We start from the raw sequence: 57,671 nt of genomic DNA on the forward strand, positions 1-57,671 counted from the left end.
ATGATCGGTTCAGGAAGGTCACTGTTCTCGGCAATCGCTTCGACCGTTTCCAGCCACTGTCTGATCAGACTTGGTTCTTTTGCCGAAAAAGGAATATGCAGGAAACCATATAAATCCATTAAAGAAAAACGAGCTTCGATTTCTGTATCCCGTATCAGTTCGTAAAGCTCCCTTTCTTCCGATAGCGAAGCCTTTTTCGTGCCTTTAGGAGGCTCAAACCTCTCCCACATTTCGAAAAATGTCCCCAGGTTCCGGTAATATTTTTGAAAACGTTCAAATACAGCAGAGGTTGGGGCGATTGTGAAGGTTTGAACTGGCTCATCTACCTGTTCCAGCAACTTATTCATGATTTTGATTTCTGCTGTAAATGCTACCTTCCCCGTGTCATAAATCCCTTTTCTACCCGCTCGGCCTGCGATTTGCTTGATTTCTTGAGAAGTCAATCTTCTTCTTCGTGTCCCGTCGAATTTTTCATTTTCAAGAAAGACGATGCGGCGTATTGGCAAGTTCAATCCCATTCCAATCGCATCGGTGGCAACGACAACTGATGTTTCACCGCGATTGAATAATTCTATTTGCCGTTTTCTATTTTCAGGAGGCATACTGCCGTATATCATGCTGACATTATGTCCACTCTCTTTAAGCCGGGATGCTGTTTCCAGTACCTGCCTTCTAGAAAAACAAATGAGGGCATCCCCTTTTTTTGTATACTTCAGTCCAAACTCCCTTTGTTCCACCTCAAGCGGTATTTCCCGTCTATATTCGTGAAGTTCTAAATCTGCTTCATTCAGAAGGTTCAGAAGCATCTTTTTGATATTATTGCTCCCGATTATGTGTACTTCATTCGCATTAGCTTGCGTAATTGCCCTAAACCAAGAAAAGCCTCGATCTTTATCGGCAATCATTTGGGCTTCATCTATGACGATTACTTCATGGTAGTCTTTTTCATGAAACATTTCAACGGTACTGGAGACATGTTTCGCACCCTCAATAGCCTTTTCTTCTTCACCGGTTTTTAATGAGCAAGGTACACCATCCGCATTTAATTTATCAAACACTTCCAGTGCAAGCAGTCTAAGTGGAGCCAGGTACATTCCGCTTTCCGCTTGTTTCATTTTTTCCAGGGCCTTATGCGTCTTCCCTGTATTGGTCTCACCTATATGCAAAACATATCTAACTTTTTTTCCTAATGATGGAGTATAGGCCTTACCGATGATGTCATCGATCATCCTTTGCTCTTCTGCCCGCTTCCTGGCTTCTTCTGCCAATACTTCAGCTTTTCTTCTTTCTCTGTTCTCCACGTCTTTTTCAAATATTTCTTCTTGCAATATTTCATTAAAAGGAATTCCTTCAAGCTTCAGTAAATCAGAAAGGTATTCTTCCTGAAGCTCATCAAAACAGGACTGAGACAAATCGGCCAATTCATCGCTTAGTATACCTTGAAGGGCTTCAATCGTCAGCCTTTCCCCATATGACTCCAAAAAATCATGATGCAGGGCGGCAGATAGATGGTTCAAGTATTTGTCAGGGGCTAATTTCTTTATGAAATCCGAAACTAACCTTTCATACCTGTAGTAGTAATTTTCATATTCATAACGGTTCCGGCCCCAACCGATTAACGAATGGATATCGCCTGTCAGCTCTTCGAAAAAGTCAGTGACCATTAGGTATTCGGCAGCTTGAAAACCGCCCTCTTCAACTAATTGTTCTTCAAGCAAGTACGGATCGACATATTGGAATTTACGCTTATTCTTCAGATCTTTTGCCATAATACCGGCAATATAATACCTGACATGTAAATATAAAAGAAGTGAGTTATTTTCGAAAAATGAATTGGCTTCTTCTTGCAGCCTTGCGCGTATTTTCCAACGCTGTTTGGCAAGCCGCTGTTCTTCTTGTCGCCTAAAGAATTTCTCCCTTGCATTTTTATATCTCTTCTCCCAATCTTCTTGATTGTCAGCAAAGGTTTTTTTAATCCACGTTAAGCCATCAAATGGGCGATACTTCTTTAATTCGTTCCGGAACATGCTATTGATCAGCTTATGGTCTGAACCTTCCGTTACAAATCCCCTTTCGCTTAAAAAAGCCTTTTTTTCCTTTCTGGGCACATCATTTGATGCTTTATTTATCCAAACATTAATCCAAATTTGCTCAATAAAAGTCGTCCTGTCTGATATATATGCTGAATAAGAAGGCATTGTCTCTTGATTCTCTAAATAAAAATCAATATCCTGGATGATTTTTTCTTTTGTATTCTCTATAGCAATAGGATATATACTTTCTAATTTTCCCATAGTGATCCCCTTTTGAATTATCCAATATGTACTTTATTACTTCTTTTTATCCTCCCCAAATTCTTTTTTAAAATGAGTTTGGTACATTCGTTTTATCATTTAAATTCATGAGCTCCGTTATCATGAGAGGATGCAAAAATGCCAGGTTGCTTTGCTTTCCAAGGTGAATATCAAAAATATGCCAAATATGCACATTAAAGTTACTCTCACCATTTCATTTACAGTATAATGCTATAAATACTGATTAGAATTTATGGATTATGAAGAGATACCCAGCCTTGGCCAGAATCGTTTTATAATCAGGAGAATTTAATGATAATAAAAAAAGCCGAAAATTAAGTAAAGGTCCATTTTTCAACTTTCCCGATTACATGATTCATCCATAATACAATTCCAACCCCTTAATTGAGTTTAGAGGAAATCCGGGCAACTGTCACGATATTCAGATTACGCTTTTGTGTCTATGCTTTGAATATAAGAAATAACATCAGAAAACCTAAAAAGAATATAGATAAAAAAAGGAGCCTGGGAATGATTCAGCAAGATATCAACTATTATAAAAATTTTGATTCCATCGCTAAAGAAGTATTAGCACTATTAGCTCAAACCATTGAGGTCAATACATTTTTCCTTTCTATAGTGAATCCCATCCAGAGTTTCATGATCAAGTCCTTCAATAGAAATGCAAAGTTAATTTGTGAAGGTGACATCCTTCCATATAATATGGCTTATTGTAAATTAGTTGTTGAGAATGGCTTGGAACCACTCGTAATCCCGAATTTGGGGAAACATGAATTGACTAGTGACCACCCTGCAACCAGTTTAATCGGGAATGGGTGTTTTATGGGAGCTCCCCTAATAAATGAGGATGAAATCATTGGGACATTATGTGCATTCGACATTAATCCTCATGTTTTTAAAGAATATGACCTAACCCTCATTAAGTCTATGGCAGCTTTGATTAGTCATGCCATCAATCTTGAAAAAGGGATTATCAGGGATCCTTTATCAGGTCTTTATAATCGGAACTTCATTTATAATTATTTTGATTATCATCAAGATAAAACGAACGATGAAATGGCCCTTCTTTACATCGATCTTGACCATTTTAAATTTTTTAATGATTCCTTTGGACATGATACTGGTGACGGCGTCATCAAAAAGGCTGCCGAATGTTTTTTGCAAACCGTCCCCGAAGGCAGTCAGGTGGCTCGAATCGGTGGTGATGAATTCATTGTATTATTAAATCCTTCGCATTGTGAGGATTTAATGAAAAGCACTCAGCAAAACGCTGAATTATTATTGAACAGTTTATCCACAATGCCCATTACCATTAATGGAAATGATCATTTTGTATCAGCTAGCATAGGGATTAGCTTTTATCCTCATCATGGTATGGAAATGGACTCACTTTTGAAAAAAGCGGACCGTTCCATGTATATGGCCAAAGAGTCTGGACGGAAAAATATTCAATACTTCCACCCTGAGTGATCATGTAAAAAATAAAATGCTCTTTTCGTAAAGATTGTTATTTTTAAAACAAGGGTGATTGAAGCGGAAGTGCGAGACTCCTGCGGGAGCAGCGGGACAGGTGAGACCCCACAGGCGTTTACGCCGAGGAGGCTCACCGCCCGCACCAAGGAAAGCGAGCAACTGGAGGGGAAATCAACCACACCGCACTACTTAGTAAATAGCAACAAAGTATGCGAAACACCAAATAAAAAAACCAGTTCTCCTTAGGAGACTGGCTTTCTTTCACCTTAAAAAAATCCAACGTTTCGCTTTCAGCCTTTGCAAAAGCTTGAGCAGGTCGGCATTTGCCTTATGTATCCGTTTCTCGGATGGTGAAGCGGAGGGGACCGGGATGTTAACTCTCTCGGGCTTTTTGTTCATATTCTGAAAGACCCTTCCTATTCTTTGATTTTGAATAGTATATGCGGGTTAACCATTAAATATCATAAGGAAAGGAAAAACCCCTTCCTTTTCACAAAACACTTTTTAACCGGCTGAAGCGTGCAGCTTTTTCTTTTTGTTTCAGAATGATGCGTTCGTTCTGTTTCATCACTTTTTTAGTGTGGGGACTTAAACCTACATCGGGTATTTTAACCTGTGGTTTGATTACGGCAACTGAAACGTCGTTGCCGGCTTTATCATAAATGCTCATTTATCCTTCACCACCTGGTTTTTGTTTTATGACCATATCGAACATCATGATTAATAATGCTATCAATAAACAATCGACTTCTGAAACGAAGCTTTCTGATTTAACGTCAAGGATATAGGGTTCCATCAAAATACTAACAGGCTGCAGAGCCATTTTTTCTTCATCATTATAATACGTATCTTCTCTTTCCAATGTAGCACGAATGGTACTGCCATTCAAGTTCGGAACCCCATTTATCACCGACTGCTTGTCCTGTTCGGTTTTGAAAGGAAGGATTTTCACGTTCATCCCTTCCTTTGCTGCATATGCTTGAAGGAGAATGCTCAAATAAGCCAAGTATTCCTTATTCGTTTGATAATACTCAGGTATTCCTTCTTTCTTTAGGAGATGAAACATATTCTTGACCTTTTCCCTATTATCCGTTAATAGTTTATCACTTTCCGCAACGGCTTTTGTTGCATAGGATAGCTCGTTATCGCCAATCTTCGATATATACATGCTCAAGAACACAAACATATCAATCAGGATAAATACGATAGCCATGATCAAGAAATTTTCCCACTCATTAAAAATGCTCATCGGATAGAAATTCCAATAAATCAGTGCTCCCAGTATAAAAATGATATACCAGGTTTTTCGAATCGCTTCAATCCTTTTACTAACCTTCTCTTTATATTTCCAAGAAAGAATGACATAGGCTAATAATGCAATAAATACTACCCATACAAAGACTCTGAAAAACATTAACAATCGATTTATCCCCCTACCATTCAGCTGCTACATTCCTTATCCCGTCCTCTATATTATTCATTATATATACCTCTATTCCCTGCCTGAGACGGGTGAAACTTAAACATTTGCCAAAAGAAAAAACACTCCACCCAATGTGATTTTGCAGATATCTTTATCATTTATATTGTGGGACATCATAGTAAATAACCGTATAAATTCTATGATATGATATGTATTAATAAAAGCTATGATTACTATTGGAGGAAGCTATCATGATGAAAATTATTAAGATCCTCATTTCTACTTTTATACTCTTGTTACTTTTCCTTAACCTCTATCCTCCGCTTGGAAGACGGACAAACAAAGAAAAGGTAAGAAGTTTCACTACTAAAGAGAATTTTGCCAAAGGGAAATTCCAAAATCAGATTCCTGCCAGTCAAGCGATGAGTCTTAAGCATACTGGTTCCATTTTACGTGATTTCATAAAACCTAATCCAAAGAGGAGGCCCGACAGTCCCATTGTAATTGGAAAAAAAGAACCCGCTTCTAAGAATTCCAATAAAATCACCTGGTTTGGTCATTCTGCATTCATGTTGGAGTTAGATGGGAAAACCATTTTAGTGGATCCCATGTTTGGCAAAGCACCCACTCCCTTTCCATGGTTCGGGAACAAGCGCTTTAGCGGGGAGCTGCCTTTTGATATCGATATGCTTCCCCCTATCGATGCCGTCCTGCTTTCACATGATCACTACGATCATTTGGATTATTTCTCGATAAAGAAATTAAAAGATAAGGTCAGCCAGTTCATTGTCCCACTCGGTGTCGGTGGACATCTAGAAAGATGGGGCGTTAAACAAGAACTGATTCAGGAACATAATTGGTGGGATGAAACTTCATTCAAGGACTTGCAATTTATTTGTACACCTGCAAGGCATTTTTCTGGTAGAAGTTTAGGCGATGGCAATACGACACTTTGGTGTTCTTGGATAATTAAAGGAAAACAAGAAAAGTTATATTTCAGCGGCGATAGTGGTTATGGCAGCCATTTTAAAGAAATCGGCGAAAAATACGGTCCATTTGATTTAACTTTAATGGAATGCGGCCAATATGATGAACGTTGGTCAACCATCCATATGATTCCGGAAGAAACTGTTCAAGCACACATCGATGTACAAGGCAAATGCATGATCCCCATTCATTGGGCAGGTTTCACATTGTCTTTTCATGACTGGACAGATCCGATAGAACGGGTAACAAAAGCGGCCAATGATCTGGGTGTCCAGGTCTGCACACCTCAAATAGGCGAACCGGTAGTGCTTGGTTCAACGGATTTCCCTCAAACAAGATGGTGGAAATGAAAAAAGGGGTTCGGAAAACGTATCATTCATCAAATGATGTTCCCGAACCAAATGACCCAAAGCAATACCTTCCCCCCTCAGGTCTGGTTTCTATCTAAATGTTATATCTAAGTTGATTGGAGCGGGTGTACGAGACTTCTGCGGGTAAAGCGTGTCTAGGGGATAACCCGCAGGCGAAAGCCGAGGAGGCTCCCTGACCGCCCGCGGAAAGCGAGTGCCCTACGTTCCAATCAACGTCCATACAAGCCAAAAAACTGTAGACAAACTCGATTTTCATCGAGTTTGTCTACAGTCGAAAGGCCCATCCATATTGGGTGGACCTTTTTCATTTACAATTTCCCTTCATTATACTCAAGATTCACTTTTATTGAATGCTCTTTCTTCACTTCAAAATAATTGGTGCCTATTACGCCTAAAATGATTAGTATCGAACCCAATATATCATAGATCGTAAGCTTTTCATTTAGAATGAGAGCTCCTGCCGCAATCGTGACAACAGTGGAAAGATTGGCAAACACACTCATTTGCGACGCTTTTATTTTTGATAAAATCGTATTGGATAATAATGAAGTGACCAATGAAGCCAATATTCCCAAATACAAAATGGAACTGATGAATTCCATGCTCGACCATGGTGTAAAGAATTCCGCCATCGTACCTTGTTTTAAATGGGTAACGAGTGCAGCTGCATTAAAAATGACAAAGCCTGTTCCCATCATGAAAAAGGACATTTCACCTGGTGTATGGTTCCTAGCAAGTGAACGGGTCATCGTTGCATAACAAGCAGTTGCAATACAGGATAGCAGGATCAATACCATCCCAAGCATGTCAGAAAAATTGATGCTGCTCCCTTTCATCACAAAAATAAAAATGACCCCAACTACCGACAAGACAATCGAAAGTTTTTGATATAAAGATGTTTTCTCCTTAAGGAAGTATCCAGCTATCATCAATGTTAGAATTGGAGTGACGGCTGACAGAATTCCAGCATCGGTGGATTGCGAATACTTAAGTCCGAAAGTTTGAAAGGCAAAGAAAAGAGTTGGGAATAATAGGGAAAGCGGTACAAGATTTTTAACCGACTCCCAAGAATAGTTCACCTTTATGACTTTTACGGCGACCAGGAATAAAATGATGGCGAAAGAAATCGTGAACCGGAACGCCAAAGTATCAAGCGGATTTGATTCAGCAATCGCCATTTTCGTGAATAAAAAAGATAGGCCGACAATACTTGAATGAAATAGCGCTAACATGTATGCAAATGATCGGGATTTCATGGCTGCAACTCCTCAACTAGATTACTATATTCCTATTTAGGTATAGTACCCTTTGCATCTGTATTGCAACCCAAGTTAGAGATAAAAAAACTGGTCTTTTTCTGGATATTTAACGAATTTAAGCCTATTACAATAATGTATGGTTGAATTAAATCTGAATGCATCTTATCGTAAGAAATATTAATCGACAATGACAGAGTTTTTTGGATAGGTCTCTTCTAATTCAATACTATTGCAGGCAATTGGTTCTTCAAAAGCGGTCTGGGCTTTCTGTTTTCTTTTCAAATACATACTGATGGCATAAGCAACTGTGAAGTTTATCAATAAAGCAATTAAGCCTATATTAATATTCAAGAAATTCATCTGAGCCAGATGCATTCCTATGGCGAACAAATCCCCCGCAATGAGGCCCGCTGCAATACCTGCAGGTCTTATGGAGCGGAAAAAGAAAATCGATAATAATCCAGGCAGGAATTGCCCAAAACCATAATAGGCTGTGTTGATCAAGTTCAGCATCAAGCTCGGAACCAGCAATGTTAACCCCATCGAACACAACAGATAGAAGGACACCAAATCAGCACAAACAACATGATAACAATATCTCTTTTATGAAGAATCATATTCATGCCTTAACGATGATGCCCAGTTAATTTACTAACAACACTGTAAAGTATGATCATTTACCGTTTCATCTATGATAAAATTTCAACGAGGAAGCGAGGTATACATATATGTTGGTTACTATTGTAATTTTCGTTATGGCTGGTCTGGCGGAAATTGGCGGCGGTTACCTTATTTGGCTTTGGTTAAGAGAAGGTAAATCCATTTTTCTAGGTTTAGCCGGAGGTTTCGGGCTGGTGTTATACGGCATCATTGCAACATTTCAAACGTTCCCTACCTTTGGCCGTGTATATGCTGCATATGGCGGGGTTTTCATTGTTCTTTCTGTTTTATGGGGGTGGGGCATCGATAAGACAACCCCTGATTTATATGATTGGATTGGAGCTGTAATCTGTTTGATCGGTGTTTCAGTCATTATATGGGGCCCTAGACAGTAAAAGAATTAAAGGGCATAAGACCCTTTAATCAGACTGTAGATAAACTCAAAGAAAAGCTGGAACGTTTTTTTATAAAAAAACGTTCCAGCTTTTCAGAAATCGGCTCCCATTCCGCCAACTGTCTGCCAAGTCTCATCAAAGCAAGCGTCTTGGTGTCTCGGCTACCAAGTTTTTCTTGCAGGAGTGTCGCATAGTTCTTCAATTAAAAATTTGAAAACGCATACATAATTTATGATAATCTTTTTCATAAACTGGTTCCCAAATAGAATACAACTCATGTTTATTAGTTAGTTGCACTATAAAGGGGCGGTTTAATTTCGATTTGCATTTTTTTGTCATTTGATAGAGTAAAGTAAGAAATAAGGGTAACAAGTAAAACAACTGCGCTTAAGCAATAATATGTGTTTTGGAAACCCATGAATGAATACATACTACCCGCTACGGAAGAAAAAATAGTAATGGCACTCTGTTTCGCAAAATTAAATGCCAGTAAATAAATGGTTGCACTTAGCCTAGTATCAAATACTCCTGTAATGTATTTAAAAATGGAAACTAAGAGTAAGGGCATTTCAAAAGCTGCAATCAACCTGAATATTGATAAGAGAACAGGGCCCGTAGCTATTGCACTTCCAAAAATACGAACGAAAGTTAATACACCGAAAAGAATCAGCCCATTTTTAGCACCCATTTTATTTACGATCACAGGGGCAAAAATCATTAATATGGCTTCAAGTCCAACTTGAATGGAGACTAGCTTACTAAATATATCCGTTCCATATTCTTTAGAAGAAAAGAATTGTACATAATAGTTAGGAAACTGTTGATCGAACACATCATATATGGCGGCCGTGCCGATTATTAAGAATGAAAGGTACCAGAAGTTCTTTATTTTAAATATCGAAAAAACAGCTTTTTTACTAATTTCATTTCCTTTATCCTTCGAGCCTCCTGACTTGATATGGTCTTGACCTTCTATTTTAGCCATAAATAATAAGATAGCTAAAAAAACTGCAGCACCTGATGCAAACCAAAAAATTGAATTAGGGTTTTTTACAAACATTACTCCCCCAATCAATGAGGCCGTAGCCCCTGCTATAGATCCGAATAACCTTACCCTGCCATATTCAAAACCATTATTACGACTCACTCTTTCTATATAGGATTCAACAACCCCCACCCCGCCGTTGAATACTGCACTAAGGTATACACTTCCTATAATTGCTCCTATAACTATATTCGCTTTTAGTAATGGGGCATAAAGGAAGCTGAAGAAAGGCCCCATAAACATTAAAAGGATTACGACAACCCAAAATAAGTTTTTTTTGAATCCCAATTTATCTGAAATGATTCCTAAAAAAGGTTGATAACATAGTGCAATTAATGACATCGATGAAAAAACAATGCCTGTTTCACTTGGGTTAAGACCGGCAACATCTTCTAACCATAATGGGAGGAAACCAAGAACGATTGCCCAAATTATAAAGTAAAAATAAAATAGTCCTCCAAAATTCCAAAAACCTTTAGAAACATTCATATAAGGTCCCCTTTACGTATTATATAAGTCAAATTTAACTATGCTAAAATGCAAGTGAATCTTTCCACGGCATTGCAGAAAGATTCCAAGCTGAATATTAATATTTCATCACTAGCTTTTACTTTAACTTTTATTCACCGCATCCGGTAATGGGATCCCAAAGTTTGGAGAGCCATCCTGGTTCCATTTAAATACTTGTGCCCGTGTATGACGATTGGGATCATACAAGGGGTCCCCTTCAATTTCGGTATAATTACGGGCATGGTAAATTAAAATATCCTCGCTCCCATCCTCTGAAACTGTAAAGCTATTATGACCTGGTCCATATTGTCCATTTTCCGGTGCACTTTGAAAAACAGGATTTGGAGATTTAGTCCAAGAAGCAGGGTCTAACAAATCACTATCTTCCTCAGCCGTTAGTAAACCCATGCAATAATTATGATCTGTTGCACTGCATGAATAAGTAATGAAAACCTTTCCATTTCTTTTAAGCATTGCTGGACCCTCATTTACATGGAAACCAATAGTCTCCCAAGGTAATTCAGGCTTTGAAAGCATTACCTGCGGCCCCTTAATTGTCCAAGGATTTTCCATTTCCGCAATATATATATTGGAATTACCTTTAATGTTAAAATCCCTTTGAGCCCATACATAATATAAAATACCTTTATGTTCAAAAGCGGTAGCATCTAATGAAAAAGATTCCCATTCTGTCTTAACTTGTCCCTTATGAATCCATTCTCCCTTTAATGGATCGGGACTTTCATTCTCAAGTACAAACATTCGGTGGTCGAACGTTCCGTTTACCGGTTGGTCGGTTCTCGCTGCAGCGAAGTAGATGTACCATTTTCCCTTTATAAAATGAAGTTCTGGAGCCCAAATCAGTGAGCTTTGCGGTCCAGTCTCATTTTTTCTCCAGACAGTAATAGCCTCCGCTTTACCTATTCCTTGAATAGTTTTAGATCGCCTGATTTCAAGTCGGTCATATTCTGGTACGGATGCAACAAAATAATAATAGTTATCCGAATGCTTATATACCCAAGGATCTGCTCTTTGTTCAACAATTGGGTTCTTATAAGTTTGCATTGTATTCATATTTTAGTCTCCTTTTTGTTTACGTCTACTCTTTGAATCTTGTTGCAATTATCTATTTCGATAACGATATCTGAAATTTTTTCTGACGGCTGAGATCCCCCCTATTGGATATATTTAATATTTTTTGCTCCGCCCGATAAATCTTAATGATAAATAAATCGATAATTAATACGGACTAATTTTACAAAAGTGTAAATATTCTTAATATTTATCCGTACAAATAAATAATAATTTGTCTTTTTAAAGATGTCAACGCTTTCTTTTGTTATTATTTTGAAAATTTAGATGAATATATTGCATAATTTATACGTACATCTTTTAAAATTCATTTGAACCTTGTTAGATTGAAAGGTGAATGGTGACACTGAGAAAAACCATTTCTATATCGAAACCTTTATGTTAACTATCTTGTCTATAATTCAAGCAATTATAAAACCACTTGTGGCCAGAAATCACTTTCCTCTTATTGACAAGTTTGCTGACACTCGATACATGCAATTTCCCCCCTCCGAATACCATGGTCAAATTATTCAACTAATGATTGCCCAATTCTTGATGCGCTTAAAGAAGCCCTCTTATCAAAAGAGGGCTCAGTTTGTATGTTCCAATCAACGTTCAAATTGTACAAGCCATAAAAAAACTGTAGCCAAATCGATTTTCATCGAGTTTGACTACAGTCTGAGCCCTATTAAAGAGGGCTTTTACCTAATATAGTTTTAAGCTTCCAAGGCTTCTTTACGCTTTCTTTTCCTTGATTCTGTTATTAGATCATAACCAAGATAAAGGATGATGGCTCCGCCTAACAATTTAATATATAACGGAATGTCCGCTACAAAGAAATAAATCATAGAGAATAATGTCCCTATAATGCATAACCAAAAAATTACATGTTTTAAAATTTTCAAAGTATTGACTCCTCACAAAAGATGAGATTAATTTCTAGTTCGCTCCACTTCAAGGGAGAATTAATTATCCGTACCTTCATTCTAACATTTATTCTTTATAGTAAGAGTGACTCATATTGCGAAATTATGAACATTTAAGCAACTTTTCTCAAAAGTAGGTCACGCCAAACAATTTCAGGAAAACCTTTACGTTATTTCCTGTCAATTTTCCATGTCATTTATGGCAAAAAAGACTAAAAAAACAAATAGGCATGAAACGACAGCATGGGTATCCCAGCACTGCCTTTCATGCATATAGTTCACAAGACGTTCATTTTATTGGCTTCTACGCCCATTTCTTCAGTTGGTTCCGAATGATCATGTTTATAATAAGCCATTTTCACTGGAACGAATGATAAGGCAACTGCAGCAATGAGACCCGGAATGGCGAAGGCGATGAAATTCAATTGGATGGGCAGCGAGATGGATAATAAAAATCCGCCGAGTATGGGCCCGAGCATACCGCCAATCCTTCCGATACCAGATGCCACCCCTAGTGCAGTCGATCTAATATTCGGCGGATAGTACTGGGAAACATAGGCTTGTACAAGGTTTTGGGCACCAATGGTACAGGCTCCTGCAATCGCTACCAATGTGTAAATCACAAATGAGCTTCCTCCCATTCCCAATAGCGTCAAACTTACAGCACCAAGCGCATACATCGGCACAAGCATTTTCTTGGAACCATAACGATCACAAAGTTTAGCGATGATTAGCGTGCCTACGATAGCGCCGCCTTGAAGGACGATCAAGAAACCTAAGCTTGAATTCAACGCATACCCTGCCTCGATCATTAGCTTTGGAAGCCATGTATTTAATCCATATACCATCAATAAGCACATGAAAAAGGCGATCCAGAACATCAATGTGCTAAGAGTGCGGGAATCCTTAAACAATCCAACAATCGGCATATTGGCTTCTGTTTTTTTCACTTCCACAAGGTCGTCCTTGATGTCGAATTCACTTTCCGGACTTACCTTGGATAATACTCTGATCAGTTCTTCCTTTTTGTTGACTCTGATCAGATGGGTCGAAGCCTCTGGTAATCGTTTCATCATAAAGGGTAAAAACAACAATGGTATTCCGGCAAACCAGAATATTGATTCCCAACCTAGTGTCGGCATAACCAGGATGCCCAGTATCGGCGCAAGCATCCCTCCGAATGAGTAACCGCACAAAACGATTGAAACGACCATGCTCCGCATCGTTTTCGGTGCATAATCCGTCAATAAGGCAATGACGTTCGGCATGATGCCCCCAAGCCCTAACCCCGCCAGGAATCGGAAAGTCGAAAACATCGTAGGCGTATCCGCAAATCCACATAAAAGCGTAAATAAACTAAATAAAATAAGTGTAATCGCGATTACGTTTTTCCTGCCAATCCGATCTGCTAATGTACCAAAGAAGATGGCCCCGAACAACATTCCAAATAGACCGTAGCTGCCCATGGCCCCAGCTTCCACGGAAGTAAGGTTCCATTCCTCTGTCAATAACGGGACGACTGTTCCGTAAACGACAAGGTCATAGCCGTCAAAAAGGATAATGATAAAACACCATGCCAGCAATCCTAAATGAAAGCGATTAAATTTACTGTTGCTAATTACCTCGGTCGTATTAATTTTAGCCATAAAATCTTTCTCCTCTCTAGGTGACTGCAATAATTCCATCCAAATGATAGCGCTTACGTAATCATTCAAAAAATATTCGACTCACATATTTTTATACAAATAGTGAACCGAGTTATCTAATTGTTATTATAAATGCTAATTATCTGATATTTCAATAAAAACTTTCACATATTATTCATAATTCTTGAAGCCTTCACATAACCCCGTTACTAACATGGTATTCGCAATTTCTGGATATCATCTTTTTTTATACGGATCTTCAACGTTCCAAACCACAAAACAACAAAAAACCAGTCCCTTATCGGACTGGTTTCTAATTATTAAAGTAGTAAGCCGCTATTGCCGTATTCAAGTAAGAAAGTTTTAAACCACCACTCCTCAAAGTGGGTGTTTGCAGAAGCAATCCTGTTGTCCAAGTCAGTGACGAGGCATAACATTCCTGTTTCAATATAAAACTCCCTATTACAGCTTAAAGGTTAAAACTTAATTATCATTACGAACAACGCAGCTTGTATAGTTATAATACCGAAATATCTTCAAACTTGCAAGTTTAATCATTCCCATGCAACAAAAAAATTTCATGCCGGACATTAAGCTGGTGCAGCCAAATTAGTTTCATGCCCAAAACGTCAAATGGTTCTCTGATTACACTATCCATCCCCCACTTTTATTGATATCATTTCAGGGAATACCATACTTGGGTAAGTAAATATTTTAAGATAGAATGTGCAAGATAAAATGGAGACGGAATTGAAAGCGTTTGTCTTCCAAAGATCATCGGATGTTCAACACTATAATATATTCTAAATACCATTTGCAAATACATGGAAGGAGTCTATAATATTAACTAATAGATTTGATTGGAGTGACTGATTATGCTATCAAACATTGGTTTTCCCGGTTTAATTTTAATCCTTCTTTTAGCTTTAATTGTTTTTGGACCGAACAAGCTGCCTCAAATCGGACGGGCAGTCGGCACCTCACTTAGGGAATTTAAAGATGCAACCAAGGGAATAACAGAAGAAATACAAGAGGAATTCAAAGATGACGTACAAGCTGCAAAAAAAGAAACGATAAAATGAAAAAGACGCCTGCACGCAGCAGGCGTCTTTGATGCGTTTGTGGCGCAGAACCGTCAGGCCACATCCCGACGTTTAGCTAAAAGCTTGTTCTTCGACTTACACAAATTAGCTCATCGCTTTATTAATATAACATTAAACTTATATTTTATCAAGTGATTTAATGAGCAGCCTGTTAACGGCATCCATTGGGAAGTAATTTAAATCCCTATTTATAGTTTATTCATATTCTATAGACTGCTTTGGGGGTTTTGGATATATTCTCTCGAGTTGTTTATTAAAATACAAATGAGTCATAGAGCTGTTCTGCAAAACCGTTCAACTTCATTACAAGTTCATTGTCAATTGAGTCAATTGATCCGAGGAAACGGCCACTTGATTGAACGCTTCATTAATTTCATCGAATATTTCATTCAGCTCTGTCATTTCCTTAGTGATCTTGATATTCTGCTCTTTCACAGAAAGCATGGCCTTTGCTATATCAGTAAAAAATATGCCCGTTTCTTTTCCTTGTTTCGTACCTTTAGTAATTTCCCCGCTAACCATGGAAATTGACGTGTTCATGACATTGGTAAAATGGGCGATTCCATTAACCAATTTCACTACTTCAGAAACCGAGTCCTTGGTATTTTCTGATAGCTTCCTTACCTCACCAGCGACAACCGCAAATCCTTTACCATTTTCACCGGCTCTTGCCGCTTCAATCGCTGCGTTCAACGCCAACAAATTCGTTTGCTCGGCAATGGAAGTGATGATCGTGACAATTCGTTCAATTTCCTTTGAAGTATTGGAAAGCTGCTCCATATCTTTTGAAATGATCGTCATTTGCTCCTGCGTTTTTACCAATCTTTTCTCTAATCCCTGTAACAGTTCGACTCCCTCATTTGACTTTCCCTCTGCATGTATGGCAATCTCGGACCCCTTTTGGGTGAAATCATGAATTTCCCCTACCTTATTTGCCATTAATTGAGTTGCTGAACTGGTCTCTTGACTGATTGCTGCCAATTCCTCTGCATTATGATTGACCTGTAGTTTCATCGTCTCTTTTTCTGCTAAGTCTTTTTGGCGAATCTTCTCATTTTCAAGTTCATATGCCTCTAAAACTATTTGCTGCTCTAAATTAAAAATTTTAGTGACAGCCAGAATGTTATCTTGATATTGCTCAATACTTTTTATGTTGGAAATCACATGAATGATCAATGATTGCAATAAATCCTGAAATGCACTCATATACCATTTTGGCTGAAGTCCAATTCGCACATGTACTTGTGCGATAATATAACGCTGTTTAATATACGCATCATCAATGGTTCCGCTAAACATTTCGAACATATGACGATGCAGTGTCTTTTTCAACCTATCAACAGAACCATTGTCCTTAATGATTTTCATTAAAGAGGGTTCATTTTCTAGATTTTTATAAAAGTTCCCTACAATTTTTGTCAAATGTTCCTTCACTTGTTCCTGTAAAGAACGAATTATACACAAATCCTCGATGCTCAAATAAATCATTTCCACTTGATTCAATACGCTCGGATATTCCCGGATATTGATACTGACGTGTTCTTTATATTGCGTATAGTCTATAGAATCTATCTTTTGTTTATTTCTCCATATTCTTTTCATGATTGAATTGCCCCCCATTTTTTAACCCATATATACTATTTCGACATAAAGTCTGTTTATCTTAATTCACTTTGAGAAATTTTCTTCTTTCACATAATACTTATGAACGATTTATGTCCAAACAAAAAAGACACTCCAGAGAGTGTCTCAAACCGTATACTTTTTTTGAGAGAGTGTAGAACCGGAATATATTTTTAAGAAAAAACTGTAGGCTGGACTCATTTCGAACACTTGGATAAGCTCGCGACACTCCTGCTGAATAAATAGCTAGCGAAAAACAAAAACATGAAGGATAACCAAGTTTTCATTTAAAATCTTGGTTCGGGGAGATAGCCTTCCTAACTCCTTTAGTCGTCAAACTGAAACGCTCAAAAAGTGTCTTTTTCAATGATCTTTTTCCTGCTGGTTAAGGTTGGAATGCTTACGGGAATAAGCGAAGTAAATGACTACTCCGATAGCCATCCAGATTAAAAACCTTATCCATGTATGACTCCCTAGCTGAATCATCAAGAATACACAAAAAACGATTGCCAGGCCAGGAACGAGCGGTACTGCCGGACAATAAAAAGCTCGTTTCATATCCGGTCTTGTTTTACGTAAGACGATAACCGCTACGGAAATCATCGTAAATGCAGTCAATGTTCCAATGTTGACCAACTCTGCCAATTCACCAAGAGGTATGAATGCTCCCAATAGGGCCGCTATCATACCAAATATCCATGAAGCTGCATAAGGTGTTTTATATTTTTTATGAAGTTTTGATAAGGATTTTGGCATCAGCCCATCACGTGACATTGCAAACATAATTCGCGTTTGGCCATACAACATTACCAAAATCACCGTTGTCATTCCGAGGAAGGCACCTAGATCGATGATACCTGCAACCCAATTTTGTCCTGCGCTTTGCAAGACCAAAGAAATCGGGTGATCAAGAGCCTGGCTGAATTGTGCATACGGTACCACACCAGTCATGATCAAACTTACCGCCATATAAAGCACTACACAAATGACTAATGAACCGAGGATTCCCCGTGGTAAATTCCTACCTGGATTTCTTGTTTCTTCAGCCGCAGATGCAACTGCATCAAAGCCGATGAAAGCAAAGAACATTAAGGCGGCAGTTGAAAATACTCCATCGATACCAAATGGCATGAAAGGCTGCCAGTTTTCCGGTTTCACATAATAAATAGAAGAAACGATGAACAACAACACTACCAACACTTTAATAACGACCATGATATTATTGATTCTAGTCGTTTGTTTCGTACCTATGGAAATCAAAAAGGTTATCGCCATGACGATCAAAAAGGCCGGCAAGTTCATATAAGTCGTTACACCTTCGACCGAACCCGGTGCCGCCGTCAATTTCTCTGGAAAGTTAATTCCGAATCCACTTAAAAATGATTGGAAATAGCCCGACCACCCGGCCGATACGGCACTAACAGCCAATAAGTATTCAAGAATCAAATCCCATCCGATTATCCAAGCGGCGAATTCACCTAAAGTTGCATAAGCATACGTATAAGTCGAACCGGATACCGGCACGGAAGCTGCAAATTCTGCATAAGAAAGTGCAGCGAATAAACAGGCAAGCCCAGCAATGACGAAAGATAATGAAAGTGCAGGACCAGCATTCACTGCACCAGTACCTGTTAATACAAATATGCCTGTCCCAATAATCGCTCCGATTCCTAGCATCGTTAAATCCCAAGCCCCTAGTTCCCGTTTCAATCCTTTACCGCCGGAACCTGCGTTTTTCAACAAGTCCTCAATGGACTTCTTCCTAAAAATACTCATGTTCTTTCCTCCGTAAATTTTATAGACTATTCTGAAAACTACAGACAAATAAATTCACTTACCATTTATATCGAAGAAATTTCGACAAATTTCTACAATTTCTGAATTGTCTGACTTTCAAATTATACGTATTACCCCTTCCTTCGTCAATGATTTATTATTGTAAAATTCTGTTTTTTTGAATTTTACTTGGAAGGAAATCCTTAATATTCAACAGGAATATCAATATTTAACAAATAAGGATGAACAATTCATTATTTTAATATCAATAAAGTAAGCTATTAGAGTATTTCGATTAATTTTTTCTTGTAAAAGTTCTAATATTTTTAATCCAATATTGGATCATTCGTTATTTTTGTATATGTATTATTATGAAATAATACTCCAATATTATTCTGATCATTCATGCGCCAATAGTTTGACGGAATCAAAGTACATCACTATACTTATTAAGTCTTAAAAAAAGTACGGGAATTATGCTTAATAATTGAAGAAGGTGACAATCATGGATTTTGCAATTACCTATCTGTCTTTTTATTTAATCCAAGTCGAAGGAAAAGGCGATCAGGCTGATAAGCGTTTTAAACATTTCCAAACTCTTGATACTGAAGAATACGAAGAAAGTCCTTTAAAGGATTTTTTGGATGGGGAATTGATGAAGATTTCCAAACGAAAAGTCGACCGTCATCCAAAAACTGAACAAATACCGACCAAAATTGGATCTTTTATTGTCGAAGAAGGACATGCACTTGATTCCAACCCTAATTACAATGTATTTAACCGTGTTCGATATGCAAAAACAAAACAGGAATTCCAAGAGGAAAATGAACAATTCACGCGATCTTATATTGATACAAGTGCCGTCCGTGGCGGTGTCTTCATAATCGCATCGGCAAAATTAACGAAATATCTTGATGAACCATTCGTTTTCTTACTAAAATGTGATTTTGAGCCAAAAGTTGCTTCCATTTCGGATGAACGGACCTTGATTAGGCACGTTGAAATGGCAATCACCACTAAAAATATGAAATCCATCCAATACCCATACATGCCCGAAGAAGGAATGGTCGAAGAAGCCGAGCTGAAAATCCATCAAGCCTCACATGCCCGCTACTTTGAGGACTTTTTGAAGTTCGTAGAATATGGCGAATCGATGCCGGAAATCATGAAAAACCAGGTCATACACATGGTTCATGAACATGTATCCGCTCAATTCGAAGAAAACAGTGACGAACTGCAAAAATTCGAACAGGACCTGGAAATCTGGGAAACCAGTGAAAAGCGGGAAATCCAGGAACGCCTTGAAACCCATCAGGTCGTCGAAGCCACAGCCCAGATTGTCGAGCATACACCTGAAGCCGAAATGCGAATGAAGCTTGGCAGTACATCCGTCAAAGGACTGTTAGCCGATTTTGGCGAAAGCATCCATTTAGGAAAGATTAATGGGAAATATGTATTGATGATAGAATCCAATACAATAGAATTCGATAAAGGTGTCTCGCCGATTGAGTTTCATAAGCCGGATGATTTGCAAATACTAATCGAAAAAATCATAAATAAAAGTTGATTCTTTTTAATGTTTATGACCATAAATTGTGACCAATAAATCATGTAATTATTGCTTTATAACAATGGTTTCAGTCAAATCTGTGACCAATTTTGTGACCAATTTTCAAACTAAAATTCAAACTCTAAACCTCTATTATTTACTCTAAATTTGACCATACTACTAACTTATAGTTAGTAGTTTTTTCTTGTAATAAAGTATTGACCTAGCTTCTTCTATATATGTTAATCCTCCAAGCTAAACCCCAAATCAGTTATCTTCTCTAAATAATTCACTTCGAATGTCTTCACAAAAACGCCATAGAAGTATCCGAATTTATCCCTCCCTTACCTTTCTCTCTATAAATTATAAAAACCCACTCGTTTAGAATGGAGTTATAACTTTTCATCTTTTCGCCTCCTTTTAAATGTTACGAGATCGCAAGGTTTTATAAAAACATTGTACTGTAATTCATGTAGTCATCTGCTTCATCGAAAACTGAGATATTTTCGCATTTGTGATTCCAATTGTTTATGTTAGGCACAATGACAGTTCCATCGTTTAATGTAATTTTCATTTCAATAGGTAGAGATTCCTTCAAGTTTATATATCGCTTCAATTAGTGCTTGTTTTTGGTTGTCCGAATTTTGGTTAAAGTTAAGTTCAATGCCCAAGTTTGTGAATACTCCGAAAGTTTCTCTTACCATTTCTTTACCTTCTACTGCTACTGTCTGATTTGTCATCCCTTATCCGCTCCCTTTGTTTTGTTATATCGAATATTACGTCTGTTTACTCGAATTATACCTTCGCTTTTCTAAAGATAATATAATATTTACCAATTGTGGTTGTAAATACCACCTCAGAAGAAATTTCATCTTTTTTTAAAGCTATGGCACACTAAACTAAAGATATTCATTATAAACCTAAAGGAGTTGGTTACATGTTCACCTATGCACCCTTAATGGCTACACTACACAAACGTAAAATAAGTAAGGTTGATTTACAGAAACAAACTAAAATTTCATCATCTACATTGGCTAAGATAGGAAAAGATGAATTTGTATCAATGAAAGTTCTTAATGAAATCTGTGATGTACTTCATTGTGAAATCGAGGATATAATTGCTCATGTAAAAGAAGAAGACCACCAATCTTAAATGACTGGTGGTCTTAAGCATTCTATTTAAATTTTAATAATGGTCTACTGGTGCTCCTAGATTATCCAGGTCTTGTGAAATATTTAGAATGATTAAATATCTCCATTCGTTTTTAAGTTTACCTAAATCCACAACTTGATGAACCTCTACTTCATCATTTTCATACTCTTTACTAGTCCCACAAATCTCAGATAAACTTTCTACTAACTCTGTATTATCCCAATTCCTTACGTCTAACTGTACGAACTTTTGGCTTTTTTTTATTTTCATTTTCTTCACTCCTAGTTTTTAAAGGATAATGGATATTGAGTACTCCTAGTTGATTTAGATTTGTTAATTACAACCCTATGGTTTTTTGTTGATGTATCCTTAGTGCTTATATTAGAATCATAACTCTTAGCATAGTGAACCTGAACTTGACCAGAGTTGTCCTTAGTTGTCCACTTATTATCATAGTTGGCCATTGTATCTTCTCTTAATTTTTTCACATCAACATCTTTTCCATATTGAGTAGCCGTAGCTGATGATTTTTTCTTAGAATCATATTTATGCTTATTGTACGCATGCTCATTAATAAAGCTCGCTTTGTTTGATCCCCCATTCAATTTATATGGTACAGCATTTATTTTGGTTTTTGGATTCTTTGGCTTCTTTTTTTTAAGAATGTCCATTGTCATTAATGATGCATCTGATTCGACAGCTGTAATATTACCGGTTATATCTGTTGAAACCATTAACTTTACATCTAAAGTTGTCCCATCTTCATACATGGGGTTGTATATAACTTCACTTGTTGTATTCTTTTCGAATGCTTCTTCTTCATGAAGTATATCTAATCCATAAAATTCTATGGTATCTAATAATTTTAATCTCTCAAACTCCGCCCAATCCCAATCATCTGTTTCTTCTGCATAAGAAGCATTAACACTACTAAACATGAATACTCCTACTAATAATAGTAAAACTAAAAAACGATTCTTTAACACTTTTGCATATCTCACTTTGGGTTATATTGGCAACAAATACAAATTATACCACAAAAATAATACTTATGTATTATTTTCATTAAAATCAAAAAAATTACAACAAAAAAATCACCAGCGAATGGTGACCTATTATTCATTTGGTATATTTAGCTACAATCAATTTAACTTCTTTTCTCAAGTAATCGTCTACTGTAAATTCATTTAGGAATGTTCTACTTTTAATCCACAGTCCTCCACGTACTTTGTTATTGTGTCCATTCCTTGTACTAGCTGTTGCGACAATGGCACTACGAGTACCAACCGTTTCTGTAGAAGCATTAACGATTACATTAGAATGAACTTCTACCCCATCCAATCCACTCATATTGAATGCACTACGTCCACAATTTTCCACTCTATTCCCACTAATATAATAATCCTTGGTGTATCCTAATCCCACATAAATTGTACTTCCATCAGCAGTAGCATCACTTACATAAACCACTTCATTTGTAATTCCATTAACTAAATTATCTTTAACTGATACATTGATACTGTAGTATCCCATAACAAAACGAGAAGTGATATTGGAGATATTCCCTCTAATTAATACATCCTCACAGAATGATAGATACATTGTCTCTGCATTTGAAACACCTTCAAAAATGTTATCAAGGATTTGAATGTTTTTCACTCTTGCAGTTATTCCATCTTTAACCCAACCCACAATATAGATATCTCTAGTTTTAGACCTGATAAAATTATTTCCTTGGATTACAGTGTTTCTACCTGACTGTGCTTTTCCTGCATCGTATGTACCATTTCCATTAGGATTTGAATATCGTATACCGTAATCGCAATTAATAAACGTGTTATTTCTGATCAATGTATTTTCAAACTTGTATGGTCTTACACCTGCATAAGTCATACCATCGAAAATGTTGTCATAGATACGAATATTTTTCATGTATAAATCTGCAACTGCACCATGATTTCCAACACCTGCAGGATAAGCAGGATTATTTGCACTTGCTCCAAAGTAACAATCACGTACTGTAACATTCTCACAAACTTGAGCATCAAAAGAACCAAAGCTATTGAAACCTGCTTCTGTATGATTTGCAATCTGAATAGCTTCACGCATATAAGAAGCACCGTCACCATCGACTGTGTAGTTAATGTCATAACCTTTAAACTTACAACCTTCAATCAATACGTCTTTACATCCGTTAATATCCATCGCATGAGCACCACGTACATCTATTATCTCAACATCACGTATAACAATATTCTGACCACGAGCAAGCCCTATAGCATTATAATGTTTATAACGAGCTGTAAGGTTTCCGTCTAATGTTCCACCCTCAATAGTGATATTTCCGTTTCCGTCATAACCTGTAAAGCTATCGCCTGTTCTTCCATTAATAAAGAATCCAGCATTATGATCACGTAGTAGCCTTGCCCCTTTATCCATGATAATCTTTGTATTCTTAGTTAAATACAATTTATCCGTTAGTCTGTAAGTACCTTTAGGAATAATATACCGCCCCGGCTTCATCACCAGCCTCTTCCACTTCTTTTTGCCAACGTGAATACTTCTTGGATTTACCAAGGTTTATCGTTAGTAATATAGGTGAGTGAATGCTTTAGCCATTATTTCCATATTAGGCTCATTAGCATAAGTAATTTTACAAGGCGGTCTATCTTCTTTATTTGTTTTTGCACTCCATGGAATTTTTGCGTTTTTTAATTCTAAGCAACCTAATTGACGCATTTTCTTTATAATTTCTGATCTATCCTTATCAGGAAATAGAGCTTCTAATTCCTCGATTGTAGATAATATTGTTTTTTCTTCAAGTAATTTTCCTTCATCTTTGTAAAGGTGTCTATGGAAGTTAAATATTTTCAAACTTTAACGAACATAAATACTGGCTGTTGTGAGGTAAATAGAAAGTTTCCTTATTATTTAAGTGATTTTTTACAATACTCGGCAAAATATAAGTACTATTTGATTTATACAAAAAGCTCGGTTAGTCAAAAAGCCGAGCTTTTGTTACTCTATTTTTTCCATTTTTTAAAGCATTCATAATAACATTCGTAAATATTTTTCGAAGTTAACTCCTTCTACTTTAGGAATTTGCTCCAAGGAGGAATCATTGATAGCCTCTGTCAGGAATGCCACTGCGAGCTGTACGGATTTTTCTAGGTTCTCTCCACGCATCATGCTTCCCATAATCACAGATGCAAATAAATCACCAGTACCTGAATAGCTTTCACCGTTATACTGCGTCGCACTATAAAAGGTTCTACTTCCGTCCAAATACATATTTCCGATAAACTGCTTCTCTGTATCTGCTGACGGTGGATTCATTCCAGTGATGATAACCTGAGCTCCCGTTTCTTGCTGCAACATATTCCCTGCTTCTTCTATCGCTTTAATATAGTCCTCTTTGTTAGAATAGCTATCCAGCTTTTCATAAGACAATCCGGTTAATAAACAGCACTCTGTAACATTTGGTGTAATGACATCTGCACGCTTCACCAGTTCTCTCATAAGTACCAGTAATTCATCGGTAAAAAGTTTATAGACTTCTCCTATATCCCCCATTACAGGATCAACAAGTAAAATGGTTTCTTTTGTATAAAATTTATCTAAAAAATGGAAAATATTATTAATTTGCTCTTCACCAGTAACGAAGCCGGTATAGATTCCATCAAAGGTTACATTAAGCTTGCTCCATTCTTCTATGAAGTTTTTCATTTTGGATGTAAAATCTTCACAAAAAAAACTTGGATATCCGGTTTGCGCAGTCAATATGGCCGTTGGTAAAGGGCATGCCTGCACGCCCATGACCGAAAGAACCGGAATTGCAGCTGTTAATGAACATTTTCCAAAAGATGATAAATCCTGTAGTACAGCAACTTTTTTCATAATAACCTCCATATGGCCTATCCACTTTAAACTTTATTTATCTTATCATAAATCAGCTAAAAACAGTCATCTCCTCTCTCTTTTCAATATGTATAAAATCTGTATTTTTTATCAACTGACCTCATAGTTTTTTAATAAATTGACACTTTTATAGACACCAGTCTTTTGCTAAAATCATAGGAAAATTCTAGTTAGGAAGGTTTACAGATATGCAAAATACACAAAGTTATTCAAGGTCAAGTCAAAAAACTATGGATTTAATTATTACCGCAATGTTGATTGCACTTGTGTTCGTATCTACATTCTTTTTGAATATTAAACTGCCAATTGCCGCAAATGGAGGGTTAGTTCATCTAGGAACAGCTATGCTTTTTATTGCATCTATTTTATTTGGTCCTAAAAAAGCAGCTCTTGCTGGTGCGATAGGAATGGGGTTATTTGATATAGTTGGAGGGTGGGCATTGTGGGCACCTATCACCATTGTGGCGCGTGGTTTGCAAGGATATATAGTTGGTAAAATCGCTTGGTCAAAGGGTCGCAACGGTACTAGCATTGCTCTCAATGTAATAGCAACAATCGTTTCAATTCCATTTATGATAGCTGTCTATTATATTGGTGAAGGGATTCTATACGGTAATTGGATTGCACCTTTAGCTTCGATACCTGGAGATCTCGTTCAAAATATATTAGGAATTATCGTTGCCGTTCCAGTTTGTGTGGCTTTGAAAAAGGTTCCTTATTTTAAGTAAATTCGCTATAAAGGTAAACGTCAAGTAGCCCCCAAATACTACATGGATTGTATTTAGGGGCTATGTTTTGTTTGCTTCCCTTTTTATCGGTACTCTTCATGCAGAGGGTAAACTAGATGACCACGACAAGACTTTATCTATTTCTTTTTTTCATTCTTAAGTCTTTTAACGTGAGCTCTCATTTTATCTAATTCCTTTTGTTTCCCTTCTTCATCATTTGCCAATGCAGAAAATAAAGCTATCGTGCCTAATTTGTCGAATTCTGCATCTCCAGATCCACCCACCTTTAGTAAAACTAAAGTATAGTTCCGTAAACGCCTTAGCCATTAATTCGTAGTTAGGTTCATTTACAAAATAGCCATTTCCTCGAAGTTCTTTTCTTGGTTTACTCTTTTTCACATTAGAATAGTCCTTTCAATTAAACTATTTATTCTTTTCCTTATACAAAAACAGCCTACTTTCTTCTTTGGCTATACACTCGAAAAGCTTCCTTCTAAAATATTCATTAATATCGATATTATCCGCTGAAATAACTTCTACATCGGCATATCAACATCATTAAGATTAATTTTCTTTGACTTTTTACCCAATCAATATCACTCTCCTGTCCTACATAATAATCTCCAAACAAAATATCTTATATTCACATTTCACTAAATTATCTATGAAAATAGTAACGAGTAAAATTATAGAAAATAAAAAATCACCAATCGTATAGACTGGTGATTTCTATTCATTTTGTATATTTAGCTAAGATTAACTTCACTTCTTTTTTCAAGTATTCATCTACTGTAAATTCATTTAGGAATGTTTTACTCTTAATCCACAGTTTTCTTTTTGGTTTTGCTTTAGTCATTTTTTCACTCCCTTACATCTACCCCAACAATATCCTCAAACTTCACCCTAATAATATGTCCCTTCTCATTTTCCAACTCTAAATGTATCATCTTTGTCAAAGGATCTAACCTATGTATCATTCCTGTATATTCCCAATCAAATCCATCTTCCCAAACAGTAAACATTACAGGTGAAGCAAACTCCATAGCAGTGTGTATCTTGTCCTCAAACTCCTCTAACTGGTACTCATCTAATATTGGCTTTAATTGACGGTAATAATCCTTATTTACATCATTAAGTAATTTAACGTATTCGGCCATTTTAACTTTCCTCGATTTTTTATAGACATAAGAACATCTCCATTTCATTCTATAAATACATTACAGAACATTCGTTCTTAATTTAGTCAAAAAAATGAAGTGGAAATTTTCCCTTCTATATATAACGGAAATATCTTCCTGTAAAAGTCTTTTAATTAACTTCTCCATGTTTATTCTCCTTCTTCTGTTGCTATTCCAAGTCCTTCGATGTATATGAATTCTTCAGTATATCCACCAGGGATTAAGTCAGGAATTAAATCAATCGGAAGTATGAAATATCCCAATGCACCAAAAATTACTGTTTTTGCCCAAACAGGAGTGGTTGGCTTTTGAAGTGTGTAAAACAATAGTAAAGCTACATAAACCACTTTAACCCCTGCTTTTTTGCCGAATTTTTTAATCTTCTTCCAAAATGAGTCTTCAGAAAAAACATCTAAGTATTTAGTTGTATCTTATTATAATCTCTCCCTATTCATCATCAATTTTTTACCATATTAACAGGATATTACCCTAATTTTATCCAACCTTCTACAATTCATCAAATCTTTACATGATTAATACATTTATTGAACTTATCTATTTTATAATTAAATTACAATTTAATCATTCACATCATATGGAGGGTACAATTATGGAAATAAATGAAAGGCAACCATTTGAGTCTTTTTTATCTCCTCGTCAACTTACTGAGCTAAAAATCTTATCTATTAAAACAAACATAGCTTTCCATGAATTATTAGCAATGCCATCAATAGTCTCACTTCTAGAGAAACTGAACGATACTACCGAACTAAATGATGAGCTTAATAATAAAGAAATGATATTAAGAAATAAAGTTTTCATTAATAAAAATAAAGAAGTATTAAAAAAGACACAAAAAGCACTCGACCAATTAGGTTAAGTGCCTTTTCTATGTATTACATTCTAAAAAAGAATAAGTCATCACTTGGTTAAAGTGGATGTCTAGTTTTTCTTATGTTTCCATCCCTCTCATTACATAATAAAAAGCCACCCTTTTGGGACGGTTTGGATTTTGTTAATAATAAAATTTCAGACTTAATGTTTCCAAAACACTTAAAATATTTCTTGATAAGCCCACAGTTGATGGTTATTGAGTAAACGACTATTAGAAGATCACCGATAATAAAGAATAAGATGGTCGGATAATAACCCCTCCATCTCCTCCAATTGCCCCATTTAACCCTGCTAATAAAAAAAGCTCAGTAAATACAAAATGCTTTTATTCTTCAATGTTTTTTACTACAAATTATTCCGATCCTGTTAAAAAAGTATGCAAAAAAGCACTCAAGTTATGAGCGCTTCCTGTGTGGTTAATATTAATGAATATCTCTCTTCTTGAACCGTCCACCCCGTACTTCCGCAATATTTGCCATTGCTAAGAAAGATGAAGGGTCGATCTCTTCAACAATTGTAGTTAACTTGGATTCTTCAAGTCTGGTAATTACACAGAAAATAACCTTCTTGTCTTCTCCAGTAAAAGCACCCTCACCATGTAAGTATGTCACACCTCGTCCTAATCGGCTATTGATTGCATCACCCATCTCTTTTGCTTCATCGCTAATTATCCACACTGACTTTGTTTCTTCCATTCCAGTAATAACAATGTCAATGGCTTTAGCAGCAATTACATAAGCTAAGATTGAATACATAGCTCTATCCCATGTGTAAACGAATCCGGCAGAACCAAGTATAAATAGATTGATGAACATAACAATTTCGCCAACAGAAAAAGGCACTTTTTTACTTATTACAATCGAAAGTATTTCTGTACCATCAAGAGCACCACCGTTACGAATTACTATTCCCACACCTATACCTAAAAAAATACCGCCAAAAATTGTAGCAAGAAGGATATCTTCTGTGAAGGGCGGGATAGGATGAAAATATGTCGCAAAAATGGAAAGCATTATAATCCCATATACAGTAGATATAGCAAAAGTTTTTCCGAACTGTTTATATCCCAGATATACAAATGGTAGGTTCAAAAGGAATAGAAAGATTCCCAGTTTTATACCGGTAACGTGAGAAAGCATAATAGAAATACCTGTAATGCCTCCATCAATTACATGATTGGGAATTAAAAAGATTTCCAATCCAGTGGCCATTAGCAAAGCACCAATTGTAATAAGAATGATCCGTTGGATAATTATCAAACGAGGTAACTTTCTATGCTGTTTTTTTAGTGCTTCCGTCAGAAAAATCACACCTTTTATTATTTATTTATTACTATTATACTCTAATATTAAATCAGGAAAAATAACTTTGAATATAGAAGTTCCAACTTTGTTACATCTTCCTAATTTAGCCAAAATAAGACCGCTATTCTTGTTAGCGTTTGATTGTTGTTATTGGTTTTCACATCGTTACACAAGCACCAGTTCTTCTAATTCTGAGAATTCCATTCCCTCTAAAAGTAGAGCCATTTGCACAATCGTTAGGTGCTGTAGCAAAGTTACCTGATAAGTCCACTAACCAATCAGATGAACGCCCTAATACTGACGAAGCATTGATAAGACTCACATATGCTGAAGCGTAACATCCTGAAATAGCTCCTGTACCTGATTTTGCAGTTTGGATACAATACAGAGCTGAACCTGTCTCTAATATAACATTGATAATGGCGATTCTTCTGAATGTGTACTTAATAGCAGATATGTATATCCCTGCATTGACAGGGTTTAGTATGATTCCGCCATTTATATTAATACGGCATAAGAGTGAACCAAAATCCCCGCCTGCTAACATCCAATAATCGCCCCTAAGGTGTTCAAAAACATAAGGGTATAAATAGAATAAGGTTCAATATATATGTAGTAATACCTTCAGAAGAAAATGGAAGTATTGATTTCTAGTGAAAGGTAGAAAAAGAAAAACATACACCCATTGAAAATGCTTAAATATTTTTGCGCCTTTAATAAAAATACAATTTGAAACACAATAAATAATAGTACATAAATAAGTATACAAAACCGTCAGTTAAGCAGATAGAATACGTTTCCTACTTTACATTTAAAACTAAGACTATATCATTTTTGAACCTAATTCAATGTGGTCACAATCACTCCGTCCATATTATTACCAGATATTTCATACTGTTCATTCGCTGGTACTTTAACTTCAATTGTCCCGTTTTGAGAAATGGGATAATATGAAATTGTATATTTTTTCCCTTCAACACTAATAGAAATGCTCTTTTCATCTTTTAAATAATCCAGATATTCTTCCAAAGCTAAATTCATTTCCTGCATAATCGCACTGTGAGGCAAGCCGACATAGCGAATATGCCATGGTTCATATTGAATTCCTGTAATGTCCGTTTTATTCGCGGGATAGCGTAAGATAAAGCCGTTTTTCCAAGCATTTTCTTCTATCCACTCTCCTTCAGGTGCTTCTTTCATCTTCATTTGAGTAGACCCTACATCGAGTGCTAATCCTAAATTGTGTTCGCTATGCCCGGCTGGCAAAGCATAGTCAGCCCCCATCTCCTTGTACAGTCTGTTTTGCTCATCAAAATCTCGATAACCACTGCTAATTAAGAAATTACTAACCCCATCCTCTTCAGCCGCAGCTATCATCTCCGAAAATTTTTCAGCTATTTCTTCTGATAATTTTATTTCATTATTAGGTAACTGGTATCCGGCAGTTAACCCTTTGTGTGTAAATAAATTTATGATATCCGATTGTATGCCAGCTTGTTCAACAGCATATTCACTGTTAACCAAAAGCAGATTCCCTTGATGGATCTGCTCTTCTGTAATCTCAATCTTTTGAGAATTTTCAGGAGCTGTATTATCATTTTGTTCATATATTTGATCCTCTACTTTATCTTGGGATATCGGTAATATCTTAAAAATAAATACTAGAATTGATGCAAAAACCAATAAAAATCCCCACTTTTTCATTTTTAGTCTCCTCCTTGATGTAACTTGTTTATAGGATAGGAAAAACTTTTAAAATAAAAAGTGGGGTAAACATTAAATTTTTCTTAAATTTTCACTTGGATCTTATTATTAAACTTCTTAGGAATCCGCTATTGGTAATCGGACTTCAAATATAGTGCGTATTAAATCACTTGCGGCGGATATTGTCCCATTGTGTTGCTCTACAATATTCTTCGCAATGAATAAACCGAGACCTGTACTATTTTCTTGATGAGTTCGTGCTTTGTCACCAGTATAAAGCATATCAAAAATATGAGGCAGTTCATCTGGAGGAATGGCATCCCCATAATTGATAACTTGAATAACCACTTCCTCTGAATCAATAAAACCGTTGATATCCACATACTGCCCCTCATACCCATAGCGATTTGCATTAACCAGAAGATTTTCAAACACACGTGCCAATAACTCTCCATCACCCATAATAGATAAAGGGGAAGTGATATTCATTCTTGCTATCAAATCATTTTTCTCAAAGACAGGGTACAACTCTTCTTTCAATTGAACAAGTAGCTCACTTAAATCGATTTGTTTTTTTTCAACTGGTAACATCCCATAATTCATCCTAGTTATTTCGAATAATTCATCAATTAACCTTTCCAAGCGTTGAGATTTGGTAAAGGCAATCGTTAAATAATGCCTGATCTGATTTTCAGTCAAATTATCATCCTTAAGGATTAAATCTAAATAACCTAACACAGAGGTAAGAGGTGTGCGCAAGTCATGAGCCAAATTAACTACTAACTGCTCTTTACTACTCTCCGAAAAGTCACCCCTTTCTATGGCTTGTTCCAATTTTTCACTTGCCAGATTAATGCCTTGTGCAATATCACTAAATTCATCATTTGACAATATTTGAACTCGATGCTTAAAGTCACCCTGAGCGAGATAATGAATTCCTTTTGAAATCTCATTGAAATAGGCAGAATAGGGTTTTGTAAGTAAAAAGAAGAATAATATCGAAAGCGTGATAAATACAAGCAAAAAGACGTTAAGGTCTCCAATATTTTGTATGATTTTGCGAAAATAAGCTAGTGTATCTCCATAATTAACATTTGTATAATAATACAATTGGAGTACTTTAAAGAGGAAATATGTTATGACGCTAGACAACAACATGCTTAAGCCTAACAATATGATCATTTTTGAACGAAAGCCTCGCAGAATATTACCCATTGAATTTATAACCTACCCCCCATACAGTTTTTATCAATTTGTTTTTTCGTTTATCCTCTTCAAGTTTTTTCCGCAAAGTGCGAATATGAACCATTACGGTATTCCCACCTTCATAGTATGCATCCCCCCATACCTTCTGAAAAATATCTTCTGCATTATAGACTTTATTTGGATTACTGGCTAATAAATATAAAATTTTAAACTCTTTCGGTGTTAACTCAATATTCTTACCATATAGAGTAACTGTACGTTGTTCAGAAGAAATCGTTAATCCTCCAAATTCCAAGTTTATATCCTGTTTGTATTTAGGTTGATTCAATTTCATAAAGCGCCGCAGCTGTGCATTTACCCGAGCTACCAATTCAATGGGTATAAATGGTTTCGTCATATAATCGTCTGCTCCAATCACGAGTCCCTGCACTTTATCAAAATCAGACGTTTTAGCGCTCAAAAAAATAATTGGCATATTATGTTTTTCGCGAATACGACGGGTAACTTCATATCCATCCATTTTCGGCATCATAATATCCAAAATCAGTAAATCAATTGGTTGGCTCTGGATAACATCAATGGTTTCTTGCCCATCCGATACCTTAATGACACGATACCCTTCTTTCTCTAAATGTATAGCAACCAAATCAGCAATCTCAACATCATCATCAGCTATTAAAATTTTTATATTTTCCATGTATTCCACCCCTAGAAAAAGTTATCATTAATCGTCAATAAGTGTTGCGAAGTTGTATCGTAAAAAATCGGCTGTTTTTGCCGAGTTCAATTATCACTTGTTTATTCCACAAGCTGCCCGATTATTGAATATAAGTCTTTGTAGCTCGTAACGCAATACCCCAAGTTTAGTATCCGGCTACCTGTTCAGAAAAAAAAGGCTACGAATTCTTAAATAAAAGAGGGAGTATCAATTTCACGAAAGGACCCAAAACGGGGTGATCCATCATTAACAAATTTGTTAAAAAACGTAACATCACCCATTAAGGTGGAAATGTTACAGCTTTAATATCCAAGATTAAAGTGAATCTAAGATTCTAACCCTCTTTCTCTTTTCCTTCAAATATTACTTATACACCTTTACCTATCTTTAGCATTTGCATAGATGGTACTACTCGGGACACCTGTCATTTTCACAATATCATTAACACCGATTTTATTTTCTTCTCGATTACCAAAGAGATCCAATGCACGTTCTAAGTTTTTCCTTGGTTGACCTGTTCTTTCCATATGTTTCCCTTGTCCTTCTGCTGTTCTTTCGATCATTAATTCCCTTTCAAACTCAACAATTTCTCCTAGCATTGTGAACATTAACTTCCCTGATGGAGTTGAGAAATCTATTTGCTCTAAGAAAACAAGGCCGATGCCGTTATCCTCTAATTGGCTAGCAACGTTATGTAGTTCTATGACTGAGCGAGCAAGTCTATCTATTTTAGTTATAATTAGCTTATCTCCTTCTCGCAAATACTCTAATGCTCCATGAAGAGCTATTCGATTTGATTTTGCATCAGATTGATTTTCCTTAGCCATATCCCTGAAGTGATTCAATTTGATTTTCAAGTATTTGTCCAACTGTTGAAACTACCCAATTAAGGCCTTTTAAAGCACCTCTGTCTAAAAGACTAATATGTTAAATCATATACTAACTTTAAGACACTTTACATAAACATTTAGATTAACCATTAATTGTGAAATCCGCGTTATATAAAAGTTAATATACTCTTAGACAGTTGTTCAAAATTTAATTGCATTTTCTATTGACTAAACGTTCATTCAATAATAAAATAAATCTGAAAATTCAGTGATTAAAAAGGAGGGGTTGCATTGGATTTACATTTCGAGGTTAATGGCAAGGGTCTTCCTGTTGTTCTTATTCATGGTGGCGGGGTTGATTTGAGGCAATGGACATTTTTAGCATCTCTTTTAACTAAAAATTACAAAGTGATCGTTTTTGATGGCCGTGGTGCCGGAAAATCCCCATCCCCCATAAAACATGCAAACTATGTAGAGGATGTTTTGGCACTAATGGATTACCTGGAACTTAATCAGGCAACGATTATAGGTCATTCCTTGGGCGGACAGATTGCCACTGATTTAGCCCTTAATTATCCAGAAAGGGTATCGAAACTTGTATTAATTGCTCCTTCTTTAACTGGTTTTCCCTATTCAAAGGAGTTTGAAAAATATCATAACAAGATATTGGAAAGTGCCCCCAATATAGATAAGATGTTAGAGCTTGCCCTTCATTCACCAACATACCAAGTTGTTATCGATAGTCCGCACAAAGATCTCACTGTCCAAATGCTCAGGCATCATTTCGGGCGCATGCTTAAGTGGCCCGCTGATTTCTGCATGATATGGCCGCGGCCGCCGGCAATGGAACGATTAGAAGAATTGAACACCGAAACTTTATTTTTTATCGGCAAAAAGGACTTGGCAGATAATTTCCGGGTTGCCGATTGTTTCCAAAAGGTTCCAAACATCCGTTTCATCGAAATAGAGGATGCCGATCATATGCTGCCCCTCACCCATTCTGAAATTTTATATCAAGAATTCACTGCTTTTATGGAGGATTGAAGATAAAATGCCACGTACACCCGAAGAGAATGACCGTATTCGCCAAGCATCCAAAGAAAAAATTCGCGCTGCAGCCATGGAGTTATTTATAAAACAAGGCTATTACGCTACTTCCATAAGCGATATAGCCAAGCATGCGGGCATTTCGAAAGGGTTACTCTATAACTATTATAAAGGAAAAGAAGAACTGCTTTCTGAAATGGTCGAGGCCAGAATCAAGGAGGTGGCGGAAGTCATGGAAGAAGCTTTCACCTTAAATACACCTCGTGAACAGCTAGAACATATAATCAATGGTGCCATAGATAATATCCACCAAAAGCCAGAAGTCCATCGGTTCTATCTACACCTTCAAACTCAGCCAGAATCAGATGAAGAGTTGATAAAATACAGTCATCTCATAATTGAAGAAAATGCTAGACAATTTGAGTTTCAATGTAAAATATTTGAAAGTATGGGTGAAACGGAACCAAGGAAACGATCGTTATATTTTTCATCTGTGCTACAAGGAATTATGTTGATGATATCCACCTATCAACAGGGATTTCCGATAGAAGAAATAAAGAACCAGATTATAAGCGAGTTTTGTAACTAATCTTGAATGAAGATTTAAAGAGGAACTTCTACAGCTAAAATGGAGAAAAAAGAGAATCGTCATTGACGGTCTCTTTTATGGGAAGAACTATTATTGATACATTCATCTCGAACATGGATCAAGCCGACATATTAGCGAAAGCCTTAATATTTCTCCCCCTATCACTCATCGTCTGCTGACTACTTTGAAAATGGACATTATCAGCACCAGTTTTCGGAGCTAAAGGAAAAGTCATTGGAGCTATCTCCATTTCCGGGCCTTTCTTTCGCTGGCATGAGGAATCGATGGCACAACATATCTCTTTATTGTTAAAAACTGCTGAAAGTATTTCAATTTCCCTGCATTAAATTATTTCAAAATATCACAGAAAAAAATCTCTTCAGAAACCTAACTGAAGAGATTTTTTTCGTGACGACCCGCTTTAACCCAAAACGATAAATGAAGACGATAACTCTGCCCATCTATTCTACTAACAGAATACCGTCGGCAATCGGGCGTTCACCTGCTGTATCAGATGGTCTTGTGACTCGGTCATCCCCAACTGTCATGGTCGTCGATCCGCCGCCGTCAAGATTGATGGCATCGACTGCCCCTAATGACTTCATGACTTTCGCACTTTCTTCAAAATTAGCCCCCACGCTCCATCCGGGTGCGCGTCCATCAATGGTGACAAATAATAGATTGCCATTCTCTTTGATTCCTGCAAGCGTTCTTGGATTACGACGTTCCCCAAAACGATAATAAAAGCCTGGATCTTCTTCCCAGTGAAAGCCTTCCTCTACTGCATTAATGGAAATTTCTCCGTTTTTCATTAATCGAGGACCTCCATTAATCATACTTGTGGTTTGGTCTAATTTTAATTGCCTTCCATCCCCGATGATTTTACTTTTCACTTGAATCTTCATTCCTTGTCGGGCATGGTCACGAAGCCACTCTGCCGCCTCCCCCGTTCCCGCAAGAACGGAACCACTGCTTGGAATGTCTCCCCCACGCTTGTTACGGATTTCCGCCACTACCCCGGCATGATTTACTACCACTTCCATACCGTCGCCCGATTCTGTCTTTTCTCCAAATACGGACGTATATTGGATAAGTTCACTTCCATCTTTACAAGTAAAATCATGTTTTGCCAGTTCTGTTGTCGTATCTCCTCCGACACCGCCACAATTGCGGATTAATCCTGGCTTCCGATTCAATCCATCCACTTCCCTAACCGCCCCATCAGATGAAGTAGCCTGAATTGACGTGGACACAGATGCAATATTTGCCTTCCCTTCAGCAGAAGATAAAATCAGAGCTGAACGTCCATTTATAGCTTCACTGACAAGTTGACCTTTGCTTGCGAATATACCGGCAAGATCGCCTGGTGTTCCATCCTTCTCTCCCATAACAAAGTATCCTGCATTAACTCCTGCAATAGCATCATTTCTATCAGCGATTTGGGTCAATGTTTCTTTTCCTGTCACTGCATCATTTGCTAATTCAGGCACCATATGCCCATTAAATCGATCCTGATCCACTTCAAGGACGTTCACTACCCATGGTCCTGTTGTTTTCTCTCCGTCTTCACCCGTATACACGGTCCGAAGTCCCGAATATCCCTTTTCAGATAACTTGTTTTTCATTTCGGCTGCATCCGCTTCCAGCTGATATTGACCGATGCGAACAATGTACCCAAGCGGTCCCTTTTTCCGGTCATCCACGGCCCGATCCGATTCTTTTATGATATGAGCCCTGTTGAAACCGTCTTTCTTTAAATTTCCCAACAATTCCTTTGCCTGCTTTTGTGTTTCAACAAATGCCACATCCACTGTGTAAAAGTCTTTAGAAGATGTTTCACCACGATTGATTTTGGTATACTTCACTCCTGGTGCTAGATTCATGGAAGTTCTTTTCTCCTGCAAATTTGGGGTTCCAAGCGGAAGCAAATGATTTTTCGTTTGCACTTGTGATTGAACATTCAATTTTGCTTGAACTGGAGTTTCGGGAATGGCATTTACAAACATCACAGATGCCAGACTAATAGAGGCGATAGGCAAAATTGGCTTTTTCCATATTTTTTTCATTTTTTCCTCCAATAAAGTTATGTCTTCCTTTAACTTTATTGGAGGAATGTGATGGAAAATTAAAAAAACTATTATATTTCAGTCAATTTTAAGTGAACAAAAATGAGCATAAATACTCGATAAATATTACAATTCAGATCTGTGAATGGATAAATTTGAGTATTTTGTCTTTGTATACAGTTATTCAAAAGTTTTGCTGGATAATCGTGAATAATATAAGATATGTGTGGGGTTATCTCCTAGGAGGTGAAATTTATGGAAACAGTAAAAAAGAACTTGTTGTTAATACCAATCATCTTGTCGGTTATCAATGTTATTTGCCTTGCTTCATTCCTTATTGGACTTAGTGTTATGAACCACCCAATTTCAAGCATATTAACTGATCTTGGCTTGTTATGCCCATTGATCGCAATTTCATCATTCTTCTATTTATTGATTAAAGTCAAAAAGCATTCCGCATTAAAGTACTTTCATTTCGTAAATGCGGTTACATTTCTTGTCCCCATATGTATTCTTACGTTTCTTATACTTCGATTCCTAAACGATTGGGATATTTACTTTTAAAATGACTGCTATTTTTTCATTCATATAAAAAAAGCCCTCATAGGGCTTTTTTTGCTAAGCCACTTTTAAGCAATATAGTTCTATTCCATTTCAAATATCATCCAAATAGTTTTGCAAAGGTATTTTCACCTGCGATGCCGTCTGCAGATAATCCATTGGCCCTTTGAAAAGCCTTCACAGCTATTTCCGTTCCGCTTCCAAAGATACCATCCATGCCATGTGGATTATGTCCTTCCAAATAAAGTGCAGCTTGAAGGATATAGGTGATATTCCCTTCCGCCCCTTCCCTAACATTAGGTGAAGCCGCTTTTGTTTGGGGCCCCCATATTCCATCAACCTTAATCTTTGCACCATATTGTTTATTCAATTCGGTTTGAAAACCCCTGATCAGCGCTTTTTTAGTATTGGGACCATAATATCCATCAACATCTATTTTTGTTCTATATCTGCTATTTAATGTCCTCTGAATGGACTTGATAGTTTGGTTGCCGCTGTCCTTTGCTGGTGTTTCTTTTACAATGACTTCGGATTCGACTTGTGTAGGTGGTGGAGTGGTTCCATTCACTTTTGATATCAGTCTAGGCTTTGTTCCCGCATTTAACTGAGAATAAGTCAGTCCGCCCGTCATATCCAAGTGCGGATAATCTTTAAAGCTTGACCAATCCCCGCCCCATGCAAAGCCCAAGGATTTACCAATAGCCGCTACACGTCTCCATTTTGCATCAACTGTCCATATGCCATTCTTTCCATCATCGCTGACTATGACATAATCAATGGCTAGTCCATAGTTATGATAAGATTGACCTGGCATCGCGTTGGTCACTCTCGGCTTCGATAAATCACTATAGTTTTTACCATCGTATATATAACCTAGGCGACCTTGACCATATAGCTTTGCTTGCTCTTCCATAGACCGATAACCTGCGCTGATTTGCACGAAAATGCCTTCTTTGTATGCCCGTTTAACCATTTCCAAAGCTGATTCTTTTACGACTGGATGAATTCCGCTGCCCATATTCTTTTCTGAACGATCCAATAAAGTTTCTAATTTAACTGTCAATTCAATCACCTCCTAATATGTTATGGTGCTAATTAGGAAATGCTTGTACAGCTACCTTGACGTTCCAAAAAAATCGCCCTTTTTATGTGGATCTAGTAAGCTTCATCCTTCTTAAATAAAAAAAGCACAACCCCTAATGGAATTGTGCTTTTTTATATTGGCTGTTTTCGCATACTTTGTTGCTATTTACGAAGTAGTGCAGTGTGGTTGATTTCCCCTCCAGGTGCTCGCTTTCCGCGGGGCGGGCGGTGAGCCTCCTCGGCGTAAACGCCTGTGGGGTCTCACCTATCCCGCTGCTCCCGCAGGAGTCTCGCACTTCCGCTCCAATCAACCTAAAATGGTTTCGTTTTAAAAACAACAATCTTTACGAAAAGGGCCTTTATATTAAAGTGGCTTATTCTGATCTTCCTTATCTTTTCCAATGACTTTTATCAATTCATCCAGCTTTTCATTTCTTTCTTGATCTAATCTTGTCTTTGCATTGATGAATTTTATGATCTTAATAATGAAATAAACACTTAAAACAATAAGTCCCAAATAAAACAAAATCGGTATGATTGCAAAAAGCCCTATTAAACTGCTTGCATGGTCCATGAATAATCCCTCCCAAATGTAAAATATAGTATTATTATACAGGAAAAACAAAGAAGGCGTCCGATAACGATTTATTATTACAATAATTATTTTGCGAAAAAAAACTGAAGCTAGTTATTAATAGCTCCAATTAGGGATCAGATAGGGTAAAAGAATATTCAAGGATTTGGGTCAGAAAAAGGGAGATGTTTAAGTTACCCATACAAAAACCCTTTATCTATTAAAATATAATATCATGACCATATATTTCTTAGCGATCTAATCAAAAAATCCCTCGTATTTCTTTTATACATGACCCCTTTTTATAATAAGGCTTTCCATATTATCAAGGAACGTTGTCGACCTTTTCCAGGTATAAGAGGTTCCTGTATACGAAAGACCGAGAGTTTCCAAAGTCTTGAAACTCCGCCAAGTGTATACCACTCTCCTCATTCCTGTTCAAGCTCAGACAATTTTCAGCTAAAGTGTAATTCTTTAATTCGAATAAGGTTAGTGTTACCATATAGTAAGTATATCTTCTAAATGAAGGAGCCAATCATGAATCCCAATATTTTATTGCGTAATAATGTAAAGATTAGAGGAAGAGGTACACGACCAATGATATTTGCACCAGGTTTTGGTTGTGATCAAAATGTCTGGCAATCAGTTGCAAAAGATTTCGAAGATGAATACCATATTATTCTATTTGACTATGTTGGGTCAGGTAATTCAGATATACAGGCATATAATGTGGAAAGATACAGTACTCTTGATGGGTATGCACAAGACGTACTTGATGTTTGTTCGGCATTAGACCTAAAAGATGCTATATTTGTTGGACACTCTGTTGGATGTGTGATTGGGATGCTGGCATCCATTAAACATCCTGAATATTTTTCTAAACTTGTCCTGGTTGGTCCTTCCCCTTGCTACCTTAATCTCCCAAATGATTATTACGGGGGATTCGAGAAAGAACAACTTTTAGGATTGATTGATATGATGGACAAAAATTACATAGGCTGGGCAACCGCTTTTGCGGGAACGGTCATGAGTAATCCAGATCGCCCAGAGCTTAAACGGGATTTAGAGAATCGTTTTTGTTCTACGGATCCCATTATCGCACGACAATTTGCGGAGGTTACCTTTTTTGCAGACAACCGTAAAGATTTAGCAAAAGTAAAAGTACCATCACTCATTTTGCAATGTTCCAAAGATGTTATTGCTCCGTCAGCAGTAGGTGAATATATTCATAAGCATCTTCCCGATAGTACATTGAAAGTGATGAAAGCAACAGGACACTGTCCACATATGAGTCATCCTGAAGAGACGATATTCTTAATTCGACAGTTTTTGGATAAATTTCCGACAAACGATTTATAGATAGAGATGGGTGTGAATTTTTGTGAATGAACAACTGAATGAGGCACCCTGCGGATATTTAACTTTATCAGAAGAAGATGATATTTTATCCGTTAATCAAACCTTACTTAAATTATTGGGGTATAATCTCGATCAATTGCAAGGGCAGCCTATTAATTATATCCTTTCGGCTTCAGCTATACTCTTTCATCAGCTTTATCTGGTTCCTCTGATTAAATTAGAAAATCAGATTGATGAAATATATATATCCTTAAAGTCTGTAGATGATGAAGAAATACCTGTGTTACTCAACGCTGTTCAAAGAGAGCGAGATGGAAGAACCATTATTGAGTGTGTGGTGATTCCAATGCGAAAAAGAAACGAATTAGAAAATGAGCTTCTTATAGCGAAAAAAGAGGCAGAGACCGCACTAAATGCTAGGAATAAGGCTTATGCTGATTTAGAGATTGCTCATGAAACGATGAAAATGCAAAAGAATAAGCTGATTGAATTGAACGAAAAAAATGAAAAATTCAAAGTGGATACAGAAAGAGAGCTGGGTCTTGCAAAAAAGATACAGGAGACACTATTACCAGTTCCTATTATTAATGAACATCTTGAAATTCAAGCGTATTATAAAGGCTCCAATCAATTATCGGGTGATATATATGGTTTTTACCAAATTGACGCCCAACGGTATGGCCTTATCCTACTTGATGTGATGGGGCATGGGCTTTCTTCTGCCCTAATAACCATGTCACTACATTCCATATTTGAAAGATTAATTTTAAAAGGTTCGGAAGTGAAAACGGTGATGAAGGAATTAGATGACCATCTTCATTCTTTATTCAAAAACACAAGTAAATCATCTCATTACTGCACTGCCGTCTACCTTTTAATCGATACTGATAAGAGAGAAATTAATTATATCAATGCAGGCCATCCATCCGTTCTTTTACAGGAAATAAACGGAAAACAATATGAGTTGCGTTCTAATCGGCCACCACTCGGGATGTTTGAAGATATACTTTTTAAAACAAATACCGTTACATACAATAAGGAAAGTATGCTGTGTCTTTATACAGATGGAGTTGAAGAACCTATAGGTTCAGACCGTTTATGCTCATTGTTAAAGACCTATTCCGCTGCCCCTTTATCTGCACTTAAGGAGGAAGTTATACAATCGCTTAGATATGAAGAGGACACTCTCCAACGTAAAGATGACCAATGTCTTATTTTAGTTAAACTAAAATAAAACATTGGGGTTGTGCCATCTGCTACATAACTAATCCAAGTTACTGTTCAATTTCTTGGGAGTTCGTATAGTGGATACTATGTTCGAAACGCCCTTCTATTTAGGGATTAACTTTAGTTCAATGAACTTTTATTTTCTATATCCCATGCTTAAAAACACTCAGCCATAATGGTTGAGTGTTTTTTTCATCTTTATATATTTCAGCGCTATTCCACTAATATATATCACGCATGTCCAAATAAAAAAGGCAGCCACTAGGCCTGCCTCTGTTGAACAACTTATGTCCAGTCATTCATTTAGTGATTAATGAAAACGGCGCTTGTTTTTTTTGCATTTGCACTTACATTTACAACGCTTTCCAGGAAACCATACTGTACTTGGGTCATTGTTCTCAAAACATTTTATTCTTTTTGGGTTTTTAGGAATCTCAACAGGGCCAGTTTCTGATTGATATGTAATTGTTTCTGATTTTGTCTTGGAATCATTATTTTCGTTCGCTTTCTCGTTGTTCCCACAGGCACTAAGGATAAGCACGAACAAGAGCAGGAAGGGTATGAATAGCTTTTTCATTTTGATTTTCTCCATACTGATATAGTGTAGGTTAAAAATATACCAAAAAATGCCTAATTAATAATGATATTCATTTTCAATGACTACATCAACATATTAATAGGAATGATAATCATTGTCAATAACTTTCGCCAGATTGCTAAACTCCGTGAACTAAACCGTCACCCCTCCTAGTCTTTTGTTTTTCTTCGTAAACCAAGTCTAGTAGTTAAAGGTGGATAGCACATTCAACGGATGCCGCATCCTTAGAAGTGGGATAAAATAGCTCGGTTCGTGTCATCATTTTCCGCCTGCTTCGTTAAATACTTGATATTGAAGTTTTTTCGATTAACTCTTATTAAAATAATGACAAGTAGTTGTTTACATAACTATATTATGGTTTAATCGTTGAGAAATCATATATGTTTGAACGAAAATAATGTGCGAAAATCGTTTATTCCTGGCCATAAAACTTGGGGAGATTTCAGTTTGCTTCCACATACTTTGGAAATTGTCCAGAATCATGGAAGATGAATTGATTTGCATTCAGTCTAAACTTTTAGCAACTTGTCCACACCTTCCATCAGTCCATGCATATACAATAGTAAGGAGGGTGTTAGGATGGAGATAAACTGTTGTTATGAAGCTCTCTCCAATGGACCTAATGTATTGGCTTTGGAAGGTAATATTGTTGGAATAGATCAATGGACTAATATGAATCCCCTTTTTCAAGATAGACTTAAGGGTGTGGAAGTCGTTTCAGAAGATGACCTGGAGAAAATCATTGAACTGGAACCGGATTTAATCATAGCGGGATCCGAGATGAAAAATATCGGAAAGCTAAATGAAATTGCGCCGACTGTTGTATTCACTTGGGGGAAATTAGATTATTTATCACAGCAAATAGAGATTGGAAAACTTTTAAACAAAGAAAAGGAAGCAAAAGAATGGGTAAATGATTTCGAAACGCGTGCAGAAACAAGTGGAAAAGCGATACGTGCAAAAATTGGTGAAGATGCAACCGTTTCTGTCATTGAAAATGATGCTAAAGAGTTTTATGTATTTGGAAATAATTATGCACGCGGAACAGAAATATTGTATCAAGCAATGGACTTGAAAATGCCTGAAAAAGTAAAAGAAAAGGCACTTAAATCCGGCATTTATGTCCTCTCATCTGAAGTGCTTCCTGAATATACTGGAGATTATATTATCTTTAGTAAAAACCCGGACGTAGTTAATTCATTTGTGGAGACCGAAACGTGGAAAAATATACCTGCAGTTAAGAACGATCGTATATTTGAAATAAATAGTAAAGCATCCACTTACAGTGATCCAATCACTCTAGAGCACCTTCTGGAATTTTTCGAAAAATCATTTCTTAACAAATAGTATGCAAAGAAGGAATTCTTTAAATGAGAATTCCTTCTTTTATGTGTTTTATACTTGTATCTTCGAAAAAACAAAAAGCACTTTTGCCTAAAAGGCAATCAAGTGCTAAATCCAACTGATATTCATATCAAATGATAAGACCTAAACTTTACCGTTAAGGTCATACAAAAAAACAAGCTTTTCTTATCCTCCACTAGTCTATCTTGAGGTATTCTTCTAAAATACTCTTATCATATTCAGTTTCAGGTAAAAGACCCAAACGAGTATATTCCCAAATAACCCTTCTTTCGTGATCATCTGCATCTGATAAATCTTCATAATCATAGTCAACCTTAAATTTTCCTGTACTTTCTAAAGTAAAAGTTAAATTGGTCCATTGTTCTTGATTATTATTTTTAAATTCATCTGATAATAATTTTAATTCATCTAATAATTGATACCATAATTTATCATATTCTTCTTCGTTTAAACTATATATTTCAGGTATATCATGACTATAAATAGGCAATTCACTATTAGGATTATAATAAAAAAAGAAAGCCATACCGGTACCGTCAGCAATTTCACCGTACATTAATACCTTTGACCATTCCTCTGGTATAGTTTCATTAATAGTTTGAGCTATTTGTTGATAAATACTATTAAGTTTAATTTCATTCATACTTACCTACCTCCTGCTCAATTTTCAAATGTCCATATCTCCAATATTCCTAACTGGTAGGGGAGGATTTTAGTTTCTTTGTTACTATGTCTGTCTTATCCTTGGAGTGTTACTTGGGGATTTAATATTTCTTTTCTACTTTCTCATATAACCAGTTTCTAGTATTTAGGATTCTTTTTTCACCAAATTAAAAGAGCGTATCCGAAAAAAACGATAAGCCCCTGAGTTTTATGCTTTTTGACTTAACCCCAAAAAAGACCCTGGATTCATTTACTTTTGATAGTCACTTGTAATCATCAACCATCTTTTCAACTTCATTGACTCTTATTCGATTGGTCCCATGAATTGAGTAATTAGATAAATATGCTCAATAAGTTTCACCTTTTTCAAGTTTTCCACATTCTCAGTTCCACCTAATCCAAGGAGAGGGGTATAACCAAAGCATTCATCAAAATCTGGTTCTCCATATTTATCAGCTGCTTCAGGATAAGGATTCCAATCTAAAATTTCTTCGTAAAATGATTCATCTTCTAAATCAGGAAAGAAATATTTGAAACCGGACGATATCCCTTTAATTTCACCCTTTCTAAAATTAAGTAAAATTAAATATTTATTATCTTCCCAAACAACAAGATCCCCCATTGATGTAGTAAACAATACTAGAGCATCCTCGTTTCTTACATATACATCCTTTAATAGTTCCTTATATTTTTCTGGGTTAACAATATTTAAATACCCGTTTAAAATACTACCAAAACCATATTTATTCCACACTTCTAATACTTGTTCAGGTATGTAACCATTGAAATTATTAATAGTTTCTGCTTGTGCTTTTTCAAATAATTTAAAGTTATCAAAAATGTTAGTTGACATTTTTATAATCACCTCTATTTCATTGTATTAATTTCACATTTAAGTATATTGATTTTTTATCCACTTCCGTCATACTAGCTGCAATAGTTTTTATTTGTTCATCTATAACATCAATTCTATATCTCCATTGCGAACCAAGGGATGAATTAACCCTTTTATCTCCCATTCCACCAATATCAAGTGGATTGCCACCCGCAATTTGATCTGGATTATGTAAAGCAGCCTGTTCATTTATCCATACTGTAGCCTGCTTTTCTGATTCTTTTCTAGATAAGCCTGTCTCCCTTAACTCATCAACTTTATCTAAATAAGCTTTTACTCTTGCAGCCTTTTGAGCTGCATTCCCTTCTAAAGCTCTTCCTTCTTCTATATATCTTTCTCTATTCTTTAAATACTCATCAATAGTTAAACCATTCAACCCTTTTTCTTGGTCTTTTAACTGTCTTGCGAATTCTTCTGTATTGTGTTTAGGATTTTGCTTGAACTTGACTTCTATTTCTGAGATTCTTTGGACATGGTACAAAACACCCATACCCTTTCCACCATCACTCTTCGCCGCAAACTTCTGCACGATATCCTTAATCGTCGTTTTATCAAATGTGACATGTTTATAGTTGTTTCCATACGCCGTCGCTAATTCTTCGACCCTAATCCGGAGAGGTACTTCCACCTTGCCGATTTCCCTGCCGAAGGCTTGAACCTTCTGAACCTGCTTTTGCGCAAATTCCTTGCTGTAAGGGATGAACTTTGTACCGCTTGCTACTTTATCGGCGACCTTCGCCGCACCAGCCACACCGGCGATGCCTAGTGCCATCAACAGCCCGTTCTGGCGCTGTTCCTCGGTTAGCTGGTTGCCGAACATGTCTTTGCCTGTGGCCGCTTCACCGAGGCCGTTGGCTGCGAGGAGTCCGTATATTCCGTATTCGGTTTTCTGGAGGAGGCTAAAGCCTTTTGTCGTTTTATAGGCATCTAGTGCGTGGTCTGCGGCATTAAGTCCTTTGGCCGTTTTGTATAGGGCGCTGCCGCCTTTGATGGCCCGTCCGGCCCAGCCGACGACGGGGATGAATCCAGCGGCAGCCATGGCGCCGGCGGCGATTCGTTCGGCATCGGACAGCTTGCGGCCCGTTACTGGATCGACTCCGGTTGAGGCCCTGATTGAATCATAATATCCCGTGAATTCCCCTGTAAAGGTTTTTGTCGTATCCCAGGCTTTTTCGTACCATGGGCGATTTTCGAGTTCTTCCATTTCCTGTTCGATTTTCCGGGCTTCGGCTTGCTGCTTTTTGAAGGTTTGATAGTCTTTCATCTGACCGGCGACTTCATCCTTCACTTGATAGACGTCACTGCTCTTGAATGCCGATTGATCGAACGTCATCGGCGATACGTTGCCGTCCTGTTTGGTGGCATCAAGCAAGGCACGGAAGAGCCCGACGGCCACGTTTTCCTGCCCGACGGACACATCATATTCCTCGACCAATTGCCGGTCGACATTCTCGACCTTTGTCACGGTGTCATCCAGCCTGTGCCCGGCCAGCGTGATTTTTTCATTAAAGTCCTTTTGATCGAACATATCAAGAAGCAAAATATCGTCAATGCTGTTCAGGATTCTTTGGAGATCATTCGCTTGTTCATCGACAAGCGATTTCGCTTGGTTGATGCCGTTGGACACTTCACCATCTAAAAAGGGAACCTCGACCACCGTATTTCCCGAGAGGTCCGCCTCTTCCAGACTGCCCGGTATGCCTTCCAAAAAACTGATTTGGGTCGTGAATAGTTCCATCCAGGCGTCCGCCACCTCGATTTGCGCTTCATAGAAGCTTTTGATGGCGGTAGCACCGGCTCCCTGAAACTCGTTATCAAGGCCGACAATGCCCTGAAATTCCTTTTTCAGGGCTGCGACTTCCTTCTTTAGATCTTCATATTGCTTAGCTCGCGACTTGGTTGCGGCCGTCAATGTCTCGGCTTCATATATTTTCATCTCACAGGATACCCATGTGAAGACGTATGAGAGATGGCTTCATCCTGTTCTTTTAATAAGTCAATGTTGGCACGGGTATCTTCCACATTTTTCTGGACGATTTTGATATATTGCTCGAAGACCTTCTCCAGGTTCGTTTCCCGATCGATCCATTTCGAAGTGAATTCCAATTTATTGTTGCCAAGCTCGCCTGCCGGCAAATTTCCAAGCGTGACTGTACCAAGTGCCGTCTTCACTTGATCGACTTGCTTCATTACGGCAGGATGATTCAGTTTGATTGTCGTCATTAAAACAACCGCCTTTTTAAATCGGATATTTTACTTTCCAGCTGCTCAAATGCCTCTTCGCCTTTGTTCAAAAGGGAGTCGGCTTCTTGGGCTATATTCCCCGCTATGCTAAGAAGCGTATTCTCGGCATTCAGCTTTGTAATCATCGCTTCGATTTTCCATTGGTAATCATCATAATCGTCATGAATGATACTAAACATCACATTATAAGCATCATGACGTGCATCCTGAAAGTGATCCGAACGGTTCCCTGTCCAGCTGCCACCAAGCTCAGGCTCTTTTATTTTCCTAATCTCGTTAAGACACATGCTCTGTTCTTTTATAATATCGTTTTTTGCATTTTCTAATCGTTCAATTTTCACATTTAAATCAGCTTTTTTACTGGAGATAGCAGAGTGTATATTACTCAAAATATCTGCATATACCATGAAACTCACCTCAGAAAACAGTATAATCCTACACTAACTGTCATATTTTTCTTATTTAACATTATAAGGATTAAAGTCCGAGAGTTAAATAGGGAGAAATATGCTATTTTATCAGTTGAAAGAGAAGTTTGGCATAAAAAAGTTCCTACATACCATATTCTTTATACCCGGCATTTTACCAATTTTAAACAAGTAAACCCCTTGGATTCACTATATAAACTTCCAACACTTCATTCAAATTGCCCTTGACTGTATCTATGCAGCAGGTCATCCCGAACAAATTCCCTGCAAGAGGAGGATAAATGTGACCGCTCGGGATGTATCAAATCACCAAAAGGCAAATCACCGACAAATTTAACTTCACCTTTAAAATCCTGTCCGGATTCAGCATCAAAACCGATGACCTTCACAAAGCAAGTTTTGTGTCCGGTTTTCATAAAATCAATTACTGTTAACACATGATTATGTATATCATTCATACTTTTTCCCCCAACCATGAAATCTTTAAATAAAAACATTTTTTACTAGCATTCCGATTAAAACAATTATGGTTTAGATCTCTAAGGTGTTAAAACATTGGAAATAGGCACTACTGCTTTCCATTATTTACTTTATTTTTCTATGTATTTTGTTCAATCTACCCTTATTTAGGTGAAGTTACATGAACTGATTTCTTCATTTATTTATGTTTTTTTCGTTTCCAAGCATGTTTATGATTTCCCATTACTTCCACCGAAGGTCAGTCTGATAGCCTCGAGGACCTTCCCTCTTCTATATAGATTTATAACCTGCTATAATCTAAGGATTGGAGGTGTGAGAAATGAAAGAAATCATCCAGATATTAGCTGAAATCGTCAATAATCTTCACGATTTCATCCTATTCTTTGTAAGTGACACATTAAATTCAAATGCAACGGACAAAGATTTGCATTTTTGGATAATGGGAATCATCGGTATCATCATATTTTTGTTCGTGTTATTTTTATCTAATTTAATTGCCCGGATGCGTTTTGGGATAACGATACTCTCTTTCCTTTATACCTTTACAGTCATGGTTGTTTTAGTATTTGCCATAGAGATACAGCAAGCCCTTACCAGCAGAGGAAATATGGAGTTTCAAGATGCGGCGATAGGCCTATGGGGGTTCATCGTATTTTTCATGGTTTTTGCTGTATTATCATCCATATTCCTATTTGTGAAGAATTTTTTCAAGCAATCAAAATAAAGGTAACGATAGGTCACCTTGCTTAAAACATTCCTAATACCTTTCAATAAATGGAAATTCGGGTTTTGTATTGGCGGGAATGATGGATTCTCTGCAGCATCATCTTAAATCGAAAGCAAGGTTACAGAGAAGCAAATATGATTTGAGGATTACTTCGATTCATTTTCATTGAATAAATCAACGCTGAACAGATTAAAAGAATCGTCGTCATTAATACGTTCCTGATCATTTCCTGATATATCAGGACTATTTTCCCTGCGGCGGCGATTTACTTCCCTTAATTCCGCTTCCAGGAATTCCGCTTGTTCGTGGGAAAGCTTGATCGTGATTTCATTATTTTGATCATCTGCAGCTTTCAAGAGGACATAGCTATCCGCAGCATTACGTAAAGTCACATTGCTTACTGTTAAGTTCATGTTCGCTAGTTCATATCTTGCCTTCATAATGTAAAAAGAACCTCCATCGGAAAATACCGGATAAAATAAAGTATATTAAATATACTCTACTTCAAGATATTTAAATATACAAATTCTTTGTTTGGAAAAGCCTTGAAACCTAAGAAAGCTACCTCCTTAAAGATTTCCGACAATAAAAAATTGGTGTGCCGCATCATTAAAGCTTCGTTCTTGAATAAGGGTACAGAAGGGGTTCTTCCCTTGAAACTCCAGAAGTTCTGGAACCAATTTAGCAATTGAATGCGAATTCGTCCCTTTCTTAAAAAATACTTGAATGAATTCAGATTGAATATAAACAATGGAACCCTCCATTAGTGGAAAGGTTCCATTTATTTTTATAATTCTTTCTCGATCGCTCTAGTAATATGGTATGGACCCATGCCTTTATTTGGAGTAATGACGGTTCTCAATCGCTTTGACGGATATACCGCAGAATTGAAACTTACTCCCGGGTCATACCCTATAAGGTGGTATTTGAAAATCGCGTCATTTTTTTACGGATCCATATACCATAGCCATAGTATTCCCCATCATCTTCTGTAGCAATATGGGTTTCCAATAAGAGATTGGTATATTCTTGCTTCAGTAACTGATTGGAAAATAACCCCTCCCAAAACCTGAACATATCTGATGTGGTAATATACGCTCCTCCATCCGCACTGCCTTTGATGGGAAGGGAATAAACGTTGGTTCTCCATGCTCCATTTTCTTCGTCTATGTACCCTAATGCAGTATTTTTAGGTAGCTGATCCATGGAAAAATAACCGGAGTTTTTCATTTCACAAGGCAGAAAGATGTTCTTGTCGATATATTCGGTAAATTCAAGTCCGGTTAGTTCCTCAACAATCAATCCTAATAAAATATAGCCTGCATTATTGTAATGGAACCTTTCCCCGGGTTGAAACATCATCACCTCATTTTGAAACATTGGCAGGAAATCTTTTAATCCTTTTACATGGTACATCGGATTATTCTGCCATAGCTCCTCAAAATCATCCATCACTTCTTCATCAAAGTAATCAGGGATGCCCGAAGTGTGTGTTAAGAGGTGATGTATGGTCACATTTTGATTGAAATCAGGAAACATGATCCTAACACAGTCTTTAAGTTTAGAATCGAACCTAAGTTTTCCTTTTTGTATTAACTGGCAAATGGCTATCGCGGTAAACAGTTTACAACCGGAAGCAATACCGAACTTTGTTTCTGTCGTATTCATGATTTCGTCCGCTCGATTGGAATAGCCATGTGCTGAACTATGAATCAGATCATCTCCCGCTTTCACACTGATTACACCCGAGAATTCAATTTCCTTTCCCGTTGCTTCAATATTCTTGGATATGTCCATATGTAGAGTCTCCCTTGCCGGTAAAATTTTCATTACTGAAGTGTTGGCAAAGGTGCTTGTTAGGTCTAGCAAAAAACCCGCATCTTATATGATGCGGGATAACTTATCTAAGATTTCACTCGTTATTTCCACCAAGTATCATAAACATTGATGGCTTCATTGCGTTTATGTTCGGTTTTAGTATACCATCCTTCGATGATTTCAGCTGCTTCCGTTCTGATTTCCTTGCCTTCAAGGTAATCATCGATTTCATCATAGCTAACGCCTAAAGCCACTTCATCAGGAAGTAACGGTTTGTCATCTTCTAAATCGGCCGTTGGTATTTTCGTATAAAGGCGCTCAGGAGCACCGACGAATTTCAGGATTTCTTTTCCTTGCCTTTTATTTAAACGGTATAAAGGAATGATATCCGCTGCACCATCACCATGTTTCGTAAAGAAACCTGTGATCGCTTCAGCTGCATGATCCGTACCAAGCACAACGCCTTTATACAGCCCGGCTAAATCATATTGCACCTTCATTCGCTCTCGTGCTTTAACATTTCCCCTTAAGAAATTCGATAGCTTTTCAGAAACTGCTTCTTCCACAGCTTTGATAGATGCATCCACCGCTTCCTTGATGTTGACTGTAACCGTTTGGCTTGGCTTAATGAATTTTAAAGCCAGCTGCCTGTCTTCTTCATCTGCCTGTACTCCATATGGCAAGCTTACAGCAACAAACTTATAGTCGCTGCCATTCGTTTCTTCATTTAATTCATTGACGGCGGTTTGGGCAATATAGCCAGCCAGTGTTGAATCTTGACCTCCGGAAATTCCAAGTACGAAGCTTTTCAGAAACGTATTTTTCTTCATATACCCTTTTAATAGATCAACACTTTTCCTGAATTCGGCTTCGGGATCGATCGTTGGTTGGACAAGTAATTTTTTTACGATTTCTTTTTGTAATGGACGCATTGGCATTTCCCCGCTTTCTAATAAAATAGATAGGTCATTTCGTTAGCATTCTTTCTACTTTGGCTTTAACTTCATCTATATTCCTCATTTTATTATCCCAACAATCCTGGCTTAGATCTACCGGATATTCTTCAGGATTAAGGGCACGAAGGTACTCCGGCCATAATACTTGGAGATTTTTTTGCGTGAAGGCCTTGATTTCATCTATGGTCGGCAATTCATAAATCAAACTTCCATCCTTAAAAATATCCACATGCAGATCAACCGCATCAAAATCCGTGACGAATTTACTTAGGAATGTATGGACAGGATGAAACATTTTTAATTTTTCCTGCTCCTGCGGCTTCTCATATTCCATCGCCAAATAATCACCTTCAGCATGATGGTTCACTTTATTGATGATTCGATATACTCGTTTTAGGCCAGGTGTCGTGACCTTTTCAGGGTTAGAAGAAATTTTGATGGTATCTCTCATATTCCCATCTTCACCCTCTATTGAAACCATTTTATAAACAGCACCCAGCGCTGGCTGGTCATAAGCCGTAATCAATTTGGTTCCGATGCCCCAAATGTCAATTCTTGCTCCTTGTTGTTTCAGATTGATGATTGTATATTCATCAAGGTCATTGGAAGCGACAATCTTCGCATCATGGAATCCTGCAGCATCAAGCATACGTCTTGCCTCTTTCGATAAGTAAGCTAAATCACCACTGTCAAGACGGACGCCAATGAAATTGATTTTATCACCCAACTCCTTGGCAACACGGATTGCATTCGGGATGCCAGAACGCAATGTATCATACGTATCAACCAAGAATACACAGTCTTTATGGGAAACAGCATATTTATGAAAAGCCGTATATTCATCTTTATAAGCTTGGATCATGGAATGTGCATGCGTCCCTGAAACCGGAATGCCAAACAGCTTTCCAGCACGTACATTACTAGTGGAATCAAAGCCAGCAATATAGGCCGCTCTCGCTCCCCAAATTGCGGCATCCATTTCTTGCGCCCGCCTTGAACCGAATTCTAGGGCAGATTCTTCACCGATGACCTGCTTGATGCGTGATGCCTTTGTTGCCACGAGTGTGTGATAGTTCACAATGTTAAGCAACGCAGTTTCTATGAGTTGAGCCTCACCAAGCGGTGCTTCCACCCGTAATATCGGTTCATTGCCGAAGACGAGCTCCCCCTCTTTCATGCAGCGGATCTCTCCCGTGAAACGGATGTTCATCAAATATTTCAAAAATTCTTCATCATAGTGCAGATCATTTTTTAAATAGTCGATATCACTTTCCGAGAAGGAAAAGTTTTGAAGGTAATGGACAATTTTTTCAAGTCCTGCAAAAATCGCATATCCGCTATTAAATGGAAGCTTTCTGAAAAATATCTCGAAAACTGCCTTGCGGTTATGTGTTTTGTCCTGCCAATAAGTTTGGGCCATATTAATTTGGTATAGGTCAGTGTGTAATGCGTAACTGTCATCGTTGTATTTTTTTTCCATGGATAGTTCCTCCCAAAAGAGAAGCATTCGCTTCCCTTCTATTCTGTTGCTTGAATCGAAATTATAGAATGGTTGCTCCAAGAGATCCTTTAAAATGTCCAAGCGCCCAATGGTGACCGGCATCATTGAACGAGGCCACTGCATGTTCATATACAAAAATTTTATAGCCTAAATTATAAGCGTCGATTGCCGTATGCAAAATGCAAATATCTGTACAAACTCCGACTAAATATACATCGGTAATGTGACGTTCCCGCAGGCGGATATCAAGGTCTGTTCCTGCAAAGGCCGAATAACGTGTTTTATCTATATAATGAACATTCTTTTGATTTTTATTTGTTTCATATTCCTCTTTTAACGCCCCATATAGGTCTCTACCCATTGTACCGCTAATATTATGTGGTGGAAACAAATTCGATTCGGGATGTAAGCGGTCTCCTTCTTCATGTAAATCAATAGCGAATACCGTATATTCGCCTTGTTTGATAAATTCCTTGGTTATACTGGCAAGTTCCTTCTCGATATCCTGACCTGGCTTCCCGCAGGTCAATGAACCCCCGTCTGCCACGAAGTCATACGTATAATCTATATTGATCAATGCCTTTTTTCCCATTTCACCAATTCCCCCTTAATAGTAAATAGAGTCCATGACAACCTCTGCATTAAACCGGTAAAGCTGTGAAGGCCGGTACGAATTACGTTTCGTTTTCTTTTGCATTCCCTTTTCATCCAATACTTTCTCCAAAAATGGAAGCTTCGGGGCCTTTGCATAAAAAAGGGAGTCTGCACTGATTTTTGCATCATCTCTGGCTGTCAGCAAAACCCGTTGCAGTTCAGAAAGTGTAAATTCATCAGGCAGGAATTTTTGGGCTATCGTCGTTTGCACCATTTCTTTTTTCAATACATTCATCGCTTCGTTAATAATTGTATAATGATCAAATGCAAGATCTAATTGTAAGGCTTCCTGAATCGTGAACAATTCAACCTCAGCTGCGTCATCATTCGCTTTTCTTTGATGAAGAAACTCTTCCTGGACAATTGCATAAAAAGCATTGGATATGATCCATCCCCTGGGATCGCGCCCTGGGCGGTCATAAACCCCGAAATGCTTGACATGGAATCCAGCTACGCCCGTTTCTTCTTTCAATTCTCGTTTGGCTGCTTCATAGGCAGTCTCGGAAGCATTGACAAAGCCTCCGGGTAAAGCCCATTTATCTCCTTCAACATTGGGGCTTCCTTCCTTATCTTTTGAGGCACGTTTGATTAATAATAGCTTCAAAAACATTTCAGGAGGGGCTTTCTCTGCCGTTTTCTTTGTAGTAATAGTAAAAATTGCAATATCTGCTGTGTATCCATCTGGAGTAATATATTTCTTTATTTCCTGCTGAGCCATGGCAACTCTCACTTTCTTTCACTAAGTATGGAATTAAGTAATTAGTAAACCTTTAATTACTAATTATAGTACTCTTCCTTGTGTGATTTAGCAACTCTAAAACAGAAAAATTTTCTAATTATTTAAATAATCATTCATTTTATTCCATGGAAAAAGCCCGGTCATGATGAACCGGGCTTTTTCCATGGAATACTTTATACGGGATAGACCCCATGCTTACGATCGGTAAATGTCAATTGCTTACTGCTATACGCTTCAAACCGCGCGCTCAATTCATCACGCAGGTCATTCGGCTGGATGATGCCATCAACGATCATTTCAGAGGCTAAGCGGTAAATATCGATATCTTCATTATACTCATTGCGCTTCTGTTCAATGAATTCAGGGCGCTCTTCTGGTTCCATCGCATTGATTTTATTGGCATAGACTGCATTGACCGCAGCTTCAGCTCCCATGACCGCTATCAATGCCGTCGGTAAGGCAAGAACGCAGTCCGGTTCAAAGGCGGGACCGGCCATCGCATATAGTCCGGCACCATAAGCTTTACGGACGATGACGGAAATCTTGGGAACAGTGGCTTCACTCATGGCCGAGATCATTTTCGCACCATGGCGAATGATTCCTGCCCGTTCGACCTTCGTCCCAATCATGAATCCTGGAATATCCACCAGGAATAACAGCGGTATATGGAAAGCATCACATAAGTTGATGAACTTGGCAGCCTTATCAGCTGAATCATGGAACAGGACGCCGCCCTTGACTCGCGGCTGATTGGCTATGATTCCTATCGTTTGTCCATTTAGCCTTGCAAGCCCAGTGATTAATTCAGGGGCAAATAGCTTCTTGATTTCACAAAATGATTGCCTGTCTATAACCCTATCGATCAGGTCGTACATATTGAAGGCTGCATTCTGATTTTTAGGAATCAGTTCTTCCAAAGTTTTTTCGAAATCCGCAGGCAGCTCAGGTTTTACGCTTTTAGGTCTTTCTTGATAATTTCCTGGAAAATAGCTTAAGTACCTGCGCGCAAACGCGATTGATTCTTCTTCCGACTTGACAAGTACATCGCCGCATCCTGAAACGGAACAATGCATTTTCGCCCCGCCCATTTCCTCTTCGCTCACCTTTTCGCCAATGACCATTTCTGCCATTCTCGGTGAACCTAAATACATGGATGCATTGCCATCAACCATTACGACAATATCACAAAAAGCTGGAATATATGCCCCGCCGGCGGCAGACGGACCGAACAATAGACAAATTTGCGGGACTTTTCCTGATAGCTTCACTTGGTTGTAAAAGATGCGGCCAGCTCCGCGGCGGCCCGGAAACATTTCTACTTGATCCGTAATTCGTGCCCCGGCAGAATCGACTAAATAAAGAAGGGGCAGCTGTAACTTTTCGGCTGTTTCCTGAATGCGAATGATTTTCTCGACGGTCCTTGCTCCCCAGGATCCAGCTTTCACAGTCGAATCATTGGCCATGACACAGACCCTTTGACCATTGATTTTTCCGATGCCCGTAACTACACCATCAGCAGGCAGACCAACACTTGCACAATTGGCAAAGAAAGCGTCCTCTATTTCTACCCCTTCATCGAAAAGCAGCTCTAGACGTTCACGTACGAAAAGCTTTCCTTTTTCAGCGTTTTTTTGATGATACTTATCTAAACCGCCTTTTTTAATCGTTTCAACCGTTTCGGTTAGTTTATCCGTCGTTACCATCCCTGTTCCTCCTTCAATAGAAATCATTGGCCTCTATATACCGGTTTGCGTTTTTCCTTGAATGCAGACAGACCCTCCAGTCGGTCAAGGGTTTTTAAAGTTGTCTGATAGCAGTCATTTTCAATTTGCAATCCTGTTTTCAAGTCGGTCTCAGCCCCTTGATTGATCGCCGCTTTTGCAGCCCTGAGTGCTAATGGGGCATTGACCGCAATCTCCTTAGCCAATTTTTTCGCTTCCTCAAGTAAATGTTGGGGTGAATATACATGACTGATGATTTTTAAGGCGTGTGCCGTTTTTGCATCCAATCTCCTTGCCGTATAAATCAGTTCTTTCGCTGTCGGCATTCCGACTATCCGGGGCAGTCGCTGTGTACCGCCTGCACCAGGGATGATGCCTAATGACGTTTCAGTCAGCCCCACCTTTGCCGTTTCCGATGCGATGCGTATGTCACAAGCGAGTGCCAATTCCAGCCCACCGCCAAAAGCCGAACCGTTGATCGCAGCGATGACCGGTACTGGAAGGTTTTCTACAGCCGTAATCGTGTCTCCGATCAACTTGACTGTCTCCTTGACTTTATCATCATTCATACCCGCTCTTTCCTTAAGATCCGCACCTGCACAAAACGC

At 37.6% G+C, this 57,671-nt stretch carries 56 protein-coding genes, 1 other RNA gene and 4 pseudogenes (2 of these 61 cut by a window edge); 16 read left to right on the forward strand and 45 right to left on the reverse strand.

Features of this window, described 5'->3' with window-relative positions; genetic code table 11:
- Positions 1 to 2,294, reverse strand: the 5' portion of a protein-coding gene (locus tag AC3WLU_RS00925; RefSeq protein WP_492596605.1) for a helicase-related protein. 277 nt of this gene lie to the left of the window's left edge; only the first 2,294 of its 2,571 coding nucleotides appear in the window; its start codon is at positions 2,292 to 2,294; its stop codon lies beyond the left edge, outside the window.
- 531 nt (positions 2,295 to 2,825) lie between these two features.
- Between AC3WLU_RS00925 and AC3WLU_RS00930 the strand changes: the two genes are divergently transcribed.
- Entirely contained in the window at positions 2,826 to 3,785 is a 960-nt protein-coding gene (locus tag AC3WLU_RS00930) for a sensor domain-containing diguanylate cyclase (protein ID WP_492596606.1), read from the forward strand.
- A gap of 493 nt (positions 3,786 to 4,278) precedes the next feature.
- Here AC3WLU_RS00930 and AC3WLU_RS00935 read toward each other — a convergent pair whose 3' ends face one another.
- Both AC3WLU_RS00935 and AC3WLU_RS00940 read right to left on the reverse strand, forming a co-directional pair.
- A complete protein-coding gene (locus tag AC3WLU_RS00935) occupies positions 4,279 to 4,458 on the reverse strand; it encodes a hypothetical protein (RefSeq protein ID WP_034312075.1) in 180 nt (59 codons plus the stop codon).
- Positions 4,459 to 5,202 carry a type II toxin-antitoxin system SpoIISA family toxin gene (locus AC3WLU_RS00940; protein WP_223255799.1) on the reverse strand — a complete coding sequence of 248 codons (744 nt, stop codon included), beginning with the start codon at positions 5,200 to 5,202 and terminating at the stop codon, positions 4,459 to 4,461.
- Between the two features lie 260 nt (positions 5,203 to 5,462).
- Here AC3WLU_RS00940 and AC3WLU_RS00945 point away from each other — a divergent pair, with 260 nt between their 5' ends.
- Positions 5,463 to 6,548, forward strand: coding sequence for an MBL fold metallo-hydrolase (locus AC3WLU_RS00945; RefSeq protein WP_492596607.1), 1,086 nt, complete (start codon positions 5,463 to 5,465; stop codon positions 6,546 to 6,548).
- A 329-nt stretch (positions 6,549 to 6,877) separates the two neighbouring features.
- On the opposite strand, the gene AC3WLU_RS00950 is transcribed toward AC3WLU_RS00945, so the two are convergent.
- Together AC3WLU_RS00950 and AC3WLU_RS00955 are read right to left on the reverse strand one after the other, a co-directional pair.
- Positions 6,878 to 7,825, reverse strand: coding sequence for a DMT family transporter (locus AC3WLU_RS00950; RefSeq protein ID WP_492596608.1), 948 nt, complete (start codon positions 7,823 to 7,825; stop codon positions 6,878 to 6,880).
- Between the two features lie 180 nt (positions 7,826 to 8,005).
- On the reverse strand, positions 8,006 to 8,359 hold the full coding sequence (locus tag AC3WLU_RS00955; RefSeq protein WP_278089890.1) for a hypothetical protein: 354 nt from the start codon (positions 8,357 to 8,359) through the stop codon (positions 8,006 to 8,008).
- A gap of 197 nt (positions 8,360 to 8,556) precedes the next feature.
- Between AC3WLU_RS00955 and AC3WLU_RS00960 the strand changes: the two genes are divergently transcribed.
- Complete coding sequence (locus AC3WLU_RS00960) at positions 8,557 to 8,883, forward strand: YnfA family protein (protein ID WP_492596609.1); 327 nt, start codon at positions 8,557 to 8,559, stop codon at positions 8,881 to 8,883.
- Positions 8,884 to 9,166: 283 nt separating this feature from the next.
- Here the strand turns inward: AC3WLU_RS00960 and AC3WLU_RS00965 are convergent, their stop codons facing one another.
- The 5 genes from AC3WLU_RS00965 to ssrS form a co-directional block, all read right to left on the reverse strand.
- Positions 9,167 to 10,417: an MFS transporter gene (locus AC3WLU_RS00965; protein ID WP_268565895.1), complete on the reverse strand. Its 1,251-nt coding sequence runs from the start codon at positions 10,415 to 10,417 to the stop codon at positions 9,167 to 9,169.
- A gap of 123 nt (positions 10,418 to 10,540) precedes the next feature.
- A complete protein-coding gene (locus AC3WLU_RS00970) occupies positions 10,541 to 11,512 on the reverse strand; it encodes a glycoside hydrolase family 43 protein (protein WP_411740120.1) in 972 nt (323 codons plus the stop codon).
- A 716-nt stretch (positions 11,513 to 12,228) separates the two neighbouring features.
- On the reverse strand, positions 12,229 to 12,417 hold the full coding sequence (locus AC3WLU_RS00975) for a hypothetical protein (RefSeq protein ID WP_427640682.1): 189 nt from the start codon (positions 12,415 to 12,417) through the stop codon (positions 12,229 to 12,231).
- A 299-nt stretch (positions 12,418 to 12,716) separates the two neighbouring features.
- Positions 12,717 to 14,084, reverse strand: a complete 1,368-nt coding sequence (locus AC3WLU_RS00980; RefSeq protein WP_492596610.1) for an MFS transporter — start codon at positions 14,082 to 14,084, stop codon at positions 12,717 to 12,719.
- Between the two features lie 326 nt (positions 14,085 to 14,410).
- Positions 14,411 to 14,598, reverse strand: a non-coding RNA gene (ssrS, locus tag AC3WLU_RS00985) — 6S RNA.
- 361 nt (positions 14,599 to 14,959) lie between these two features.
- On the opposite strand from ssrS, the gene tatA reads away from it, so the two are divergent.
- Complete coding sequence (gene tatA / locus AC3WLU_RS00990) at positions 14,960 to 15,166, forward strand: twin-arginine translocase TatA/TatE family subunit (protein ID WP_034312109.1); 207 nt, start codon at positions 14,960 to 14,962, stop codon at positions 15,164 to 15,166.
- Between the two features lie 324 nt (positions 15,167 to 15,490).
- Here the strand turns inward: tatA and AC3WLU_RS00995 are convergent, their stop codons facing one another.
- Positions 15,491 to 16,789 (reverse strand): protoglobin domain-containing protein, encoded by a 1,299-nt coding sequence (locus AC3WLU_RS00995; RefSeq protein ID WP_492596611.1) that lies wholly within the window; start codon positions 16,787 to 16,789, stop codon positions 15,491 to 15,493.
- Positions 16,790 to 17,173: 384 nt separating this feature from the next.
- A complete protein-coding gene (gene bcaP / locus AC3WLU_RS01000; protein ID WP_187049371.1) occupies positions 17,174 to 18,586 on the reverse strand; it encodes a branched-chain amino acid transporter BcaP in 1,413 nt (470 codons plus the stop codon).
- A 505-nt stretch (positions 18,587 to 19,091) separates the two neighbouring features.
- Here bcaP and AC3WLU_RS01005 point away from each other — a divergent pair.
- On the forward strand, positions 19,092 to 20,153 hold the full coding sequence (locus tag AC3WLU_RS01005) for a DUF3900 domain-containing protein (protein ID WP_106026435.1): 1,062 nt from the start codon (positions 19,092 to 19,094) through the stop codon (positions 20,151 to 20,153).
- 557 nt (positions 20,154 to 20,710) lie between these two features.
- Here AC3WLU_RS01005 and AC3WLU_RS01010 read toward each other — a convergent pair.
- A complete protein-coding gene (locus AC3WLU_RS01010) occupies positions 20,711 to 20,875 on the reverse strand; it encodes a hypothetical protein (RefSeq protein ID WP_492596612.1) in 165 nt (54 codons plus the stop codon).
- 197 nt (positions 20,876 to 21,072) lie between these two features.
- Here AC3WLU_RS01010 and AC3WLU_RS01015 point away from each other — a divergent pair, with 197 nt between their 5' ends.
- The gene (locus AC3WLU_RS01015) at positions 21,073 to 21,288 is read left to right on the forward strand and encodes a helix-turn-helix domain-containing protein (protein ID WP_063576292.1); all 216 of its coding nucleotides are present in this window, start codon (positions 21,073 to 21,075) and stop codon (positions 21,286 to 21,288) included.
- Positions 21,289 to 21,321: 33 nt separating this feature from the next.
- Here the strand turns inward: AC3WLU_RS01015 and AC3WLU_RS01020 are convergent, their stop codons facing one another.
- From AC3WLU_RS01020 to AC3WLU_RS01040, 5 genes are all read right to left on the reverse strand, one after another.
- Positions 21,322 to 21,558: a hypothetical protein gene (locus AC3WLU_RS01020; RefSeq protein ID WP_095396079.1), complete on the reverse strand. Its 237-nt coding sequence runs from the start codon at positions 21,556 to 21,558 to the stop codon at positions 21,322 to 21,324.
- A gap of 11 nt (positions 21,559 to 21,569) precedes the next feature.
- Positions 21,570 to 22,226 carry a hypothetical protein gene (locus AC3WLU_RS01025; RefSeq protein WP_106026437.1) on the reverse strand — a complete coding sequence of 219 codons (657 nt, stop codon included), beginning with the start codon at positions 22,224 to 22,226 and terminating at the stop codon, positions 21,570 to 21,572.
- A 181-nt stretch (positions 22,227 to 22,407) separates the two neighbouring features.
- Positions 22,408 to 23,811: a glycoside hydrolase family protein gene (locus AC3WLU_RS01030; protein ID WP_492596613.1), complete on the reverse strand. Its 1,404-nt coding sequence runs from the start codon at positions 23,809 to 23,811 to the stop codon at positions 22,408 to 22,410.
- A gap of 63 nt (positions 23,812 to 23,874) precedes the next feature.
- Positions 23,875 to 24,162, reverse strand: a complete 288-nt coding sequence (locus tag AC3WLU_RS01035) for a hypothetical protein (RefSeq protein WP_492596614.1) — start codon at positions 24,160 to 24,162, stop codon at positions 23,875 to 23,877.
- 174 nt (positions 24,163 to 24,336) lie between these two features.
- Entirely contained in the window at positions 24,337 to 25,185 is an 849-nt protein-coding gene (locus tag AC3WLU_RS01040) for a pyridoxamine kinase (RefSeq protein WP_492596615.1), read from the reverse strand.
- 209 nt (positions 25,186 to 25,394) lie between these two features.
- On the opposite strand from AC3WLU_RS01040, the gene AC3WLU_RS01045 reads away from it, so the two are divergent.
- Positions 25,395 to 25,934 carry an ECF transporter S component gene (locus tag AC3WLU_RS01045; protein ID WP_492596616.1) on the forward strand — a complete coding sequence of 180 codons (540 nt, stop codon included), beginning with the start codon at positions 25,395 to 25,397 and terminating at the stop codon, positions 25,932 to 25,934.
- Positions 25,935 to 26,667: 733 nt separating this feature from the next.
- Here the strand turns inward: AC3WLU_RS01045 and AC3WLU_RS01050 are convergent.
- The 3 genes and pseudogenes from AC3WLU_RS01050 to AC3WLU_RS01060 all read right to left on the reverse strand — a co-directional run.
- Complete coding sequence (locus AC3WLU_RS01050) at positions 26,668 to 26,790, reverse strand: hypothetical protein (RefSeq protein ID WP_492596617.1); 123 nt, start codon at positions 26,788 to 26,790, stop codon at positions 26,668 to 26,670.
- Between the two features lie 4 nt (positions 26,791 to 26,794).
- Positions 26,795 to 27,091: a YolD-like family protein gene (locus tag AC3WLU_RS01055; RefSeq protein ID WP_413003910.1), complete on the reverse strand. Its 297-nt coding sequence runs from the start codon at positions 27,089 to 27,091 to the stop codon at positions 26,795 to 26,797.
- 218 nt (positions 27,092 to 27,309) lie between these two features.
- A pseudogene (locus tag AC3WLU_RS01060) lies at positions 27,310 to 27,492 on the reverse strand (YkvA family protein); the annotation flags it as partial.
- Between the two features lie 230 nt (positions 27,493 to 27,722).
- Between AC3WLU_RS01060 and AC3WLU_RS01065 the strand changes: the two are divergent.
- Entirely contained in the window at positions 27,723 to 27,992 is a 270-nt protein-coding gene (locus AC3WLU_RS01065) for a hypothetical protein (protein ID WP_063576299.1), read from the forward strand.
- 436 nt (positions 27,993 to 28,428) lie between these two features.
- Here AC3WLU_RS01065 and AC3WLU_RS01070 read toward each other — a convergent pair whose 3' ends face one another.
- The 7 genes and pseudogenes from AC3WLU_RS01070 to AC3WLU_RS01100 form a co-directional block, all read right to left on the reverse strand.
- Entirely contained in the window at positions 28,429 to 29,307 is an 879-nt protein-coding gene (locus AC3WLU_RS01070) for a YitT family protein (RefSeq protein ID WP_492596666.1), read from the reverse strand.
- Positions 29,308 to 29,467: 160 nt separating this feature from the next.
- On the reverse strand, positions 29,468 to 29,857 hold the full coding sequence (locus tag AC3WLU_RS01075) for a hypothetical protein (RefSeq protein WP_492596618.1): 390 nt from the start codon (positions 29,855 to 29,857) through the stop codon (positions 29,468 to 29,470).
- A 25-nt stretch (positions 29,858 to 29,882) separates the two neighbouring features.
- A pseudogene (locus AC3WLU_RS01080) lies at positions 29,883 to 30,088 on the reverse strand (hypothetical protein); the annotation flags it as partial.
- A gap of 62 nt (positions 30,089 to 30,150) precedes the next feature.
- Positions 30,151 to 31,014 carry a VanY-A/VanY-F/VanY-M family D-Ala-D-Ala carboxypeptidase gene (gene vanY / locus AC3WLU_RS01085; protein WP_492596619.1) on the reverse strand — a complete coding sequence of 288 codons (864 nt, stop codon included), beginning with the start codon at positions 31,012 to 31,014 and terminating at the stop codon, positions 30,151 to 30,153.
- Between the two features lie 117 nt (positions 31,015 to 31,131).
- Positions 31,132 to 32,229, reverse strand: a complete 1,098-nt coding sequence (vanS, locus tag AC3WLU_RS01090; RefSeq protein WP_492596620.1) for a vancomycin resistance histidine kinase VanS — start codon at positions 32,227 to 32,229, stop codon at positions 31,132 to 31,134.
- Positions 32,222 to 32,917, reverse strand: coding sequence for a vancomycin resistance response regulator transcription factor, VanR-F/VanR-M family (gene vanR / locus AC3WLU_RS01095; protein ID WP_492596621.1), 696 nt, complete (start codon positions 32,915 to 32,917; stop codon positions 32,222 to 32,224). Before vanR ends, vanS begins: the two co-directional genes overlap by 8 nt.
- Positions 32,918 to 33,315: 398 nt before the next feature.
- Positions 33,316 to 33,795 carry a recombinase family protein gene (locus AC3WLU_RS01100; protein ID WP_492596622.1) on the reverse strand — a complete coding sequence of 160 codons (480 nt, stop codon included), beginning with the start codon at positions 33,793 to 33,795 and terminating at the stop codon, positions 33,316 to 33,318.
- A 264-nt stretch (positions 33,796 to 34,059) separates the two neighbouring features.
- Here AC3WLU_RS01100 and AC3WLU_RS01105 point away from each other — a divergent pair, with 264 nt between their 5' ends.
- The 3 genes and pseudogenes from AC3WLU_RS01105 to AC3WLU_RS01115 all read left to right on the forward strand — a co-directional run.
- Entirely contained in the window at positions 34,060 to 34,812 is a 753-nt protein-coding gene (locus AC3WLU_RS01105) for an alpha/beta fold hydrolase (RefSeq protein ID WP_492596623.1), read from the forward strand.
- A 7-nt stretch (positions 34,813 to 34,819) separates the two neighbouring features.
- Complete coding sequence (locus AC3WLU_RS01110) at positions 34,820 to 35,404, forward strand: TetR/AcrR family transcriptional regulator (protein ID WP_492596624.1); 585 nt, start codon at positions 34,820 to 34,822, stop codon at positions 35,402 to 35,404.
- 209 nt (positions 35,405 to 35,613) lie between these two features.
- Positions 35,614 to 35,751, forward strand: a pseudogene (locus tag AC3WLU_RS01115) (IclR family transcriptional regulator domain-containing protein); the annotation flags it as partial.
- Between the two features lie 114 nt (positions 35,752 to 35,865).
- On the opposite strand, the gene AC3WLU_RS01120 reads toward AC3WLU_RS01115, so the two are convergent.
- Positions 35,866 to 37,470 carry a phosphodiester glycosidase family protein gene (locus tag AC3WLU_RS01120; RefSeq protein WP_492596625.1) on the reverse strand — a complete coding sequence of 535 codons (1,605 nt, stop codon included), beginning with the start codon at positions 37,468 to 37,470 and terminating at the stop codon, positions 35,866 to 35,868.
- Between the two features lie 255 nt (positions 37,471 to 37,725).
- On the opposite strand from AC3WLU_RS01120, the gene AC3WLU_RS01125 reads away from it, so the two are divergent.
- Positions 37,726 to 38,034: a hypothetical protein gene (locus AC3WLU_RS01125; RefSeq protein ID WP_413002901.1), complete on the forward strand. Its 309-nt coding sequence runs from the start codon at positions 37,726 to 37,728 to the stop codon at positions 38,032 to 38,034.
- 97 nt (positions 38,035 to 38,131) lie between these two features.
- Here AC3WLU_RS01125 and AC3WLU_RS01130 read toward each other — a convergent pair whose 3' ends face one another.
- The gene (locus tag AC3WLU_RS01130; RefSeq protein WP_492596626.1) at positions 38,132 to 39,094 is read right to left on the reverse strand and encodes a peptidoglycan-binding protein; all 963 of its coding nucleotides are present in this window, start codon (positions 39,092 to 39,094) and stop codon (positions 38,132 to 38,134) included.
- A gap of 384 nt (positions 39,095 to 39,478) precedes the next feature.
- The gene (locus tag AC3WLU_RS01135) at positions 39,479 to 39,688 is read right to left on the reverse strand and encodes a hypothetical protein (RefSeq protein ID WP_063576313.1); all 210 of its coding nucleotides are present in this window, start codon (positions 39,686 to 39,688) and stop codon (positions 39,479 to 39,481) included.
- A gap of 537 nt (positions 39,689 to 40,225) precedes the next feature.
- Here AC3WLU_RS01135 and AC3WLU_RS01140 point away from each other — a divergent pair.
- The 3 genes from AC3WLU_RS01140 to AC3WLU_RS01150 all read left to right on the forward strand — a co-directional run bounded on the left by AC3WLU_RS01140 (position 40,226) and on the right by AC3WLU_RS01150 (position 44,219).
- Entirely contained in the window at positions 40,226 to 41,047 is an 822-nt protein-coding gene (locus AC3WLU_RS01140; RefSeq protein ID WP_492596627.1) for an alpha/beta fold hydrolase, read from the forward strand.
- A 22-nt stretch (positions 41,048 to 41,069) separates the two neighbouring features.
- Positions 41,070 to 42,281, forward strand: coding sequence for a SpoIIE family protein phosphatase (locus AC3WLU_RS01145; protein ID WP_413002896.1), 1,212 nt, complete (start codon positions 41,070 to 41,072; stop codon positions 42,279 to 42,281).
- Positions 42,282 to 43,451: 1,170 nt separating this feature from the next.
- Positions 43,452 to 44,219 (forward strand): ABC transporter substrate-binding protein, encoded by a 768-nt coding sequence (locus tag AC3WLU_RS01150; RefSeq protein ID WP_492596628.1) that lies wholly within the window; start codon positions 43,452 to 43,454, stop codon positions 44,217 to 44,219.
- A gap of 193 nt (positions 44,220 to 44,412) precedes the next feature.
- Here the strand turns inward: AC3WLU_RS01150 and AC3WLU_RS01155 are convergent, their stop codons facing one another.
- The 6 genes from AC3WLU_RS01155 to AC3WLU_RS01180 all read right to left on the reverse strand — a co-directional run bounded on the left by AC3WLU_RS01155 (position 44,413) and on the right by AC3WLU_RS01180 (position 48,925).
- On the reverse strand, positions 44,413 to 44,880 hold the full coding sequence (locus tag AC3WLU_RS01155) for an antitoxin YezG family protein (protein ID WP_492596629.1): 468 nt from the start codon (positions 44,878 to 44,880) through the stop codon (positions 44,413 to 44,415).
- A gap of 324 nt (positions 44,881 to 45,204) precedes the next feature.
- A complete protein-coding gene (locus tag AC3WLU_RS01160) occupies positions 45,205 to 45,753 on the reverse strand; it encodes a T6SS immunity protein Tdi1 domain-containing protein (RefSeq protein ID WP_189337295.1) in 549 nt (182 codons plus the stop codon).
- A gap of 19 nt (positions 45,754 to 45,772) precedes the next feature.
- Positions 45,773 to 47,731 carry a polymorphic toxin type 15 domain-containing protein gene (locus AC3WLU_RS01165; protein ID WP_492596630.1) on the reverse strand — a complete coding sequence of 653 codons (1,959 nt, stop codon included), beginning with the start codon at positions 47,729 to 47,731 and terminating at the stop codon, positions 45,773 to 45,775.
- Positions 47,728 to 48,018 (reverse strand): YwqI/YxiC family protein, encoded by a 291-nt coding sequence (locus tag AC3WLU_RS01170; RefSeq protein WP_057277738.1) that lies wholly within the window; start codon positions 48,016 to 48,018, stop codon positions 47,728 to 47,730. Before AC3WLU_RS01170 ends, AC3WLU_RS01165 begins: the two co-directional genes overlap by 4 nt.
- Positions 48,018 to 48,446, reverse strand: a complete 429-nt coding sequence (locus tag AC3WLU_RS01175; protein WP_034312189.1) for a YwqH-like family protein — start codon at positions 48,444 to 48,446, stop codon at positions 48,018 to 48,020. The genes AC3WLU_RS01170 and AC3WLU_RS01175 overlap by 1 nt, the downstream gene beginning before the upstream one ends.
- A 230-nt stretch (positions 48,447 to 48,676) precedes the next feature.
- Entirely contained in the window at positions 48,677 to 48,925 is a 249-nt protein-coding gene (locus AC3WLU_RS01180; RefSeq protein WP_057277739.1) for a hypothetical protein, read from the reverse strand.
- 341 nt (positions 48,926 to 49,266) lie between these two features.
- On the opposite strand from AC3WLU_RS01180, the gene AC3WLU_RS01185 reads away from it, so the two are divergent.
- Positions 49,267 to 49,671: a hypothetical protein gene (locus AC3WLU_RS01185; protein ID WP_063576322.1), complete on the forward strand. Its 405-nt coding sequence runs from the start codon at positions 49,267 to 49,269 to the stop codon at positions 49,669 to 49,671.
- A gap of 149 nt (positions 49,672 to 49,820) precedes the next feature.
- Here the strand turns inward: AC3WLU_RS01185 and AC3WLU_RS01190 are convergent, their stop codons facing one another.
- The 8 genes and pseudogenes from AC3WLU_RS01190 to AC3WLU_RS01225 all read right to left on the reverse strand — a co-directional run.
- Complete coding sequence (locus AC3WLU_RS01190; RefSeq protein WP_063576323.1) at positions 49,821 to 50,114, reverse strand: hypothetical protein; 294 nt, start codon at positions 50,112 to 50,114, stop codon at positions 49,821 to 49,823.
- A 347-nt stretch (positions 50,115 to 50,461) separates the two neighbouring features.
- Positions 50,462 to 51,471, reverse strand: a pseudogene (locus tag AC3WLU_RS01195) (serine hydrolase domain-containing protein).
- Positions 51,472 to 51,593: 122 nt separating this feature from the next.
- On the reverse strand, positions 51,594 to 52,424 hold the full coding sequence (gene nadE, locus AC3WLU_RS01200) for an NAD(+) synthase (protein ID WP_057277742.1): 831 nt from the start codon (positions 52,422 to 52,424) through the stop codon (positions 51,594 to 51,596).
- 34 nt (positions 52,425 to 52,458) lie between these two features.
- Positions 52,459 to 53,928, reverse strand: a complete 1,470-nt coding sequence (locus AC3WLU_RS01205; RefSeq protein WP_268564942.1) for a nicotinate phosphoribosyltransferase — start codon at positions 53,926 to 53,928, stop codon at positions 52,459 to 52,461.
- A 61-nt stretch (positions 53,929 to 53,989) separates the two neighbouring features.
- Positions 53,990 to 54,541, reverse strand: coding sequence for a cysteine hydrolase family protein (locus AC3WLU_RS01210; protein ID WP_492596631.1), 552 nt, complete (start codon positions 54,539 to 54,541; stop codon positions 53,990 to 53,992).
- 15 nt (positions 54,542 to 54,556) lie between these two features.
- Complete coding sequence (locus tag AC3WLU_RS01215) at positions 54,557 to 55,321, reverse strand: NUDIX domain-containing protein (RefSeq protein WP_487372559.1); 765 nt, start codon at positions 55,319 to 55,321, stop codon at positions 54,557 to 54,559.
- A 194-nt stretch (positions 55,322 to 55,515) separates the two neighbouring features.
- Positions 55,516 to 57,045 carry an acyl-CoA carboxylase subunit beta gene (locus AC3WLU_RS01220; RefSeq protein WP_492596632.1) on the reverse strand — a complete coding sequence of 510 codons (1,530 nt, stop codon included), beginning with the start codon at positions 57,043 to 57,045 and terminating at the stop codon, positions 55,516 to 55,518.
- A 23-nt stretch (positions 57,046 to 57,068) separates the two neighbouring features.
- On the reverse strand, positions 57,069 to 57,671 hold the 3' portion of the coding sequence (locus AC3WLU_RS01225) for an enoyl-CoA hydratase (protein WP_492596633.1). 180 nt of this gene lie beyond the right edge of the window; the window shows 603 of its 783 coding nt (coding positions 181–783); its start codon lies off the right edge, out of view; its stop codon occupies positions 57,069 to 57,071.

The sequence above is a fragment of the Peribacillus sp. FW305-BF15 genome (assembly GCF_058783805.1).

Excerpts from the sequence above, each read along its gene's own strand:
- AC3WLU_RS00930 (WP_492596606.1), top strand. The coding sequence starts at position 2,826 with ATGATTCAGCAAGATATCAACTATTATAAAAATTTTGATTCCATCGCT.
- AC3WLU_RS00935 (WP_034312075.1), bottom strand. The coding sequence starts at position 4,458 with ATGAGCATTTATGATAAAGCCGGCAACGACGTTTCAGTTGCCGTAATC.
- AC3WLU_RS00940 (WP_223255799.1), bottom strand. The coding sequence starts at position 5,202 with ATGTTTTTCAGAGTCTTTGTATGGGTAGTATTTATTGCATTATTAGCC.
- AC3WLU_RS00945 (WP_492596607.1), top strand. The coding sequence starts at position 5,463 with ATGATGAAAATTATTAAGATCCTCATTTCTACTTTTATACTCTTGTTA.
- AC3WLU_RS00950 (WP_492596608.1), bottom strand. The coding sequence starts at position 7,825 with ATGAAATCCCGATCATTTGCATACATGTTAGCGCTATTTCATTCAAGT.
- AC3WLU_RS00960 (WP_492596609.1), top strand. The coding sequence starts at position 8,557 with ATGTTGGTTACTATTGTAATTTTCGTTATGGCTGGTCTGGCGGAAATT.
- AC3WLU_RS00965 (WP_268565895.1), bottom strand. The coding sequence starts at position 10,417 with ATGAATGTTTCTAAAGGTTTTTGGAATTTTGGAGGACTATTTTATTTT.
- AC3WLU_RS00970 (WP_411740120.1), bottom strand. The coding sequence starts at position 11,512 with ATGAATACAATGCAAACTTATAAGAACCCAATTGTTGAACAAAGAGCA.
- AC3WLU_RS00980 (WP_492596610.1), bottom strand. The coding sequence starts at position 14,084 with ATGGCTAAAATTAATACGACCGAGGTAATTAGCAACAGTAAATTTAAT.
- tatA (WP_034312109.1), top strand. The coding sequence starts at position 14,960 with ATGCTATCAAACATTGGTTTTCCCGGTTTAATTTTAATCCTTCTTTTA.
- AC3WLU_RS00995 (WP_492596611.1), bottom strand. The coding sequence starts at position 16,789 with ATGAAAAGAATATGGAGAAATAAACAAAAGATAGATTCTATAGACTAT.
- bcaP (WP_187049371.1), bottom strand. The coding sequence starts at position 18,586 with ATGAGTATTTTTAGGAAGAAGTCCATTGAGGACTTGTTGAAAAACGCA.
- AC3WLU_RS01005 (WP_106026435.1), top strand. The coding sequence starts at position 19,092 with ATGGATTTTGCAATTACCTATCTGTCTTTTTATTTAATCCAAGTCGAA.
- AC3WLU_RS01010 (WP_492596612.1), bottom strand. The coding sequence starts at position 20,875 with ATGACAAATCAGACAGTAGCAGTAGAAGGTAAAGAAATGGTAAGAGAA.
- AC3WLU_RS01015 (WP_063576292.1), top strand. The coding sequence starts at position 21,073 with ATGTTCACCTATGCACCCTTAATGGCTACACTACACAAACGTAAAATA.
- AC3WLU_RS01020 (WP_095396079.1), bottom strand. The coding sequence starts at position 21,558 with ATGAAAATAAAAAAAAGCCAAAAGTTCGTACAGTTAGACGTAAGGAAT.
- AC3WLU_RS01025 (WP_106026437.1), bottom strand. The coding sequence starts at position 22,226 with ATGTTTAGTAGTGTTAATGCTTCTTATGCAGAAGAAACAGATGATTGG.
- AC3WLU_RS01030 (WP_492596613.1), bottom strand. The coding sequence starts at position 23,811 with ATGAAGCCGGGGCGGTATATTATTCCTAAAGGTACTTACAGACTAACG.
- AC3WLU_RS01040 (WP_492596615.1), bottom strand. The coding sequence starts at position 25,185 with ATGAAAAAAGTTGCTGTACTACAGGATTTATCATCTTTTGGAAAATGT.
- AC3WLU_RS01045 (WP_492596616.1), top strand. The coding sequence starts at position 25,395 with ATGCAAAATACACAAAGTTATTCAAGGTCAAGTCAAAAAACTATGGAT.
- AC3WLU_RS01050 (WP_492596617.1), bottom strand. The coding sequence starts at position 26,790 with ATGACTAAAGCAAAACCAAAAAGAAAACTGTGGATTAAGAGTAAAACA.
- AC3WLU_RS01055 (WP_413003910.1), bottom strand. The coding sequence starts at position 27,091 with ATGGCCGAATACGTTAAATTACTTAATGATGTAAATAAGGATTATTAC.
- AC3WLU_RS01065 (WP_063576299.1), top strand. The coding sequence starts at position 27,723 with ATGGAAATAAATGAAAGGCAACCATTTGAGTCTTTTTTATCTCCTCGT.
- AC3WLU_RS01075 (WP_492596618.1), bottom strand. The coding sequence starts at position 29,857 with ATGTTAGCAGGCGGGGATTTTGGTTCACTCTTATGCCGTATTAATATA.
- vanY (WP_492596619.1), bottom strand. The coding sequence starts at position 31,014 with ATGAAAAAGTGGGGATTTTTATTGGTTTTTGCATCAATTCTAGTATTT.
- vanS (WP_492596620.1), bottom strand. The coding sequence starts at position 32,229 with ATGGGTAATATTCTGCGAGGCTTTCGTTCAAAAATGATCATATTGTTA.
- vanR (WP_492596621.1), bottom strand. The coding sequence starts at position 32,917 with ATGGAAAATATAAAAATTTTAATAGCTGATGATGATGTTGAGATTGCT.
- AC3WLU_RS01110 (WP_492596624.1), top strand. The coding sequence starts at position 34,820 with ATGCCACGTACACCCGAAGAGAATGACCGTATTCGCCAAGCATCCAAA.
- AC3WLU_RS01120 (WP_492596625.1), bottom strand. The coding sequence starts at position 37,470 with ATGAAAAAAATATGGAAAAAGCCAATTTTGCCTATCGCCTCTATTAGT.
- AC3WLU_RS01125 (WP_413002901.1), top strand. The coding sequence starts at position 37,726 with ATGGAAACAGTAAAAAAGAACTTGTTGTTAATACCAATCATCTTGTCG.
- AC3WLU_RS01135 (WP_063576313.1), bottom strand. The coding sequence starts at position 39,688 with ATGGACCATGCAAGCAGTTTAATAGGGCTTTTTGCAATCATACCGATT.
- AC3WLU_RS01140 (WP_492596627.1), top strand. The coding sequence starts at position 40,226 with ATGAATCCCAATATTTTATTGCGTAATAATGTAAAGATTAGAGGAAGA.
- AC3WLU_RS01150 (WP_492596628.1), top strand. The coding sequence starts at position 43,452 with ATGGAGATAAACTGTTGTTATGAAGCTCTCTCCAATGGACCTAATGTA.
- AC3WLU_RS01155 (WP_492596629.1), bottom strand. The coding sequence starts at position 44,880 with ATGAATGAAATTAAACTTAATAGTATTTATCAACAAATAGCTCAAACT.
- AC3WLU_RS01160 (WP_189337295.1), bottom strand. The coding sequence starts at position 45,753 with ATGTCAACTAACATTTTTGATAACTTTAAATTATTTGAAAAAGCACAA.
- AC3WLU_RS01165 (WP_492596630.1), bottom strand. The coding sequence starts at position 47,731 with ATGAAAATATATGAAGCCGAGACATTGACGGCCGCAACCAAGTCGCGA.
- AC3WLU_RS01170 (WP_057277738.1), bottom strand. The coding sequence starts at position 48,018 with ATGACGACAATCAAACTGAATCATCCTGCCGTAATGAAGCAAGTCGAT.
- AC3WLU_RS01175 (WP_034312189.1), bottom strand. The coding sequence starts at position 48,446 with ATGGTATATGCAGATATTTTGAGTAATATACACTCTGCTATCTCCAGT.
- AC3WLU_RS01180 (WP_057277739.1), bottom strand. The coding sequence starts at position 48,925 with ATGAATGATATACATAATCATGTGTTAACAGTAATTGATTTTATGAAA.
- AC3WLU_RS01185 (WP_063576322.1), top strand. The coding sequence starts at position 49,267 with ATGAAAGAAATCATCCAGATATTAGCTGAAATCGTCAATAATCTTCAC.
- AC3WLU_RS01190 (WP_063576323.1), bottom strand. The coding sequence starts at position 50,114 with ATGAAGGCAAGATATGAACTAGCGAACATGAACTTAACAGTAAGCAAT.
- nadE (WP_057277742.1), bottom strand. The coding sequence starts at position 52,424 with ATGCGTCCATTACAAAAAGAAATCGTAAAAAAATTACTTGTCCAACCA.
- AC3WLU_RS01205 (WP_268564942.1), bottom strand. The coding sequence starts at position 53,928 with ATGGAAAAAAAATACAACGATGACAGTTACGCATTACACACTGACCTA.
- AC3WLU_RS01210 (WP_492596631.1), bottom strand. The coding sequence starts at position 54,541 with ATGGGAAAAAAGGCATTGATCAATATAGATTATACGTATGACTTCGTG.
- AC3WLU_RS01215 (WP_487372559.1), bottom strand. The coding sequence starts at position 55,321 with ATGGCTCAGCAGGAAATAAAGAAATATATTACTCCAGATGGATACACA.
- AC3WLU_RS01220 (WP_492596632.1), bottom strand. The coding sequence starts at position 57,045 with ATGGTAACGACGGATAAACTAACCGAAACGGTTGAAACGATTAAAAAA.